The sequence below is a fragment of the Nonomuraea marmarensis genome, from assembly GCF_043197025.1.
In the GTDB taxonomy this organism is placed as follows: domain Bacteria; phylum Actinomycetota; class Actinomycetes; order Streptosporangiales; family Streptosporangiaceae; genus Nonomuraea; species Nonomuraea marmarensis.
The window spans coordinates 1-57,115 of sequence record NZ_JBICRM010000002.1 but is presented as its reverse complement, the minus strand read 5'-3'; the positions used below and the strand labels follow the sequence as shown (position 1 = coordinate 57,115).

Below are 57,115 nucleotides of genomic sequence, written 5' to 3'. Positions count from 1 at the left end.
TCGGAGGCGGGTGCGGTGCGCGGCCGTGGTGCCGTACGCGGCCGACAACGACCAGGCCCGCGCGAGCCAGAACCGCAGATCCAGCTCCTCCGTGTACCCGATCGCCCCATGCACCTGCAACGCCACCCGCGCGGCCAGCACGGCGGCCTCTCCGGCGGCGGCCTTGGCGGCGCTCACGTCCCGGGACGCGGTGGGCCCGTCCACGGACAAGGCCGCCCGGTACACCAGCGGCGCCGCGAAGTCGACGGCCACGGCCACGTCGGCGAGCTGGTGCTTGACCGCCTGGAAGGACCCGATCGCCGCACCGAACTGGGTCCGCACCCGCGCGTAGCCGACGGTGACATCGAGCAGCTCCCTGGCGACCCCGATGAGCTGCGCGGCCGTCGCGACCGTGGCCCGCCGCAACGCCGGTACGACGGAGCAGCCCAGCACCGAGGACTCGTCGAAGGCCACCTCGAACAACGGCCGGCCCGGATCCACACCGGGGCGGGGCGCAAGGCGTACCGACTCTTTGGTGACCAGGCGCAGACCGTCGGCCCGCGCCACGACCAGCAGGTCCGCGAGGTCGGCCGCCGGCGCGTAGACCTGTCCTGGCAGCAGGACGCTGACGCACACCGCGCCCGAGGCCAGCTTGGGGGTGCCCGCCAGCAGGTACGGCGCCGCCACGGCGGTCTCCACGACAGGCCCCGGCAGGCACGCCCGCCCGGTCTCCTCCAGCGCGGGCAGGATGTCGGCCAGCTCGAGCCCCAGCCCGTCGTCCTCGGGAGGCAGCAGGAGCCCGAAGAAACCCAGCGCGGCGAGCTGTTCCCAGGCCGGTCGGCGTTCGGAGCGCAGGGCGGCGGGCGGGCAGTGCGCCCGCAACACGTCACGCACGGTCGCGCCCAGGGCAAGCTGCTCGTCGGTGAAGCCGAAGTTCATCGCGGCAGCCCCAGGACCCGCTCGGCGACGATGTTGCGCTGGATCTCGTTCGTGCCCGCGTAGATGGGCCCGGCCAGCGAGAACAGGAACCCGTCCAGCCACGAGGTCTCCCCCGCCCGCTCCCCCAGCAGCTCCATGGCCAGGGCGTGCATGCGCAGGTCCAGCTCGGACCAGAAGAGCTTGCCCATGCTGGCCGCCGGCCCGATCTCCGCCCCCGCCATGATCCGGCGCGCCGTCCCGTACGTGTGCAGCCGGTACGCCTCCGCCTCCACCCAGCACCTCGCGGCCCGGTCGGCCAGCGCGGGGTCGCCTGAGGAGCGGCCCAACGTGACCAGCCGATCGGCGGTGGCCAGGAAGCGGCCGGGGCTGCGGAGGGCGAGGCCGCGTTCGGAGGAGGTGGTGGACATCGCGATCCGCCAGCCCTCACCCGGCTCGCCCAACACCATCGACGAATCCACGAACACCCCGTCGAAGAACAGCTCGGCGAACCCCGGCAGTCCGTCGAGCTGCGCGATCGGCCGCACGGCGACGTCGGCCAGGGGGAACAGGAAGTACGTCAGCCCCTTGTGCCGCGTCCCCGACGTGCGGAACAGGCCGAACCCGTGCGTGGCGTAGGCGGCCCGCGAGCTCCACGTCTTGTGCCCGTACAGGAGCCAGCCGCCGGGCACGGGCTCGGCGCGGGAGGTGAGCGCGGCCAGGTCGCTGCCCGCCTCCGGTTCCGACCAGGCCTGCGCCCACACGTCGTCGCCCCTGGCCATCCTCGGCAACCACCGGTCGCGTTGCCCGGGCGTGCCGAACCTCATCAGGGACGGCGCCAGCAGGAAGATCCCGTTCTGGGTGACGCGGGCGGGGGCGCCGGCGGCCCAGTACTCCTCCTCGAAGATCAGCCACTCGATGAGGGAGGCGCCGCGACCGCCGTACTCCTCGGGCCAGGAGACGACCGACAGCCGGGCGTCCGCCAGCAGCGCCTCCCAGGCGCGGTGCGCCGCGAAGCCCTCGGAGGTGTCCATGGACGGGAGCGGCCCTGGTGCGTGCGTGTTCAGCCAGTCGCGAACCTCGGCGCGGAAGTCCCGCTCGGCCGGGGAGAAGTCGAGATCCACGGCTACCAACCTAGCGCACGCTTGGTTTCCTCGCCAGGCCCCGCTCACGGGCATAGTCTGGTGGCTGTGCAGGGACTGCTGCTGCGGCTCTCCACGCTCGACGCCGACGCGGAGAGCGCGGTGCGGGTCATCGCCTACTTCGACTCGCTGGTTCGCGACCATGTGAGCGTGCCGGTGCTGCTCGCCGCCACGGCGCGGCTCGCGCAGTGCCCGGTCGGCCTGCTCGACGCGGCCACCGGCAGGCGCACCCGCACGTCGCCCGACGGCGCCGTGGACACGCCCGTCGCATCGCCCGCCGCGGTCAGGGAGCTGAGCTCCGCGCTCGGGGCGGTCTGGATGGAACGCGAAGGGCCCGCGCACGGGCTCGACGAGATCGTGCTCGAACGGTACGCGGCCGCGGCGGAGGTCACCCTCGAACGCGCCGCCGCCCTGATGCAGGCTGGCCAGGATCCGGCGCTGGTCGAGCTGGTGTTGTCGGCCGAGACCGGGGAGGCCGGACGCGCCCGCGCGCTGCGGCTGCTCGGTTTCGCCCCGTCCACCCCGCTCCAGGCCCTGGCGATCGCGCTGCCCGACCGGGGGCTGGCGTCCGGCCTGCGCGCGATGGGCCACCAGGTCCGCACCGCCAGGATCGGCGACACGCTGGCCGTCCTGGTGACGACCACGCTCTCGGGGCCCGAGCTGCCCGAGAGCGCAAGGGTGGGGATCGGGCCCGAGCTGCCGGGAGCCCGGGCGGCCGAGTCGTGGGCCGGGGCGCGTACCGCGCTTCGCTTCACGGGGCCGCATGACCGGGTGATGCGCTGGTCGGACCTGGGCGCGCTGGCGCTCTACGCGGAGCTGCCCGAGCCGGCGGTGGCGGGGCTGGCCGACGTACAGGCGATGGCCAGGCTCGGCGACGAGGCCCTGGTCGCGGTGCGGGCGTTGTGCCTGGCGGGCTCGGTGCGCGGCGCGGCCACCGCCGTGCACCTGCACCACAGCTCGATGGCCGCGCGCGTCGCCCGCGCGGAGTCCGCGCTGGGCTTCTCGCTCGCCGACCCGGCCGGCCGCCTGCGTGCCCACCTGGCCCTGGCGCTGGTACGCCTGACCGCCAACGCCGGCACCGCCGGCACCAGGACCGAGCCGCCGGTCAGAGGCGGAACGCCCGCTTGAGCGCCGACAGCCGCGCCGCCTGAGCCCGCCTGCTCAGCTCGGTGTCGGGCACCATCATGTCGAACCCGTGGAAGGCCCCGGGGTAGAGGTGGAACTCGGTGGAGACCCCGGCCCGCGCCAGCCGCAGGGCGTAGTCCATGTCCTCGTCCCTGAACACCTCCAGCTCCCCGACGTCGATGAACGCGGGCGGCAACCCGGCCAGGTCGGTGGCCCTGGCCGGCGCCGCGTACGGGGACACGTCGCCGGCACCGATCCGGTCGCCGAGCAGCGCGGTCCAGCCGAAGAGGTTCGCGGACCTGTCCCAGACCACGGCGTCGGTGAACTCCTGGCTGGACGGGGTGATGTTGCGGTCGTCCAGCATCGGGCAGACGAGCAGCTGGAAGGCCAGGTCGGGGCCGCCCCTGTCGCGGGCCAGCAGCACGGTCGCGGCCGCCAGCCCACCGCCCGCGCTGGCTCCGCCGACGGCCAGCCGGGCCACGTCGATGCCCAGCTCGCCCGCCGCCTTGGCGGTCCACGCCAGTCCCGCATAGCAGTCCTCGACCGGCGCGGGATGCTGGTGCTCCGGCGCCAGCCGGTAGTCGACGGACACCACCACGATGCCGAGCCGCTCGACGAAGCCGACCATCGTCGCGTCGTCGATCTCAGGTGCGCCGATGATCATTCCACCGCCGTGGATCCAGTAGAGCCCCGGCCGCGCCTCCCCGGACTCGGCCGGGCGGTAGATCCGGACCCGGATGTCGGGCTCGCCGTCGGGCCCCGGCACCTGGCGGTTCTCGATCACCACGTCGGTCTCCGCGGGCGGCGCGGCGGCCAGCAGCGCGTTCATCTGCGCCCGGAGCCCGGGGAGCTCCCCGGGCGACAGGGCGGCCAGGTCGAAGACGGGGGGCGGCGTCTGCTCGATGGCGGCGCGGAGCTCGGGATCGAGATTGGGGTGGAATGCCATGGGGTTTCCCTTCCACGGGGACGCTGAGGCTACTCCTCTGATGGTCGGAGTCCGTACCCGTGCCGCACAACCGCCATCCGGCGGCGATTGCCCGTCTCAGGCCCGCCGTTCGGCGAGCCTGGATAAACCGGATCATGATGGGCATGCTGGGCTCATGTGCCATTCCACCGACAGCAGGCCGCCCGCTCCGCCGATCCAGGGCGAGGTGGCCTCCCATGAGCAGATAGAGCTGACCGCGGCCGACGGCAACCGGTTCCTGGCCTACCGGGCCGAGCCCGCCGAGCCCAACGGGCGCAGTGTGGTGATCCTGCCCGACGTGCGCGGCCTGCATCCGTTCTACCGCGATGTCGCGGTGCGGTTCGCCGAGGCGGGGTTCCATACGATCGCGATCGACTACTTCGGCCGCACGGCGGGCCTGAGCGATCGCGACGAGGGCTTCGACTTCATGGCGCACGTCAAGCAGCTCAAGTTGGACCAGGTCACCGCCGACGCGAAGGCCGCCACGGAAGCGCTGGGAGGACCCGTCTTCACGGTCGGGTTCTGCATGGGCGGCGCCCTGTCCTGGCACCAGGCAGCCGGGGGCAACGGCCTGGCCGGCGGCATCGGCTTCTATGGCGCGCTCCGCTTCATCGACGAGCCGAAGACCGGCCCCGGTGCGCCGATCCTCATGCTCCTGGGCGGGGCGGACACGGTTTCGACGCCTGAGCAGTTCGGCGCGTACACAGCCGCACTCGACCGGGTGGGCACCGAGCACGAGAGCCACGTCTACGAGGGCGCGCCGCACTCCTTCTTCGACCGCTCGTATGGGGAGTGGGCAGAGGTTTGCCAGGACGCCTGGCGCCGCATCCTGGACTTCACGGAACGGCGCGCTCAGCCCAGGTAGGCGGCCCTGACGACCGGGTCCTGCCTGACCGCGTCCGGCGTTCCGGTGGCGATCATCTTGCCCAGGTCGAGCACGACGATCCGGTCGCAGGTGTCCATGACGAAGCTCATGTCGTGCTCGACCAGCAGCACGGTCGTGTCCAGCGCCTTGACGACCGCGCCGAGCCGTACCGTCTGGTCGGCGTCCAGGCCCGAGGTGGGCTCGTCGAGCAGCAGGAGGCTGGGCCGGTCGGCGAGGGCGCGGGCCAGCTCGACGAGCCGGCGCTGGCCGATGGGGAGCGCGGCGGCGTAGGCGTCGCGCAGCGCGGTGAGCCCGCAGAGCTCCAGCACCTCGGCCACGCGCTCGCCGCGCTCGCGTTCGAGCCGCCGCCGGCCAGGCCAGCCGACCAGGTCGGCGGCGAGCCCGCCACCGCCGCCGTGCCAGTCGAGCGCGGCCAGCACGTTCCCGGCCACGGTGAGCCGGCCGAAGACCTGGGGCCGCTGGAACGTGCGGCGCAACCCCGCCCTGGCCCTCCTGAGCGGTGACACGCCGGTCAGGTCGCGCCCCGCCACGCTGACCCGTCCTTCGCCCGGCCTGCACAACCCCGACACGACGTCGAACAACGTCGTCTTGCCCGCGCCGTTCGGCCCGATCACACCGTGGACCTGGCCCGCCGGCACCTCGAACGACACCTGGTCCAGCGCCTTGACCCCGCCGAACCACACCGACACCCCATCGACGGCCAGCATTCAACGCACCCCCAGGTAGGCGGCGGTCAGCAGGTCGCTGTCCACCTCGGAACGCGGCCCGGTCCAGGTGACGCGGCCCAGCCGCATGAACGCCACCCGGTCGGCGATCGCGAGCACCTCCGACGCCTTCTCCTCGACCAGCAGCAGCGCCACGCCGCGTTCGCGCAGCTCCGCGAACACGTCGAACACCTGCCGCACGACCATCGGCGCCAGTCCCAGGGACGGCTCGTCCGCGATGAGCACCCGTGGCGGCCGCACCAGCGCGGGGGCGAGTGTGAGCAGCTGCTGCTCGCCGCCGGACAGCGCCCCGGCGAGCACGTGACGGCGCTCGGCGAGCTGGGGCAGGCGTTCGTAGACGGGGCCGGGATCGGGCAGCCAGGTCCGCAGGTTCTCCTCGACCGTGAGCCCGGGGAACACGCCCCGGCCCTCGGGCGCGAGCAGGATGCCCGCCCGCGCCCTGCGGTGGGCGGGCCAGGCGGTGACGTCCTGGCCGTCCAGCAGGATCCTGCCGCCGGTGACGGGCAGGTCACCGGCGGCCGCCGCGCAGGTGGTGGACTTGCCCGCGCCGTTCGCGCCGAGCAGCGCGACCACCTCGCCGGGATTGACGGCCAGGTCCACGCCACGCAGCACCGTGCAGTCCGCGTAACCGGCGACCACGCCCTCCAGCCTGAACAGCGCTCCATCAGCCTGCTCCGGCGGCGCCGGGACCGGCTCCGAGGAGGCGGCGCCGGAGGCGCGACGGCGGTGGCGCAGCTCGGCGAGCTGGGTGAGCACCCCGTCCGGATGCTTGGCCAGGATCATGCCGCCGGCCCCGAACAGGATGGCCCCGACGTGCGCGGACACGTCCCAGGTGGCCAGCAGCTCGGGTACGACGACCGCGACGAGCCCGCCGAGCACCGCACCGCCGATCCGCCGCACCCCCTGGAGCACCACCACGGCCAGCCACACGAACCCGGAGAAGGCCGGCAGGTCGGTCGCGGTGATCGAGCCCTTCGAGACGGCGAACAACACCCCGCCCAGCCCCGCGATCGCCGACGCCAGCGCGAAAAGCATGATCTTGGTACGGGGAGCGGACAACCCGGACGTCGTGGCGGCGGCCGACGCCGATCGGACGGCCAGAATCGCTCGCCCAGAAGCCGATTTTTCCAGATTTTTCACCAAAAGCCCCACCAGTCCGATCAGCACGAGCAGCACCACCACCCGCACCCGCGCATCCGAGGTGTCCGCGAACCCGAACCCGAGCGCCGGCACCGGCCACCCGATCGTCCCGTTGCTGAACGCGTCCACCTGGAATAACACCTGATCGGCCAGCAGCGCCATGGCCAGCGTGGCGAGCGTCAGCACCCGCCCGCCCAGCCGCAGCGCCGGCAGCGCCACCAGCACCCCCACGGCACTGGCCGCCGCCACGCCCAGCAGGATCGCCACGAAGAACGGCAGCCCGGAGGAGAACGCCCACCCGCAGGTCAGCGCCGCCATCGAGGCGAAGGCGGCCTGGGCCAGGTTCACCATGCCGCCGATCCCGGTCACCACCACGAACGAGCAGAAGATCAGCGCCAGCACGAGTCCCTGCGCGGCCACGCCCACGTAGTATTCGGACGCCACGAAGGTGAACACCACCAGCACGACCAGCCCGAGCACCCACGGCGACCGCCGCCGCCAGGCGGGCAGCCCGGCCAGGTGGTCGGGCGGCGGCGCGTCCTCCGCCACGCTGCCCGCCACCCGGGCGCGCGACCTGTTCAGCAACACGAGCCCGGCGAACAGCAGAATCACCGGTACGGCCGTGCGCAGCCCGGTGACCTCTTCGAGGAAGTCGGTGTATCCGGCGACCAGGTTCTGGACCACGCCGAGCGCGAGCCCGGCCGCGAACGTCCAGGGAATCGACCGCAACCGCCCGAACACCGCCGCCGTCGCCGAGGCGAACAACAACACCGTGTACGCCGTCGCGTCCAGCCCGAGCACGGACACGGCCAGCACCCCGGCCAGCCCGGCCAGCCCCGAGCCGAGCATCCAGGCCAGCGCCGAGGTGGCGTCCGCGTCGATGCCCCGGAGCGTGGCCAGGCGGCGGCGGTCCACGGAGGCCCGCATGCGCAACCCGTAGGGCGAACGCCGCATGAACGCCCACAACCCGGCCGCGGCCACCACGGAGAAGCCGAAGGTGATGAGCTGATCGCTGTTCAGGTGCACGCTCTGCATGCCGAAGGGCACGTCGAAGGGCACGGCCGGGTGCGGCCCGACGCCGCGCGGCAACGAGGTCGCGTCCGCGCTCGGCAGCCCCGCCAGGTCCACGACCAGCAGGCCGAGCGCGGGCAACGCGATGGTGAGCCCGATGGTGGCCACGATCTGCGCGGTCTCCCCTGCCTGGGCGAGCCCACTGAACATGGCCTTGTGCAGCACATAGCCGAGCGCGGGCGCGAACAACACCACCGACACCAGCGCCGACGACCACGCGGGCAGCCCAGCGGCCAGGTTCAGCTCGTAGAACACCAGGGCGGACAGGAACCCGACGGCGCCGTGGGCGAAGTTGAACACCCCGGTGGCCGCGTACGACAACGTCAGGCCCGATCCCATGATCGCGAAGACGGCTCCGGTGACCAGGCCGCTGAGCACGTAGCCGAGGATCATTTGAGCGGCACGTTGTCGAAGCACTTCATGCTCTTGGCCACCTGGAAGGCGCCGTTCTCCAGCTTGACCAGGGCGCCGCAGCCGTTCGGCTCGCTGTGGTCCTTGGGGTACTGGATCCTGCCGAACCCGGCGTTCTCGTAGACGTACGAGCCGTTGCCCGTGGCCAGGAACTTCTCCCTGGTCAGGTCCTTGCCGGTCTTGTCCAGCAGGTCGAGGAAGATGTCGGCGGCCCAGTAGCCGATCGCCAGGTGCTGGGTCAGCGTCGTGCCCGGGGCGACCTTCTCGACGTCCTGCTTGAGCTGCGCGATCTCGGGGGCGCTGGACTCGAACGGCTCGAACATCGGCGCCGCGATCACGCCCTCCAGGGCCTGCGCGCTGGCCGGGTCCTTGAGGATGGCGGCGTCGTAGCTGGTCGCGTCCGTCAGCACGCCCTTGTACCCGGCCCGTTTCAGCGCCGAGTACAGGCCCACGTTGAACTTGGTGCCCGCGATCACGGAGACCACGACGTCCGGGGGTTTGCCGCCATTGGAGGTCATGATCTTGTTGACGTACGGGAGCCAGTCGGGTGGTGGTGCGGCGGCCGGGAGGCCGGAGTTCACGCCGGCCAGCTCGAACCCGGCGGCGGTGAACGACTGGGAGATCGTGGTGCCGCCGTACTTGCTGCCGCTGGAGTCGGAGGTCTGCACGTAGACGCTCTTGCCCGCGGCGCCGCCGAGCAGGTCGGCCAGTTGCCTGCCCCACCACGTCTGCGAGCCCGCCCCCTGCTTGGGCGCCAGGCAGCCGTTGTAGCCGAAGCCGGTCTTCGTGCCGCACCACTGCGGGCCCGTCGCCCAGCCGAACCACGGCACGCCCTGCTGCTCCAGGAAGGCGGCGCCGCCGAAGTTCGGGGCGTGCACGGGGACCAGGGCGAACACCTGGTCCTTCTGCACCAGCTTCTTGGCCGCGGCGTCGCCCTTGGCCGCGTCCTGCCCGTCGTCCTCGGCCCCGGTGAACTCGATCTTCCGCCCGTGCACGCCGCCCTCGGCGTTGGCCCGCTCGAACCTGGCCTTCGCCCCCACCTCGGCGTCCTTGGTCGAGTATCCGCTGGCGCTGGTCTTGGTCAGCACGCCGCCGACCTTGATCGTCGTGTCGGTGACGCCCGGCGCGGCCGTGCCCGCCGTACCCTGCTGCTGGGCCGCGCAGCCGGTGACGAGCAGCGCGACCAGGACTGCCATCGTGCCCCGCCGTACCATGATGGCCTCCTTGGCGATTTGGCCTAGCGCTCGCTTGGTTTTGCGCCGAGCGTAAATTCGCCCGGGAAGGGTGTCAACGGGCTACCGAGCAACCGCTTGCTCACAATCTGGGCCCGGGTTACCGTTTGGCCCATGCTGATGCGCGCGGCCGTGCTGACCAGGTTCCACGCCCCCATGGAGATCCGCGAGGTCGAGATCGCGGACCCGGGACCCGGCGAGGTGCGGGTGCGGATCAAGGCGTCCGGCGTGTGCGGCTCCGACCTCAAGGCCATCGACGGCAAGAGCCCGGTGGTGAGCAGGCTGCCGTTCATCCTCGGGCACGAGAGCGCGGGGGTGGTGGAGAGCGTCGGTACGGGCGTCACCACCGTCAAGCCCGGCGACCACGTCATCATCGCCATGAACGGCCCCTGCGGCCGGTGCCGCCAGTGCGGCGCGGGCCGGTTCCACCTGTGCTCGGGCCCCGCCAGGCTGCCGACGATCATGGGCGGCCTGCCCAGAATCACCCTGGACGGCCAGGAAACCCGCCGGTTCATCGGCATCGGGTCGTTCGCCGAGTACGCGGTCGTCAACGAGCCCATGTGCGTGAAAATCACGAAAGACGCGCCTTTCGCCGCCATGTGCCTGCTGGCCTGCGGCGTCGTCACCGGCGTCGGCGCCGTCACGAACGTCGCCAGGGTCCCGCCCGGCGCGACCGTCCTCGTCGTGGGCTGCGGCGGCGTGGGGCTCAACGTCATCCAGGGCGCGGTGCTCGCGGGCGCGACCACGATCGTCGCCGCGGACGTGGCCGACCACAAGCTCGAACTGGCCGAGCTCTTCGGCGCCACCCACACCCTGCTGGCCACGCTGGCCACGGATTTGCCGAAGCAGGTGGGCGAGCTGGTGAAGGGCGGCGTCGACTACGCCTTCGACGCGACGGGCGTCCCCGGCGTCCTGGCGCAGGCGTTCGCCGCGACCCAACCGGGCGGCACCACGGTCATGGTCGGCAGCCCACCCCAGGGCCACCCCGTGGAGCTGGACACGGGCCTGCTGTTCGCCTCCCGCCGCCTCATGGGCACCCAGGGCGGGGACGCGGCCCCTCACCGCGACCTGCCCATGCTGGTCGCCCAGTACTTGCGTGGCCGGCTGGACCTCGACGGCCTCATCTCGGAACGCCTGCCGCTCGACCGCATCAACGACGCCGTGACCCACGTACGCCAGGGCACGGTCGCCCGTACGGTCATCACCTTCTGACCGGGCGTGAAAGTGGCTCAGCCCGCCGTACTTTTCGTGACGGCGGGCTGGGCGCGATGCGTGCTACTCGATGTGCAATGCCGTCCAGTGCGACGGGGTTCCTTCGTACATCACATCGCCGCAGTCGCAATTACCGCAGCCAGGGATCATTTCGACGCTCCCTCCTCACCTAGGGGAGTAGCTCTTGTACCCACAGTGACCTGCTCATACGCTTGCGCGCACGTCGGAGTTTCGTATCCCGGCAACGATCGCAGCCCGCACCCTCAACCTTCCGAACCGGGGGCGCGGGAGCTGGACGGGCCGCCGCGACAGGGCTATTCGTCGGAACATGACAGAAACCAGGTTCGCCGTCTCCCTCCCCCAGCAGGTCGCCGACGGCAGGTTCGACCCGGGCGCGTTCCGCGACTACGTGCGGCGCGTCGAGGAGCTCGGGTTCCACAGCGCGTGGACGCGCGAGTCGACGCTGGCCCCCGCGCCCATGCTCAACCCGATCGAGATCATGACGTACGCCGCCGCCTGCACCGAGCGGCTGCGCCTCGGCTGCGCGGTGTTCATCCTCGTGCAGCACAACGCCCTCCAGCTCGCCAAGAGCATCAGCACCCTCGACCAGCTCAGCCGGGGCCGCCTGGAGGTGGGCTTCGGGCTCGGCGGCCGGGACCAGCTCGCGAACTTCGGCGTGCCTCCAGACGGCCTGGTGACGCGTTTCACCGAGTCGATCGAGCTGATGAAAGCCTGCTGGACGGACGCGAAGGTGACCTTCGACGGGCGGTTCTGGCAGGTGGAGGCCGCCATGGAGCCCAAGACGTACCAGAAGCCGCATCCGCCCGTCTGGATCGGCGGGCACCGGCCCGCCGCGGTCCGGCGTGCGGTCAGGCACGGCGACGGCTTCTTCGGCGCCGGCGGGGCGACCACGGCGGCGTTCGCGGAGCAGGTGCGCACGGTCAAGGCCGAGCTGACCGCCGCCGGCCGCGACCCGGCGAGCTTCGAGCTCGCCAAGCGCGTCTACATCTCGGTCGGCCAGGAGAACCGCATCGACGACCTGCTACGCCGCCTGTACGGCAACGCGAACGTCGCCGTCACCGGATCCCCCGAGGAGTGCGTACGCGGGCTACGCGACGTGATCGACGCGGGCGCGGACCTGGTCCTGCTGGACCCGATGTTCGACGAGCCCGAGCAGCTGGAACGCATCGCCACCCAGGTCCTACCCGAGTTGTCCTAGACGCCGAGTTTGGCGGGTTCGCGGGGCCGGGGAGCGGGGTCCTCCTCGTGCCCCTCCACCGACAGGTTCGGCAGCAGCCGGTCCAGCCAGCGCGGGCACCACCAGTTCAGCCGCCCGAGCAACACCATGGTCGCGGGCACGAGGAACCCGCGGATGATCGTGGCGTCCACCGCGACGGCCACCGCCAGCCCCACCCCGAACGTCTTCACCATCGGATCCGGGTAAGCGATGAACGCCACGAACACCGCCACCATGATCAGCGCCGCCGACGTGATCACCCGGCCCGTCGAGCCGAGCCCCTCCGCCACCGCGCGCGCGTTGTCCCCATGCCGCAGGTACGCCTGCCGAACCGCCGTCAGCAGGAACACCTCGTAGTCCATGGACAACCCGAACAACACGGCGAAAAGCATCAACGGCACATAACTCTCGATCGGCACCGAGAAGAAGATCGTCTGCAGGTACGAGGAGCTGGCCGGCGGATCCATGCCCACCAGCCCGCTGCCCAGCCCGATCGAGAACACGATCGCCAGCGCCCCGAACGCGGCCCCGAGCGAGATCAGATTCATCAGCGCGGCTTTGACCGCGACGACGGGTGCGCGGAAGGCGAGCAGCAGGAGCAGCGCGCTCAGCAGCACCACCACGCCGATCACCAGCGGGGTGCGCTCGGACATCCGGGTCCCCGCGTCGGCCAGCGCCGCCACCTTGCCCCCGACGTGCACTCCAGAGATGGCCCTGATGTCCTCGACCACCTCGGCGGCCCGGGAGTCGCTGGGGGCGTAGTCGGTGACGACCTGGAGCAGGACCGAGCGGCCGGAGGAGTTCACCTTGGGGGTGGCCACGTGCGCGACGCCGTCGACGTCCTCGACCGCGCGGACGATCTTGTCCACCAGATCGGCATCGCCCGCCCGGGAGGGCAGTTCGGCGACCACGAGCAGCGGGCCGTTGGCGCCCGGGCCGAAGCCGGTGGCCATCAGCTCGTAGGCTCGCCGGGGTTCCGAGCCCTGCGTGCCGTACCCGTCGTCGAGCGGGCCGAGCTTCAGCGCGAGCGCGGGCGCGGCGAGCGCGGCCAGCACCAGCACGCTGGCGAACAACACCCGCCACGGGCGGCGCGCCACCCACGCCCCCAGCCCGGCCCAGCCGGAGCCCGAGGCGCGCCGGCCCAGGAAGGGCACCTTGAGCGCGTTGATCCGGTGCCCGAGCAGTCCCAGCAGGGCGGGGACGAGCGTGACGGAGGTCAGCACAGCGGTGACGACGGAGATGCCGGTGATCCAGCCGAGCGTGCGCAGCAGCGGGAACCCGCCCAGCATGAGCGCGCTCAACGCGATGATCACCGTCCCGCCCGCGAAGACCACGGCCCCGCCAGAGCTGGCCACGGTACGCCGTACGGACTCCACGACCGGCGCCCCGTCCGCCAGCAGCCGCCGATACCTGGACAGCAGGAACAACGCGTAGTCGATGCCCACGCCCAGCCCGATCATCGTGGCCATGATGCCCGCCTGCTTGGGCACGTCCAGCACGTGCCCGAGCAGCCCGATCACGCCGAGCCCGGTCGCGACGCTGACCAGCGCGGTGAAGATCGGCACCAGCGCGGCCGCCAGCGTCCCGAACGCGAACACCAGCACCAGCAGCGCGCACGACACGCCGATGATCTCGCTCGGCCCGGTCTTGATCTCCTTGTCGGCGGGCGTGGAGCTGTCGGCCGCCACCACCTCGATCCCGGCCGCCCGCGCGGGATCGGCGGCCTTGGACAACGCCTGGGTGTTCTCGGCGAGCTTCGTGCCGTCGTGGCCCTGCATGCGTACGGTGATGAGCCCGATCCGCAGGTTGGAGGCGATGCCGCCGAGCCGGTACGGCGTGTCCACCTGCACCACGTGCGGCATGTCGCGCAGCCGGTCCAGGGCGTCCTCCACGGCCTGCTTGCGCCGCTCCTCGACGAGCGGGCCGTCGGCGGAGTAGAGGACGAGCTGCACCGTGCCGCCGGTGCCGTAGCCGGGCCCGAAGCCGGACTTCAGGAGATCGTGCGCCCGCTGCGCGTCGGTGCCGGGGATCGTCACGTCGTTGCTGACCGGGCTGCCGAGCACGAGGCTCCCGCCCATCAGCCCGGCCGCCACGACCACCCATAACGCCAGCACGACCCGCCCGTGCCGCGCACACCAGCCACCCAGCCGCCCGAGAAACCGCGTCATCGCCCCAGCCCCTACCCGACGGTCGTCCTGTACGGTCGTACAGGACCTACGATAAAGCGAGAAATACCGGAAGGCTGTATCCCGTACGGAAATGAGACGATGACCACAGCCGACGACACCCGCACCCGGATCCTGACCGCCGCCCGAGAGCTGTTCGCCGAGCGCGGCTACGCGGCCACGTCGCTGGCCGACATCGCCGCCGTCGTGGGGCTGACCAAGACCGCCGTCGCCTACCACTTCCACCCGAAGGACCGGCTGGCCTCGGAGTTGCTCGCCCCGGCGGCGGATGACATGTTCGCGCTGCTCGGGACCGCGTATCCGGGCAGGGAGGCGTTCGTCGAGGCGCTGGTGGCGTTCGCGGTGCGCTATCGGTCGGTGATCCGGCTGTTCATGGAGGATCTGGCCGGTGACGACTCGGTCTCGCCGGGCTCGGAGCGCGAGGCGATCAGGACGTTCAGGGACGAGATCTACGCCAGGCTCGCAGGCGCGGATCCCGATCCGGAGATCAAGGTCAGGAGCTGGGCCCTGCTCGGTGCGCTGCAGTGGGGCGTGGTGAAGACGATGGATTTGCCTGAGGAGCGGGTGCGCGCCGTCCTGCTCGAATCCGTCCGAGCCCTTTAGGAGAATGATGATCACCCTTGCCGTGGTCGGCGCGGGTTCGCGGGGCACCTCGTATGCCCGTCGCGCCGTCCAGACCGGCCGGGCGCGGGTGGTCGCGGTGGCCGATCCGCTGGACGGCCGCCGTGACAGGTTCCCCGAGGCCGAGCAGTACACGGACTGGCGCGAGCTGGCCGCGCTGCCCCGCCGGGCGGACGCGGTCGTCATCGCCACCCAGGACAGGGACCACGTCGAGCCCGCCGTGCGGTTCGCCGAGCTGGGCTACGACATCCTGCTGGAGAAGCCGATGGCGGTCTCCGAGGACGACTGCCGGAAGATCGTCGCGGCCGCCGAACGGTCCGACGCGGTGTTCGCCGTCTGCCATGTGCTGCGCTACACCCCGTACACGCGGGTCTTGAAGGCGCTGCTCGACGGGGGCAGGATCGGCGAGATCGTCAGCATCCAGCACCTGGAGCCGGTCGGGTGGTGGCACCAGGCGCACTCCTACGTGCGGGGGAACTGGCGCAGGACCGGCGAGTCCACGTTCATGCTGCTCGCCAAGTCCTGCCACGACCTCGACTGGCTGGTCCACCTCACCGGCAAGCCGGTGACCCGGGTGTCGTCGTTCGGCGGGCTCAAGCACTTCCGCCCGGAGAACCGCCCTGAGGGTGCGGCCTCCCGGTGTCTGGATTGTCACGTCGAGTCCGCCTGCCCGTACTCGGCCAAGCGCATCTACCTCCCCCTGGCGGGCAAGGACGTGTGGCCGGTGTCCGTGCTCACCGACGACGTCTCGGAGCGGGGCATCCTGGAGGCGCTCAGAACGGGCCCGTACGGCAGGTGCGTGTACGACTGCGACAACGACGTGGTCGACCACCAGGTCGTGAACCTGGAGTTCGAGGGCGGCGTGACCGCGTCGTTCACCATGACCGGGTTCACCCCGGCGCTGCACCGGCAGACCCGGATCTTCGGCACCCGGGGCTCGATCGACGGCGACGGCGACCGCCTGACCGTCCACGACTTCGTCACCGGCTGCTCCGAGACCGTCGAGACCCGGCCCACGGGCGACCCGACCGCCAGGGGCGGCCACGGGGGCGGTGACGAGGCGCTGGTCGAGGCGTTCCTGCAGGCCGTCGCCACGAGAGACCGCTCCTCGATCCTGTCCTCGCCCGGCGAGAGCCTGCACAGCCACCTCATCGCCTGGGCCGCCGAGAGGTCGCGGCTGAACGGCCAGACCGTGACCGTTCCCGGAGACTGAGTCACTCGCCGGCGATGGGGCTCGTCGGGGTTTCCGAGGGCTCGCCCGGGTCCGGACCCGACTGGCCCGCCAGGCCGAACACGATCGAGACAGCGCTTCCCGGCTCGGCGCACGTGCCCGGCTGGACGCTCTGGCTGAGGATCATGCCCACCCGCGACTCGTCCGCCACCACCTGCCCCCTCCCCCGTACCGTGAGGCCGGCCGCGATCAGCGCGGCGCGCCCGTCCTCGCGGGACCGGCCGACGACGGAGGGCACGGTGGCGCCGTTGCGGGCCACCGTGAGACCGACCGGGGTGCCGCCCATGACGCGGCTGCCCGCCTTGGGCCGGGTGGCGAGCACCTGACCGTCCGGCTGCGCCGAGCACGAGCGGGTGACGGTGCCGACGGCGAGGCCCGCGCCGGTCAGCGCCGTCTCGGCGGCCTCGCGCTGCATGCCCGTGACCGACGGCACGGCCAGGCCACCGGACACCTGCAGCGAGACCGTGCTGCCCTTGGCCACGACCGTGCCGGAGGCCGGCCTGCTGCCGAGCACCTGGCCGATCTTCTGCGGCGAGTCGAGCCGGGTGACCGTCCCCAGCACCAGTCCGGCCCGTTTGACGGCGTTGGACGCCGTCCCCTTGCTCATCCCCACCAGCGCCGGGATCGCCACCGTCACCGGCCGTACCACCGGTGGGTCCGTAGTGGGCTCGCGCGTTTCCGCCGGTTCCTCGGTCTTGGGCGACTTGTCCACCGGAGGCGGGGAGGTCACCGGTGCCGACTGCGGGGGCACGGGCGGTCCGGCCGCCTGCGACCCCTGGTCCTTCATCGTGGGTACGAGCACGGCGAACAGCACGGCGGCGGTCACCAGCAGCGCCACGCACACCGCCACGGCCGCCCTGGGCCAGCCGCTCCTGGAGCGTTCCGGCACCACCGGCCCGCCACCGAACCCGCCACTCCCCGAATTGGACGCCTGCCCGCCGCCGCCCGGCCCGGAGACCTGGTCTCGACCCTCAGCGGCCGACGCCTGGCTCACCCCGCCCGAGCCGGACACCTGCCCCACGCCACCAGCACCGGACGCCTGTCCGACACCGGACGCCCGCCCGGCTCCTCCAGCGCCGGATGCCTCTCCGCCCTCCCCCGCACCGGACTCCGGCGGGTCGGTCGGAGTCGATCCCGGCAGCGAGTCGGGCAGCCGGTAACCGTCGAGCGCCCCCGTCGCCTCGGGTTCGGCCATCGGCGGTCGTGGCTCGGGCACCAGAGACGGCGTCACCCGCAGGACGTGGGCCGGAGGCGAGGTGAGCACCTCGGCCGGCACCTCATCCGACTCCCCCAGCAGCTCGAACAGCAACTCCCTGCTGCTCGGCCGGTTCCGCGCGTCCTTGTTCAGGCACGCCTCCACCAGCGTCCGCAACCGCCCGTCCAGCCGCCCCAGCTCCGGCGGCGCGGTCAGGATGCGATGCAGCACCGGCGCCACCGAGTCCTGCCCGAACGGCGCCGTCGCGTTGGCCGCGAAACACATCGTGGCGCCCCACGAGAACACGTCCGCCGCCCCCGTGACGGCCGCCGCCGTGATCTGCTCCGGAGCCATGTACGCGGGCGTGCCCACCCCGCGACCGCTCACCGTGGCCGCCGCGTCCAACGCCCTGGCCAGGCCGAAGTCGATCACTCGCGGCCCGTCGGAGCCGAGCAGCACGTTCTGCGGCTTGAAGTCCCTGTGCACGATGCCCGCACGATGGATCGCCGTGAGCGCGGTCGCCGTGCTCACCGCCAGCCGCTCCAGCGCGCCGCCTCGCCGGGGTCCGGTTAACGCGACCTCCCTGTGCAGCGAGGGCCCGTCGACGTACTCGCTCACGATGTACGGCCGGCCCTCGTCGAACCCGGCATCGATCACCTGGGCCGTACAGAACCTCGCCACATACTTGGCCAGCTCCACTTCCCGCAGGAACGCCGCCCGCTCGTCCCCCACCGGCCCATGCAGCAGCTTGACCGCGTATGTCTCCCCGCTCCTCGAACCGAGGAACACCGCGCCTTGACCGCCCTCACCCAGCCGTCCGGAAAGCTCGTACTCCCCGAGTCGCTGGGGGTCCCCCGTTCTGAGCGGCTGCGCCGTTGGCACGGGGCGCCTCCCCTCGCCGCCACCCCTGTCCTGCTTTCTACTGAAAGCAACAGGCCGCAATCAGTCAACGGTGCTCACGACAATCGCAGCCTGACCGTGACACAGCCAGTCAGGAGGTACGGGCGACCGTACCGGAATACGTCACTTCTTCCTCACCCTCGCGGGTCACCTTGATGGCCATCTGGTTCGAGTCGGCCGTCGGGAACATCCGCAACGTCCCCGGATAGCACTCCTCGCCCGTGACCTGATCAAGCACGAAGACCATCCCACTATCGGTAAGCCGGATACGCCCCGAACAGTGCAGATCCGCCCCCCACCGCATCGCCCCGCCGTCGGCCCCCAGCCGCAGCTCGATGGGAAACACCCGCTTCGCGGTGAAGTGCTCGGCCGACCCCGTCCACGTCCCTTCCATCCCCGGCCCCTGCGCCCCCCGCACCCAGAACACGAACCCGGCCACCCCCATGACCAGGCCGACCACCCCCACGACCAGCTGCCAGACCCGCAACCGCCTGACGGGCTTCCCACCGGCAGACGTGTCATCGCTGGAGGCAGAGCCGGCGCCGAAACTGTGGCCGGGGCGGACGACGACGGGAAAACTCGTGGTCGGGTCAGGGTCCTCGATCGGATCCGACCCAGCCCTGACCGGGCCGAACTCCGCGATCAGCGCAGAACCACCCGCGGCCTGCACCCGACCCGCAGCACCCGAGCCCGAGCCGGCCGCAGCCGAGCCGGCAGCGACACCGGCCTGCCTGAAGTCGGCGGTGGCCGGACCGGAGGCGGCCGTGGCCGGATTGGAGGCGGCGGTGGGCGGGCGGCTGGGGTCGGAGGGGACGGGGATGGCGGCCATGGCGCCGGAGGTAAGCACGTCGCCCCCCGCCACCCCGTCCTGCCCGAGCAGCCGCCGCAGCACCTCCTCCGCGTCCGGCCGCTCCCCCGGCTCCATCGCCAGGCAAGCCTCCACGATCTCGCGCAGCCGCCCGGTCAACGCCCCCAGGTCCGGCTTCCCGTACAGGATCCTGGCGAGCACCTCCTGATAGGTGTCCGCCGTGTACGCGTGCCGCCCCGTGGCGGTGTACGCGACGGTCAGCCCCCACGCCCACAGGTCGGCGGGCGGCCCGGCAGGTTCGCCCTTGATGCGTTCGGGTGCCATGTAGGCAGGGGTGCCGACAGGGATCAGGTTGGTCGTGACGGCGGCGTTCACGAGCCTGGACACCCCGAAGTCGATCACCCGCGGCCCGTCGAGCCCGAGCAGCACGTTGCCCGGCTTGAAGTCCCGGTGCACGACTCCGGCCCGGTGGATCGCGCCCAGGGCGGTGGCGGTGCCGATGGCCAGGCGGTCGAGCGAGCCGCCCATTCTCGGCCCCTTGGCGGTGACGTGTTCCCGCAGCGAGGGCCCCTCGACGTACTCGCTGACCAGATAGGGCCGATCGCCTTCGAGATCGGCGTCCAGCAACTGCGCCGTGCAGAACGCCGCGACCCTGCGCACCGCCTCGACCTCGCCGAGGAACCTGCGCCGGACATCGGGATCATCGGACAGGCTGGCGTGCAGCAGCTTGATCGCGACCTGCGCCCCCTGCGGGGATTGGCCGAGGTAGACGACACCCTGGCCGCCCTGCCCGAGCCTGCGTGACAGCCGGTACGACCCCAACCGCCGCGGATCATCGGCACGTAGCTCGGACATATTCCGCCATTATGCCGTTCCAACGCGGCACACCCGGTACAACGGGCTCAGATGAGCTCGGCGTACCGGTCCAGGATCGGCAACACCACCTCGGCCGGGCCGCTCGGCAGCGTGGCCACCGATTCCTCGACACCGAGACCGGCGAAGTAGTCGAGCTTGTCCCTGGTCGGCCGGGTCCCGAACGGGATCACCCGGGCCATCGGCCGCCCCGCCTTCTCGCACGCCTCGCGCAATGCGGGCAGCGCCGCCTTGATCCCGTGGCCGCCGATCGGCATCCAGCCCTCGGCGTACTCGGCGACCTGGGCGAACAGCTTCGGCCCCGCCGCCCCGCCCACGTACACGGGCAGCGGCCCGTTAACGGGTTTTGGCCAGGACCAGGACGGCTCGAACCCGTCGAAGGAGGCCACCTCGTCCCGCCACAGAGCCTGCATCGCCAGCACGTTCCGCCGGGCCGCCTCGCGGCGCCGCGCGTACGGGACGCCGTGGTTCTCGATCTCCTCGACGTTCCAGCCGAAGCCGACCCCGACCACGACGCGCCCGCCCGAGAGGTGGTCCAGGGTCGCGACGGCCTTGGCGGTCACGATGGGATCGCGCTGGGCGGCGAGCAGGATGCCGGTCCCGACGCGCAGCCGCGTGGTCGCGGCGGCGGCGAAGGAGAGGGCGACGAGGGGGTCGAGCGTGTGGCTGTACTCCTCGGGCAGCACCTCCTGCCCGCCCGCGGCAGGGGTACGGCGCGAGACCGGGATGTGGGTGTGTTCGGGCACGTAGAGGGAGTGGAAGCCGCGCTCCTCCGCCGCTCTGGCCAGGTCCGGGACCGGCATGGCCAGGTCCGTGGCGAACATCGTGACCCCGAGCCTCATGCGACCCTCCTATCGTCAACCAAGCGATTGCTCGGCTAAGATTCCCAGAGTACCTTGCAGAAGACCGCCCCGCGGAAAGAGGTTTCCGGTGAAGTTTTCTATCTTCCTGAATCCGCAGATTCCAGGCTCTGGTTACGCGGCCGAGGAGAACGCCAAGGCCAGGCGTCCCATCGGACGGGACACGGAGTCGTACCAGAGGCTGCTGCACGAGGTACGGGAGATAGCCGTGCACGCCGACCAGATCGGGTTCGACGCGCTGATGATGACCGAGCATCACTTCCATTCGGAGGGCATGGAGTTCTCGGTCAACCCGCTGATGTTCCTCACCGACCTGGCCGCCAGGACCGAGCGGATCCTGCTCGCGCCGCTCGGCCTGGTGCTGCCCGCCTGGGACCCGATCAGGGCGGCGGAGGACGTTGCGCTGCTCGACCAGTTCTGCAAGGGGCGGCTGCGGCTGGGGGTGGCGCGCGGCTACCAGAACCGCTGGATGAACGTCCTGGGCCAGCGCTGGCACGCGGCCGCCGCGCGCTCGGACGGCTCGGCGACCGACACGCGTAACTTCGACGTCTTCGGCGAGGTGCTGAAGATCATGAAGCTGGCGTGGACGCAGGAGACCCTCCGCTACAAGTCCGATGTGCTGGACTACCAGGTGCCTTATCCGTACGAGGGCATCGAGGGCTGGCCGGCGATGGAATGGACGCAGACATTCGGCGCGCCGGGCGAAATTTCCGAAGATGGGAAGGTGCAGGCCGTCTCCGTCTGCCCCCGGCCGTACCAGAACCCGCACCCCGAGTTGTGGCAGCCGTTCACGATCTCGGACCGGTCGGTGATCAGGGCTGCCCAGGAGAACATCATGCCGTGGATGTTCACCCCCAACCCCGACGACCACGCCGCGAAGGCCAAGCTGTACCAGGAGGAGTCCGCCAAGCAGGGCCGCCACTACAAGCTGGGCGAGCACACCGGCATCCTCAAGATCGTCGGCATCGCGGACACCACCGAGGAGGCCATCAACACCTTCGGCCGCAGCATCCCCAAGGACTTCGCCGCCTTCTTCGGGCCGTTCGGCTATCTCGAGGTGCTGCGGAAGAAGGACGACGAGAAGCACAAGCCCATCTCCCCGGAGAAGGGCGACGCCAAGCGGATGCGCGATGTGGAGATGGCGCTGTTCGGCACTCCGGACGACGTCAAACGCGGCATCCAGCGCATGCTCGACCGGATGCCGGACCTGGAGTGGTTCGGGCTCTACATGCAGGGGCAGCAGGGCGTGTTGCCGCTGGACACGGTCAAGCGGAACCTGGAGCTGTTCGCCACCAAGGTCATCCCGGAGTTCCAATGAGATTCTGGCTGGGGGCCTCGTTCGTCGACACCGATCAGTTCGTGGAGCTGGCGCGGACGGCCGAGCGGTGCGGGTTCGACACGCTGACGCTGTCCGACCATCTGTTCTACGCCGACTTCGCCTCGCCGTACCCGTACTCGCGGTCCGGGCGGCCGCGCTGGGACGCTCGTACGCACTGGCCGGACGTGTGGGTGACGATCGGAGCCATGGCGGCGGTGACGTCCACGCTGCGTTTCTCCCCGAACGTCTATATCGCGCCCGCCCGTGACCTGTTCACCGTGGCCAAGCAGGTGTCCACGGCGGCGGTGTTGTCGCGGGAGCGGGTGACGTTCGGGGTTGGGGTGGGGTGGTGCAAGGAGGAGTTCGTCGGGACCGGGCAGGACTTCCACACCCGGGGACGGCGGCTGGACGAGATGTTGCCGGTGTTGCGCTCGCTCTGGGCCGGCGAGACGGTCACCCTGGACGGCCTCCCGGCGTTGTCGATCTCGCCGACTCCCGCCGGACAAATCCCGATATACGTGGGCGGTGACAGCGAGGCGGCCCTGCGCCGCGCGGCCCGGCTGGGCGACGGCTGGATCGGGAACCGCATCTACACGGAGGACCAGCTCGACCTCGTACTGGATTCGCTGCGGCACCACCTCGACGAGAACGGCAGGACCGGCCCCTTCGACATCGTCGCACCGCTGGCGGTGCTCCCTGACGCCGACACCTACCGCCACTTCGCCGCCAAGGGCGTGACCGCAACGCTGGCCGCCCCGTGGTGGCTGGCCACCCCCGAGGAGAAGTCCCGGTACGGCGAGGGCACCCTGGAACTCAAGATCGCCACCATGGAACGCTTCGCCGAGGAGATCATCGCCAAGGTCTGACCCGCCAAAGCCCGGCCCGGGGCCGCACCCGAGTCATCCGCAGACGCGCTATGCGCCCGGACCTTCGGCGAGGTTCTTCATGATCCGCCGCAGCATGTCCGTGACCCGCGCGACCTCCTCCGGCGAGAATGTCGAGCTATGAACATCTTGGTCATAGGAGGCGGCATCGGCGGGTTAGCCCTGGCCCAGGGCCTGCGTAAGTCAGGTCTCGACGTCACCCTGTTCGAGCGCGACCCCTCGGCCGGACATCGCGCCCAGGGTTACCGCATCAGCCTCAAGGAAACCGGCGTCAAAGCGCTGCGGGCCTGCGTGCCCGCGAACCTGTTCGACCTGGCCGTGGCCACCTCCATCCGCCCGGCCACCCGCATGATCTTCATGGACACCCGGCTCACACCCGCGTTCTCCAAAGACATCCCGCCCGTGGAGGCCGGCGTCCAGGGCCTGGGCGTCAACCGGCTCACGCTGCGCGAGATCCTCATGTCCGGGCTCGACGTGCGCTTCGAGATGGACTACCTGCGCTACGAGCCCCTCGACGGCGACCACGTGCGCGCCCACTTCGCGGCGGGCGCCTCCATGGACGGCGACCTGCTGGTCGGTGCGGACGGCGTCGGCTCGCGCGTACGCAAACAGCTCCTCCCCGACGCCGTCGTGGACGAGCTGGACTGGGCTCTCTACGGCAAGACCCCGATCACCCCGGAGTTGCTGGCCGCCACGCCCCCGGAGCTGGTCGACAGCTTCAACCGGGTCACCTCCCCCGACCACACGGCGATCTCCATCGCCACCTGCCGCCCCTTCACGCCGGCAGGGGAGGCGGTCGCCCGCCACGCCCCCGGCCTGGAGGTCACGGACATCCCCGGCTACTTCTCCTGGACGATGACCACCAAGGGGCCCAGGCCCGACGGAGCGTCACCGGCCGAGCTGCACCGGCTCGCCCTCGACACGGTGAACGGCTGGCACGAAGGCGTCCGCCGCATCGTGGAGCAGGCGGAGCCCGAGGCGACGTTCCTGCTGCGGATCCATTCCGCCCAGCGCGTGCAGCCGTGGGACGAGCCCGCCGTCACGCTGCTCGGGGACGCCGTGCACAGCATGAGCCCGGGCCGCGGCGAGGGCGCGAACGTGGCGCTCCGCGACGCCCAGCTGCTCAGCGAGGTGCTCGCCGAGGGGCAACCGCTCAAGGCAGGCTACGAGCACCGCATGCTCGACTACGCGTTCACCGCCGTGGAGGGGTCGCGGCAACACCCGTTCGCGCCCGTCAACCGCCCGGACCGGACTCCGAGCCGCTGACGACGGGCGATAGCCTCGTCCCGTGCTGGAAAAGATCGCAGCCACCCGTTACGTGACCCCGCTGCGGGAGGGCGGGTCGCTGCCCGGCGTCGTCGAGGCCGACGACCTGGGCACGTACGTGGTGAAGTTCCGCGAGGCGGGGCAGGGCCGGCGGGTGCTCGTGGCCGAGATCATCGCCGCCGAGCTGGGCCGCCGGCTCGGGCTCAGGACGCCCGAGCTCAAGCTCATCGACCTCGATCCGCAGCTCGGCATCAGGGAGCCGGACGAGGAGGTGCAGGACCTGCTCAAGGCCAGCACCGGGCTGAACCTGGCGGTGGACTTCCTGCCGGGGGCGCTGGGGTTCGAGCCGCTGGCGTGGGTGGTGGATCCGGGGTTCGCGTCCAGGGTGGTGTGGTTCGACGGTCTGATCCACAACATCGACCGGAGCTGGCGCAACCCCAACCTGCTGGTCTGGCACCGCGATACCTGGCTGATCGACCACGGAGCGGCGCTCTGGTTCCACCACAACTGGCGCACGGCCAACCCCCAGCGGCCGTTCGACGCGAGCGACCACGTGCTCGCGCCGTACGCCGCCGACGTGGAGGGCGCCGGCGACCAGCTCTCGGGGAAGATCACTCGAGAGCTGCTGGAGACCGTGACGGCCCTGGTGCCCGACGAGTGGCTCGACGGCGAGCCGGGGTTCGACTCGGCCGGGGACGTGCGCGAGGCTTATGTCGATCACCTGCTGCGGCGGGCGCACGGGCCGCGTGAGTGGCTCGTACGCACCGGGCAGCAGGCCCAGAGGCCGGGGCCGGGCTCCGTCGGCGAGTTCTGGCGGGGAGGCGGCCGGTGACCAGAGACGTCTACGAATACGCGGTGATCCGCGTGGTGCCCAGGGTGGAGCGGGGCGAGCTGATCAACGCGGGCGTGCTGCTCTACTGCCAGCCGCGCGACTACCTGTGCGCGAAGGTCGACCTCGACGCGGTCCGGCTGCGCGCCCTGGATCCCGGTGCCGACGTCGATGCGGTACGCCGTGCGCTCAGCGCGTACGAGCTGGCCTGCGGCGACAAGCCAGGCCCGCTGGCCGGGGAGTCGCTGGGCGGCAGGTTCCGCTGGCTGACGGCGCCACGCAGCACGATCGTGCAGGCCGGACCGGTGCACGCCGGCCTCACCGTCGACCCCGGCACGGAGCTGGCCAGACTCTTCGACAAACTGGTCCGCCTCTAGCCGAAGGCCTTCGCGTTGGCCGCCGCCCATTCCTCGAACGTACGCGGCGGCCGCCCGGTGACCTGCAAGACGGTCGGCAACACCGCCGACTCGTCCAGCTCGCCGCGGGCGAAGAAACCGAAGAACGCCTCCGCGTACGCCTCCGGCATCCCCGCCAGCAGCTGAGCCCGGGCCTCGTCGTCGGACAGCCCCTCGAACCGCAGCTCCCTGCCCAGTGCCTCCCCCAGAATCCGCACCCGATCGGCGGGCCGCAGCGCCGCCGGCCCCGTCAGCCCGTAGACCTGCCCGTCGTGCCCCTTCTCCAGCAGGGACGCGGCGGCCACGGCGGCGATGTCGAGGGGATCGACGGTCGCGACGGCGACGTCAGGGAACGCCTCCCGCACGACATTTCCGGATCTCAGCTGGTCTGCCCAGCGCAGCGTGTTCGACATGAACGTACGCGGCCGCAGGATCGTCCACGGCACCCCCGACTCCCGTACCAGCGCCTCGGACTCCACGTGATACTTCGAGACCGGGTTGCCGAGGTCGGCGGCCTCGGCGGCGCTGGCCGACAGCAGCACGACGTGCTGGACCCCGGCCCGCGCGATGGCGGCCAGCGTCTCGGCCATCCGGTCGTAGCCGCTCAGCAGGAACACCCCGCGCACACCGGCCAACGCGCCCGCCACCGACTCGGGATCGTTCAGATCGCCGATGGCCAGTTCGGCGGGCAGATCGACCTGCCGCCGCACCAGCGCCCTGACCTCCGCACCCGCTCCGGCCAGTGTGCGCACCAGCGCCCCACCCGCGTTCCCCGTGGCCCCGGTAACTAGGATCATTCCTGGATGCTAGAACAGCACCGACATGAATGTATCGACCTCGTGGAACCCGACTTTCCGGTAGACGGCCCGCGCCGAGCGGTTGAAGTCGTTGACGTACAGCGAGACGACGGGGGCGAAGCAGCTCATCGCGGCCTCCACGACGGCGGCCATGCCCGCCACGGCATAGCCTCTCCCCCGCAGTTCGGGGGCGACCCAGACGCCCTGGATCTGGCAGGCGTGCGGCGTGACGGCCCCCACCTCCGCCTTGAACACGACCTTCCCGTCGTCGATGCGGGCGTAGGACCGGCCGATCCTGATCAGCTCGGCGACCCTGGTCCGGTAGAGCGCTCCACCGTCGCCGAGGTTGGGTGAGACGCCGACTTCCTCGGTGAACATGGCCACGCACGCCGGCAACAGGATGTCGAACTCCTCCGGCCGCACCCGGCGTACCAGAGGATCGGCCGGCACCGGCGGCCTGCGCGAGGTGGCCATGACCGGCTGCGCCCAGCGGATCGCGCGGGCCCGGCCCCAGTGCGGCTCCAGCCGCTCCCACAGCAGGGAGACCGCGTCGACCTGGCCCACGATCGACGAACAGCGCCGCCCCTGCTTGCGGGCACGGTCGGCGAACGCGTGCACGGCCTCGGGACCGGCGCTGACCGGCACCATGTTGGCCCCGGCGTAACAGAGTGACACGAGGCCACCGCGCGGCCCGAAGCCCCACATCTGCCCGCCGAGGCGGGCCGGATTGAGTCCGACGGCCCGCACCCTGGAGGAGACGAAGACGTTCGCGACCGGATCGGAGTCCAGCAGTGCGAGAGCCTCGTCCCGGTCGCTGTCATCGAGCACGCGCGACGCCGATGTACGCAGCATCACATGGTCAGACTACGCGAAGGGTTACCGATTGGCTCATTGGGCGATGCCCACAGTAACCCTTTCTTGACGTCAGCTTCCGGGCATGAGCCCCAGCATCCCGAGCAGGCCCGGTTGATCTTGCTGGCCCGTCATGTGAGCGGCCGGCGCCGGCTCCGGCAGCGCCGCGCAGACGACGTCCTGCGACGGCAACGACCCGTCCTTCAGGTACGCCCCCAGCCGCCCGTCCACACACTTGTTGCCCGCCAGCGAGACGCCGTGGTTGCCGCCCCGTTCGAGCACCAGGCGCGCGCCCGGGAAGTGCCGCTGCATCTCCAGAGCCCCCTCGTACGGGGTCGCGGCGTCCTCACGGGACTGGATGATGAGGATCGGCGGCAACTTCCGGGACCCGTGCACCTCGACCGGCTCGCCGCCCCTGACCGGCCAGAAGGCGCAGGGGGCGTTGTACCAGGCGTTCGGCCAGGTCAGGAACGGTGCCCGGTGATGCAGCCGGGTCATGTCCGCCCGCCACCTGTCCCACTGCCGCGGCCACCTGGCGTCGCGGCACTGGACGCCCAGGTAGACGGCGTAGCCGTTCTCGTCGTCGGCGTCGTTCTTGCCGTGCTTCTCGTAGATGTCGAGCAGGCCCTTGACGTCGCCCGCCCGCACGTACGAGGACCACGCCTGGGCGAACTGGGGCCAGAGCCTGTCGCTGTAGCCGGCGAGGGTGAAGGTGTCGTCGAGCTCGCTCGGCCCCACGACGCCGCCGGCCGGACGGGCGCGCAACCGGTCGCGCATCGCGTAGTACGCGAACGACGTCTGCCTGGTGGTGGCGCCCAGCTTGTAGGCGTCGTTGTGCTTGGCGGTCCAGGCGAGGAAGTGGCGGTGCCGATGCTCGAAGGCGCGGTCCTGTTCGAGGTTGGACTCGTACCAGACAGCGGTCGGGTCGACGGTGCTGTCCATGACGAGCCGCTTGACCCTGTCCGGGAACAGCGTGGCGTAGACGGCGCCCAGGTAGGTGCCGTACGAGTAGCCGAGGTAGCTGATCTTCTCCTCGCCGAGGGCGGCGCGGATGGAGTCCATGTCCCTGGCGGAGTTCTCGGTGGTGAGGTACGGGAGCAGCCAGGCCCAGAAGTTGCCGCAGCGGCTGGCGTAGTCGGCGGCCCGGTCCAGCAGCACCCGCTCCTCGGCCTGCCCCCGCGGCACGGAATCGGGCCTCGGGGCCTTGTAGTAGGTGGCCGCGTCCACGCAGTGCATCGACGGCTCACTCGCGCCGACGCCCCTGGGATCGAACCCCACGACGTCGTACCGCTCACCCAGGCCGTCGGGCAGGGCGGTGGACACGAACTCGGTGAGACTCCGCCCGGACGCCCCCGGCCCGCCCGGATTCACCAGCAGTGTCCCCAGATGATTGGCATCTCGGGACACCTTGGCCTTTATTCGATTGAGCGCCAGCTTGATGGACTGCCCCCAGGGCTCGCGGTAGTCGAGCGGCACGCTCACGGTGCCACACTCGACGTTGGCCGCCACGGCCTTGCCCGCCACCTTGGGACAGGCCCCCCACACCACTGCGGCCGGCGTCCATTTCCCGCGGCTGGCCACCGCCGCCGTCCCATCCGCACTCCCGACCCCGGCAACGAGCACCGCAATCCCGGCGACAACCCCAACGACCCGCTTCACCCGGCCCCCTCCCATGTCATAGGCCTTGCGATGCTCCCGCGATCACCGCGTGATGACGTTGGGTATGGGGAAACGCTTGCCATTCTGTAATCGGTCCATGGCCGGATGTAGCCACCCGCTTCCAGGAGCAGGTGGCGGCCAGTTCGGCAACCTGACCGAGCCGATCGCCCTTGGTGCGAGGCTTCCCCCGCCGCTTGGCCTGGCGTGCGGGTGGCAGCGCCTACAGGACCGCGGACGGGCTGTTGGGCAAGGATGCTACGGCGCTGCGCCGTCCTACAGTTCCGGCGGTGGGCGCGTTGTTCGAGACCTTCAATACCTACCCCGGCCCGTAGACCTGGATGAACCCCAGGCCAACAACACCGGCCTGGGGTTCATGCGTACAGCGAACCGAGTCAGCCGACCGTGACCCGGGGACCGGAGTCGTCGTCGAGGTCGACCTCGACGCCCATCTCCTCGGCCAGTCGCAGCGCCTCCTCGATCAGCGTCTCCACGATCTGCGACTCCGGCACCGTCTTGATGACCTCGCCCTTGACGAAGATCTGGCCCTTGCCGTTCCCGGAGGCGACCCCCAGGTCCGCCTCCCGGGCCTCGCCGGGGCCGTTCACCACGCAGCCCATCACGGCCACCCGCAGCGGGACCTTCATCCCCTCCAGACCGGCCTGGACCTGGTCGGCGAGCGTGTAGACGTCCACCTGGGCGCGGCCGCACGACGGGCAGGAGACGATCTCCAGGCCGCGCTCTCGCAGCCCCAGCGACTCCAGGATCTGGTTGCCGACCTTGACCTCCTCCACCGGAGGAGCGGAGAGGGAGACGCGGATCGTGTCGCCGATGCCCTCGGCCAGCAGCGCGCCGAAGGCCACGGAGGACTTGATCGTGCCCTGGAAGGCCGGGCCGGCCTCCGTGACGCCCAGGTGCAGCGGGTAGTCGCACTGGGCGGCCAGCAGCCGGTACGCGTTGATCATCACGACCGGGTCGTTGTGCTTGACCGAGATCTTGATGTCGCGGAAGTCGTGCTCCTCGAACAACGAGCACTCCCACAACGCCGACTCCACCAGCGCCTCGGGCGTGGCCTTGCCGTATTTCTGCAGCAGGCGGGGGTCGAGCGACCCGGCGTTGACGCCGATCCGGATCGGCACCCCGGAGTCGGCGGCCGCCCGGGCGATCTCGCCTACTTTGTCGTCAAATTTCTTGATGTTTCCGGGGTTGACCCGAACCGCCGCGCACCCCGCCTCGATGGCCGCGAACACGTACTTCGGCTGGAAGTGGATGTCGGCGATCACCGGAATCTGGGACTTCTTGGCGATGATCGGCAACGCGTCCGCGTCGTCCTGCGACGGCACGGCCACCCGCACGATCTGGCAGCCCGACGCGGTCAGCTCCGCGATCTGCTGCAATGTGGCGTTGACGTCGGCGGTCACCGTGGTCGTCATCGATTGCACCGAGACCGGCGCGTCCCCTCCCACGGGCACGCTGCCGACCATGATCTGACGTGAGTGGCGGCGTTCGGCGAGCGGCTTGGGTCGGACCGTCGGGATGCCTAGAGCTACAGATGACATTTCAACCCTTACTGTGGCGACGGTTTCCAGTTTAGGTAGTCAGCGGGACTGTACGGCTGTGAGTTCGGACGCACGGGCACGGGCCCAGGCGTCGGCCGCCAGGACTTCTTCCACGGAGTCGGCAGGGGTGACGGAATGCTCCTCAACGACCTTGGCCACGGTGTCGACGATCGCCAGGAACGGCAACTCGCCTCGCATGAACGCGTCGAGGCACGCCTCGTTGGCCGCGTTGTAGACGGCCGGCGCGGTGCCGCCCTCGCCGCCGACGTGCCGGGCCAGCGCGACCGACGGGAACGCCACGTCGTCGAGCGGCTCGAACGTCCACGTGTGCGCCCTGGTCCAGTCGATGGCCCGCGCGGCGTCCGGAACGCGGTCCGGATGGCCGAGCGCCAGCGCGATCGGCAGCCGCATGTCGGGCGGGCTGGCCTGGGCGATGGTGGAGCCGTCGACGTATTCGACCATGGAGTGGATGATCGACTGCGGGTGCACGACCACCTCGATCCGGTCGAACCCCAGGTCGAACAGCAGATGCGCCTCGATCACCTCCAGCCCCTTGTTGACCAGGGTGGCGGAGTTGATCGTGATCACGGGCCCCATGGACCAGGTGGGATGCGCCAGCGCCATCTCCGGCGTGACGTCGGCCATCTCCTCGCGCTTCATCCCTCTGAACGGCCCGCCGCTCGCGGTCACCACGAGCCGCTTGACGCTGGCGGGGTCGTAGCCGCCGGGCCCCGAGGCCCACAGGCACTGCTGCAGCGCCGAGTGCTCGGAGTCGACCGGCAGGATCTGCCCCGGCCGGGCCAGCCGCTTCACCAGCGGCCCGCCGATGATCAGGGACTCCTTGTTGGCCAGCGCGAGGGTCCTGCCGGCCTGGAGCGCGACCAGCGTGGAGGTCAGCCCGAGCGCGCCGGTGATGCCGTTGAGCACCATGTCACACTGCCACGCCGCCACTTCCGCGACCCCTTCGGGGCCGCCCAGCACCACGGGCTGAGCACCGCGCGCCGCCAGCGCCTCCTTCAGCGCCGGTACGGCCCCCGCGTCGGCCACCGCCACGACCTCCACCCCGAACCGGGCCGCCTGCTCGGCCAGCAACCCGACCCGGCCACCCCCGGCCGCCAGCCCCGCGACCTTGAAGCCTCCCGGGTTGGCGGCGATGACGTCGAGGGCCTGGGTGCCGATCGAGCCGGTGGAGCCGAGCAGGACGACGGAGCGGTGGATCTCTGCATGCACCTGTCCATTGTCCCCGCTGCGGGGCGCACTCGGGCACGCGGCACCGAACGTACCGAAATTGCTTTGCTTATGTGACACGAGATAACAGAGTCAATTTATGCCTGAATATCGTCATATCGGTATGCGCAAAACTTGAGAAATCTGGATATTGCGGCGGCTACCTTCCAACCTCAGGTCCGGTTACGGGAGGTACGTAATGCACCGCAGAATCGTTCTGCTCTCCATCCTCACCCTCGCCGCGGGGAGCGCCGCCCTGCTCCCGGCGAGCGCGGCACAGGCCCAAGCGCGGCCGAAGCCCGCACAACACGCGGCGGCGGATTCGGCGTCCGAGCAGAAGCAGGTCCTGACGTACTGGACCGAGGGGAGAATGGAGGCGGCCCAGCCACTGGACGCGCCCGGCCCCAAGCAGGGCACGAAGATGGCCCTGACCACTGAGGGCACCCCGTGGACGGCCCCGCCCACCGGCGTGCGCGGCGGCGGCGTCGAGTTGCAGGCGGCCAGGAGCTCCGGCGAGCCGTGGACCGACGGCGGCGCCGTCGCGAAGACCACCGGGCGGATCTTCTTCACCACACAGGGGAGGAACGCGTCCTGCTCCGGCACGGCGGTGACCAGCGCGAACAAGAGCGTGGTGCTGACCGCCGGCCACTGTGTGAAGCTGAGCGGCGCCTTCCACACGAACTGGGTCTTCGTGCCGGGTTACACCAACGGCAACCGCCCGCTCGGCACCTGGGCCGCGACCAAGCTGCTGACCACGCAGCAGTGGAACGCCAGCGAGGACATCAACTTCGACGTCGCCGCCGCCGTGGTGGCGCCGCTGCAGGGCAGGACCCTGGTCGACGCCGTGGGCGGCCAGGGCGTGGCGTTCAACCAGGCGAGAAGGCAGCAGATGTACGCGTTCGGCTACCCGGCGGCAGCCCCCTACGACGGCTCGAAGCTGATCTACTGCAGCGGCCGGACCTTCGACGACTTCCTGATGTCGGACGACCAGGGCCTGACCTGCAACATGACAGGCGGTTCGAGCGGCGGCCCCTGGATGCTGAATTTCAACGAGTCGACCGGACTCGGCACCCAGAATTCGGTCAACAGCTTCAAATACAACTTCGCCCCCAACTGGATGTTCGGCCCCTATTTCGGGAACGAGGCCCAGGCCGTCTACCAAGCCGCGCAAAGCACCAACGCACTCTGAGCAATTTACCGAAAGTAGTCACAAGAACACATCTCGTGGTGCACACTCGGGGGGCATGACCCTGAGCACCCCCCTGCTTGCGGCCGCCTCGCTCCTGGCGGGGCTGATGGGCCCCGCCGTCCTGGGCGCGGCCCCCGGTCCGCAGCAGGCCGCCACTCCTGCCCCCGCGGGGAAGCGGACCGAGATAGTCGAGCACGTGGCCGCCCGCACCGGCGCCGAGCAGCGGCGCGTGCTCGACTACTGGACGCCGCAGCGCATGGCAGCGGCCCTGCCGATCAGCCTGCTGGACGCCGTGACGGGCGAACGCGGCCTCCTGAAGAACCTGACCGGCCGACCCGGCGTTCCGAAACGCCAAGCGGCGGCCAGGCCCGAGATGAACACCATCGGCTCCCGCTGGGTCACGGGCGGCCTGGTGACCAAGACGACGGGCCGCGTGTTCATGACGGTGGCCGGTGCCGACTTCGTCTGCTCCGCGAGCACGATCAGGAGCGCAAACAAGGACGTCGTCGTCACCGCCGGTCACTGCGTCAAAGACGGCACCGGCGAGTGGGCCGCCAACTGGACGTTCGTCCCCGGGTACGAGGTGGGCGGCGAGCAGCCGTACGGGCAGTACGCGGCCCGCCGCATGTTCGTCGCGGGACCGTGGTCGCGCAGCGGCGACGACAACTACGACGTGGGCATGGTGGCGCTGGCCACGTCCGGCGGCAAGCACGTGGCCGACGTGGTGGGGACGCAGGAGATCGCGTTCAACTCGGCGCGCGGCGGGCAGGTGTTCGGCTTCGGCTACCCCGCCGACCCGCCGTACGACGGGGACCACCTGGTCTACTGCGCCGGGCGACTGAAGGACGACCCGCACAGCCAGACCCGCGACCAGGGCCTGGGCTGTGACATGACGGCGGGGTCCAGCGGCGGTCCGTGGATGACCACGTTCGACGCCGCCACCGGCAAGGGCACGATCACGTCGCTGAGCAGCTTCAAGTACAGCGACGACCAGCGCACGATGTACGGCCCGTACTTCGGCGACGCCACCAAGGCCCTCTTCTCCACGGCGGAACGCGCCTAACCTGTGGGGCATGTGGGTTCAGTTGGCGGCTTTCGTCGGCCTCTCGATCGTCGTCATCTGCACACCGGGTCCTGACACGGCGCTCACCGTACGCAACGCGTTCTCCGGTGGCCGTCGTGGTGGCGTCTGGACCGCGGCGGGCGTCGCCACCGGCCAGGCCGCCTGGACGGTGGCCGCCAGCCTGGGGATCGCGGGGCTCATCCACGCGTCGGAGCCCGCGTTCCTGGCGTTCGCCTGGCTGACGCTCTACAGCCTGGTGATCGACAAGGCCCGCGCCCTGTTCGACCGGTCCCGGGTGCGCCGGGCGATGGACGCGGTGGCGGGCACCGTCCTGATCGCCTTCGGCGCCCGCCTGGCCCTCTCCCAACGCTGATCGAGTAGACGCGAATGTCACCGACGGTCGTACGGACGCGCCGGGCTAGAGCGACAAGCCCGTCACAACCATGACCTTCTCGTACGTGAGGTCCGCCATCGCCGAGTGCAACCCCTCGCGCCCGATTCCCGAGTCCTTCACCCCGCCATAAGGCATCTGGTCGGCCCGGTAAGAAGGCGCGTCGCCGATGATCACGCCCCCCACCTCCAGCTCCCGGTTCGCCCGGAAGGCGGCGTCCAGCGAACGCGTGAACACCCCGGCCTGCAAGCCGTACTTCGAGTCGTTCACCATCGCGTAAGCCTCGTCGATCGAGGCGGCGGGCTGCAGGATCATGACGGGTCCGAAGACCTCCTCGCGGGCCACCTTGGCGTCCTGCGGAACGTCGGAGAGCACCGTCGGGGCGAAGGACGTGCCCTCGCGCGTGCCGCCCGCCAGGACCTTGGCCCCGGCCGCGACCGCTTCCTGGACCCACGCCTCGACCCGTTCGGCGGCGGACTCCGAGACCAGCGGCCCCACCTGGGTCTTCTCGTCCGCCGGGTCGCCGGTGACCAGGCTGGAGACGGCGGGGAGGAGGCGTTCGACGAAGGCGTCGTAGATCGGCTGCTCGACGATGACCCGCTGCACCGCGATGCAGCTCTGCCCGGCCTGGTAGTTGGAGTACAGGGCGATGCGCTGGGCCGCCCAGTCGAGGTCGGCGTCGGCGAGTACGACCGCGGCCGCGTTGCCGCCCAGCTCCAGCGTCACGTGCTTGCGCGGGATCTGGTCGGCGATGGAGTAGCCGACGGGCGCGGAGCCCGTGAACGACACCACGGGCAGACGAGGGTCCTGGACCAGCGCGGCGGCACGCTCGTTCGCCACCGGCAGCACCGAGAACATGCCCGCGGGCAGGTCCGTCTCGGCCAGCAGGTCGCCGAGCAGGAGCGAGGACAGCGGCGTGGCGGGGGCGGGCTTGACGATGACGGGGGCGCCGACGGCGATGGCCGGGGCGACCTTGTGGGCGACCAGGTTCAGCGGGAAGTTGAACGGGGTGATCGCCAGCACGGGCCCGTACGGGACACGCGAGACGTACGCCAGCCGCCCCGCCGCGGTCGGCTCGGTGTCGAGCCGCTGCACGGACCCCGACCAGCGGCGGGCTTCCTCGGCGGCGAAGCGGAACGTGGCGACGGCCCGGGTCACCTCGCCGCGCGCCCAGAGGATCGGCTTGCCGTTCTCCGCCGTGATGAGGTGGGCGATCTCGTCGGCCCGCTCCGCGATGCGGCGCGAGATGTGGGCCAGCGCCTCGGCCCGCACGTGCACGGGCAGCGCGGCGGCCTGCCCCGCGACCGCGTGGGCGGCCGCGATGGCCTCCTCGACCTGGGCATCCGTCGGTACGGAGTGCCGGCCGACCTCGCGGCCGTCATGCGGGTTGGTGACAATGAGCTCGGAGTCCCCGGTCGCTGGGCGGCCGGCCAGCCAGAAGGTACGCACGTCCATACCCATGACGTTATGCCAAGCTGAAGATGGGGGATTTACACCACGGTGCACAAGACTCCCACGAGCGCTCACCGTTAAGTACAAGCTCTCTTGTATACCCATGATGTAACAGAAGTAGACCTAATTCGGGATGTTTACCATGCGGAGTGGTTTGAGGGATCTCCGCCATGGCTAAGTCATCGGATGCGGGTCTCCAGCGCGGCGGGCCCCCGATCAGAAAGGCGTGGGCCCCGTGACCGAACAGCGTGAGGTCACAAGGACGCTGAGTTCCTTGGCCACAGGGGAGGTCTCATGACCTCGGCGCCGCTTGGTCTGCAGGGCGCCTACCTCCTGGGTGAGCGCGCCAGCCACGACGAACTTCGTTCCCGCCTCCTCGACGTGGCGGTCAACCTGCTCGAGACGGACGGGCCGGAGAGCCTGACCATGCGCAGGATCGCCGCTGAGGCGGGGTGCACGACGACCGTCATCTACACGATGTTCGGCAACAGGGAGGGGCTGGCGGAGGCACTCTATCTGGAGGGGTTCGAGCGGTTCCGCCGGTTCCTGGAGGCGGTGCCGCAACGACGGAACCCCCTCGAGCACCTGACTGCGCTCGGTCCGGCGTACCGGCAGGCGTGCCTGTCCGAGCCCGGCTACTACAGCCTGATGTTCGAACGGGCGATCCCCGGCTTCGAACCCAGCGAACGCGCCAGGACCCTGGCCCGCGCCGCCCTGAACATCCTCGACCGGGTGATCGCCAACTGCATCTCGGCCGGTTACGTGATCCCGACCCAGCCCCGCAAGATCGCGGACGCGCTGTGGGCGGCGGCCCAGGGAGCGATCAGTTTGGAACGCGCCGGGCACCTGCGCGACGGCCGCACGTACGAGGCGGTCACGACGGCGACCATCTGCTGCTACCTCGTGGAGAAGCCGAAGTAACCCCCCAATCCCTAGAGGGAGGGACCTGCGTTCCTCCGGGCCGAGTCCCCGGTAAGCTCCAGCACACGGACAAGGGGGGACATCGTGAATCGTCGCCGTACCTATGCCATGGGGCTCGTCGCCTCGGCGCTGGTCGCCGGCATGGGTGCGGCGCGCCCCACACCGACCCCCACGCCCACGCCCAGCCCCACGCCGAGCGCCACGCAGAGCGACGGCACGCTGCAGATCCTCACCTACCGGGGCTACGCCGAGTACGGCGGCACCAGCCCCAAGGTCAACTGGGTGGGCTCGTTCGAGAAGGAGACCGGCTGCCGGATCGCCCGGCTCGACACCGTGCAGACCGCCGAGGAGATGGCCGCCAGGGTCAACGAGCGGCCCTATGACGTGGTCTCGGCCGGGCCCGTGCTGGCGGCCAACCTGATCGAGGCCAAGCAGGTCCAGGCCATCGACCCGGCCAAGGTGACCGGCTACGACGACATCGACGAGCGCTTCCGCGACATGTCCACGGTGTCGGGCAAGGTGTACGGCGTGCCCTATCTGTGGGGATATCACGAGTTCATCTACGACTCGACCAGGGTCAGGGGCAACCTGCAGCAGGCGTTCGAGTCCGATCGGGTGGCGCTCGAGGACAGCCCGCTGACGATCGCCGACGCCGCCCTGGCCGCGGGGTCCGTGGACGACCCGTTCGAGCTGACCAAGACGCAGCTCGACCGGGCGATGACGCTGCTGGAGCGGCACAAGGACCGTACGTACTGGAAATACCCGATCGACCTGGTCAAGGGATTCGCCACCGGGGCGCTCGACTACGCTCAGGCCACCCCGTACTATCGCCTGCTGCTACAGAAGGCCGGAAAGCCGGTCAAGGCCCTTGAGACCCGCGAGACCACCGGATGGGTGGATTCCTGGATGCTCGGCGCGAACCTCCCCGAAACCACATGCGCCTATCGGTGGCTCAACTGGGTGACCGACCCGGACGCGCAGCGCGACGCGGCCGCGTGGGCGGGGCTGGCTCCCGCCAACGACAAGGCGTGCAAGGGGAGGGCCAAGGAGATGTGCGAGACATACGGAGTGGGCAAGGACAAGTCGCTCGACCGGATCACCTTCGCCGTACGGCCGCCTGGGGGTTGCCGGGCGGAGGATGGGGAATGCACTGACTATGCCGCTTGGACCGCACGGTGGCGCGAACTCGCCCAGTGAGTGGGGGCCGCCGATCCCCACGTGACTGTGCCGCGGGCGCGCCCTTCCCCCCGCTGGGTGCGACCTGCAGAGACGCCCCGGGCCTTCCCCCCGTCCCGGGGCGTCTCGCTTGCTTCTAACGAGACGGGAAGGCCACGACGGTGGCCATCGGCGCGGGCAGGAGCGCCTCGGCGCAGTCGCCGCAGGCGAGGACCGCCGAGTCGTCGGGCAGCCGGCCCACGCGCACGCGCGGCCGCGGCCACCTCTTGTGGCAGACGACGCAGGCGTCGCCATCGCGCTGAGCCCAGGTCAGGCCCTCAGGGTCGAACGTCAACATGCTCCGCGCCGTTCTGGTCGGACCCCAGTTCATCACGCTCCCAGCAGCCATCGCCCATCCGTATGTCGGAACCGTTATAACCCTGACCGAGGCCGTGAGCGTCTAGCTGAGTGTCAAGTCAGGGTGAATTCTCTACCCGAGTGACCCCACTTGCCACACAAAATCGGGCATCCAGCCGCAAGCCGGATGCCCGATTCGTAGGAGTTTGATCTATAGCTCGGCGATCGCCTTCTCCAGGATGCCGAGGCCCTCTTCGAGCAGGTGCTCGGGGATGACCAGGGGCGGCAGGAAGCGCAACACGTTGCCGTACGTGCCCGCCGTCAGCACCAGCAGGCCCTCCGCGTGGCAGCGCTTGACGATCTCCTGCACGGCGGCCGGGTTCGGCTCCTTCGTGCCGGGCTCGACCAGCTCGATCGCGATCATCGCGCCCCGGCCGCGCACGTCGCCGATCACGTCGAAGCGCTCCTGGAGCGCCCTGAGCCTGGGGAGCATGATCTCGCCGATGCGGCGGGCCCTGGCGGCCAGGTCCTCCTCCTCGATGGTCTCCAGCACGCCGAGCGCGGCCTCGCAGGCGAGGGGGTTGCCGCCGAACGTGCCGCCGAGGCCGCCGACGTGCACCTTGTCCATGAGCTCTGCGCGCCCGGTCACGGCGGCCAGCGGCAGGCCGCCGGCGATGCCCTTGGCGGTGGTGATGATGTCCGGCACGACGCCCTCGTCCTCGCACGCGAACAACGTGCCGGTACGCGCGAAGCCGGTCTGCACCTCGTCGGCCACGAACACGATCCCGTTCTGCTTGCAGAACTCGGCGACCCGCGGCAGGAACCCCCTGGCGGGCACGATGAACCCGCCCTCGCCGGCGATGGGCTCGATCACCACGGCGGCCACGTTCTGGGCGCCGATCTGCTTGGTGATCATGTCGATGGCCTGCTCGGCGGCCTCCTCCGCGCACTTCTCCGGGCCGCCCGGCCACCGGAACGGGTACGCCAGCGGCACCCGGTACACCTCCGGCGCGAACGGCCCGAACCCGTGCTTGTACGGCATGTTCTTGGCCGTCAGCGTCATCGTGAGCAGCGTGCGGCCGTGGTAGCCGTGGTCGAACACCACGACGGCCTGCCTGCCGGTGGCGTGCCTGGCGACCTTGACCGCGTTCTCGACGGCTTCGGCACCCGAGTTCACCAGGAACGTGCGCTTCTCGTGGTCGCCCGGGGTCAGCTCGTTGAGCTTCTCGCACACCCGGACGTACGACTCGTACGGCGTGATCATAAAACAGGTGTGGGTGAAGTCGGCGACCTGCTTCTGGACGCGTTCGACGACCCTGGGGGCAGAGTTGCCCACATTCGTCACGGCGATGCCGGAGCCGAAGTCGATCAGCGAGTTCCCGTCGGCGTCCTGCACCACGCCGCCGCCCGCGCGGGTGACGAAGACCGGCAGGGTGGTGCCGATGCCGGGCGGGACAGCGGCCTGCTTGCGGGCCAGCAACTCCTGCGACTTGGGGCCTGGGATCGCGGTCACGACGCGTCGCTCCTGGGGAATGCTCATGTGCTCGACGCTACGGCGGGCTCCGACCTGCGCCGATACGTCGATATGGCACACTGGAGGCGCTCCTCTTTGCCGGAATGGACAAACTCGCATGCCGCCTTCGCTGCAGACCGTCGCCCGCCGCATGCGCCTGCGGCCCCTGGCCGGCTCTGGCGCGGTGGACGCCGTGGTGCGGTGGGTGGCCGTCAGCGAGCTGGCGGATCCGACACCGTTCCTGGAGGGCGACGAACTGCTCCTCACCACCGGCATGCGGATGGAAGGCGACCTATCCCAATATGTCGCCCGTCTGGTGGCGCGCGGCGTGGCGGGGCTCGGCTTCGGCGTCGGCGTCTCGCACGAGGAGGTGCCCGCCGCGCTGATCGCCGCCGCCGACGCGGCCGGGCTGCCGCTGCTGGAGGTGCCGCGCGAGACGCCGTTCATCGCGATCGGCAAGGTGGTCAGCGAGCTGCTGGCCGCCGAGCAGTACGACGAGATCAGCCGCGCCTTCGCCGCCCAGGGGCGCCTGACGCGGGCGGCGCTGCGGCCGGAGGGCATGCACGCGGTCATCGACCGGCTGGCCAAGGAGGTCGGCGGCTGGGCCGCGCTGCTGGACGAGACAGGCGAGGTGCGCCACGCCACCCGGGGCGCCAGGACGGGCGCGGTGACGGCCGAGCTCACCCACCTCCGCACCGGCCCACCCGACGCCGGCGGCGGTGTCCGTGCTGATCGGCTGCCCTCCAGCCTGGCGTTGTCGGGACCCGGCGAGCACATCGTGGTCCAGCCATTGGGCGGCGGGGCGCGGCCGCGCGGCTTCTTCGCGGCCGGGGCCGGGCACGCCTTCTCGCCCGTCACCCACACGGTGATCAACGCCGCGGGGTCCCTGCTCACGCTGGCCATGGAGCAGGGCAGGACCCAGCGGGAGGCCGAGCGGCGGGTCCGCTCCGCCGTACTGGAGCTGCTGCTCGCCGGGGCGAAGGAGCAGGCGCGCGCGGTGCTGGGGCCGCTCGGGGGGAGGTTGCCGGAGGAGCCGTTCGTGGTGCTCGGGGCCGGCGCCGAGGCAGTGGAGGTTCTGGAGGCGCACGCGTTCGCGGCGCTGATCGAGTCCGGACCGCCGGCCGTCGCGTTGGTGGCGGAGGACGCGGCGGAGGCGGTCGCGCTGGAGGTGGCCGGGCCGGTGGGCGTCAGCCTGCCGTCCGGGTACGGCGCGACGGCCCTGCGTGGCGCGCTCGACCAGGCGAGACGGGCCCTGGAGACCGCCAGGCGCGGCGGGAACGGCGTTGTGGTGAGGTTCGGGGAGCTGGCCGGACAGGGGTTGCTCGGGCTGCTGGACCAGGACGCCGCCCAGGCGTTCTCGGCCGCGCTGCTGGCCCCGCTCACCCGGTACGGCTCCCGGGCGGACCTGGTCGAGTCGCTGCGCGCGTACCTGGACAACAACGGACACTGGGACGCGGCGGCCCAGCGGCTGGGCGTGCACCGGCACACGCTGCGCTACCGCATGAAACGCGTCACCGAGCTGCTCGGCCGCGACCTCGACGACCCGGGCGTGCGAGCCGAGTTGTGGCTCGCCCTAGAGGCCTCCCACCGCTAGCGACACCGCCTCTCCACGTCGCCGGTGTTAGTGCACGAGCAGGCGCACGTGGTCGTGTTCGCCGTTGAAAGGCACCTAGTTCGGCCTCGAAGCTGTCACAGACTTCGATCATGATGTCTTCGCAGCGGCCCCGAATTGCGTCGTCGAAGACGCCGCGCCAGCACTTGGTCACGAAGACTAGATGGATTCTTCTTTCACATTCATACATCAGGCGATAATATGTTCGAGTATCCAGTGAGGTGTGAGTGGCTGTCGGGTGGGAGGTGGCTAGGGTGAAGCTGCGCTACAACTATCGGCTATACCCAGACGCGGCCCAGCGCCAGCTGTTGGCCAAGACCTTCGGCTGCACCCGGGTGGTGTGGAACGATGCCCTGGCGGCCCGCAAGGCCGCTCGTAAAGCAGGATTGCCCTACATCGGCGACGCCGAGATCCAACGACTGGTGTTGACGCAGGCGAAGAAGACCCCGGAGCGGGCGTGGCTGGCCGAGGTGTCCTCGGTCGTGCTCCAGCAATCGGTCCGCGATCTGAACACCGCCTATCAGAACTTCTTCGACTCGCTGTCGGGCAAGCGGAAAGGCCCACGGATGGGCCTGCCGGTGTTCAAGTCCCGCCACGATCAGCGGCACTCGGCCCGGTTCAACACCAACGCCTTCTCCCTGACCTCAGATGGCCGCCTGTACCTGGCGAAGATCGGGCAGATAGAGGTCCGCTGGTCACGGGACCTACCCGCCGCCCCTTCGTCGGTCACGGTGATCAAGGATGCTGCCGGACGCTACCACGCCTCGTTCGTCATCGAGGTCGACAACGCGGGTCAGGTGTTGCCCGAGAGCGATGCCGAGACGGGCATCGATCTGGGACTGACGCACTATGCGATCCTCAGCAGCGGGGAGAAGATCGCCAATCCGAAGTGGCTGCGCCGCCGGGAGCGCAAACTCGCCAGGCTGCAGCGGTCGTTGTCGCGCAAGCAGAAGGGTTCGAACAACCGGGAGCGGGCCCGGATGAACGTGGCCCGCCAGCACGCCAAAGTGGCCGATGCCCGCCGTGACTTCCTGCACCAGACCTCCACCTCGATCATCCGTGAGAACCAAACGGTGCATGTCGAGGATCTGGGGGTGCAGGGCTTGGCCAGGGGCCGGTTGGCGAAGTCGGTCCGGGACGCGGGCTGGGGCGCATTCCTGACCCTGCTCGATGGCAAAGCCGCCCGGTACGGGCGCGCGGTGGTGAGGATCGACCGCTGGTATCCGTCCTCTCGGCTCTGCCCCTGCTGCGGGTGGCGCAACGACAATCTCGCCCTGGACGTCCGCGAATGGGACTGCCTGTCCTGTGGCGAGCATCACGACCGGGACATTGCCGCCGCGATCAACATCCTCCTCGAAGGGCAACGCATCATCAGCACGACCGTGGCCGCCGGGCTGGCTGGACACGGCATAAACGACTGTGGAGGGCAGGTAAGACCAGGCGAGGCAACTCCAACCCTGGCACCGCCCGAAACCTCCGGCGCGCAAGCGGCGTAGCAGAAGCAGTAAGAACCCTGCGGCGACGTGGGGAGTCCCCGGCGGTTACGCCGGGGAGGATGTCAACCGTTCGTGGGGAAGCCCAGGTTGACGCCGCCGTGCGAAGGGTCGAGCCAGCGTGAGGTGACGACCTTGCCGCGGGTGTAGAAGTGCACGCCCTCGGTGCCGTGCACGTGCGTGTCGCCGAAGAGGGAGGACTTCCAGCCGCCGAAGCTGTAGAAGGCCATCGGCACCGGGATGGGCACGTTGATGCCGATCATGCCGACCTCCACCTCGTTCTGGAAGCGCCTGGCCGCGCCGCCGTCGTTGGTGAAGATCGCGGTGCCGTTGCCGTACAGGCCGCCGTTGATCAGTTCGAGGCCCTCCTCGTAGGAGCCGACGCGCACGATCGACAACACCGGGCCGAAGATCTCGTCCGTGTGCGTCCTGGAACCCGCGGGGACGTGGTCGAGCACGGTCGGGCCGAGCCAGAAGCCGCGCGTCTCGGCAGCCCTGCCGCCGCCGAGCACCGCCGTCTCGCGGCCGTCCACGACCAGCTTGGCACCCTCCTCGACGCCCAGGTCTAGGTAGGAGGCCACCTTGTCGCGGTGCGCCTCCGTGACCAGCGGCCCCATCTCGGACTTCGGATCGTCGCCAGGGCCGATCACCAGCTTGTCGACCCGCTCGACGATCTTCTGGACGAGCTCGTCGCCGATCGGGTCCACGGCCAGCACGACGGAGATCGCCATGCACCGCTCCCCCGCCGAGCCGAACCCCGCCGACACCGCCGAGTCGGCCACCAGGTCGAGGTCGGCGTCGGGGAGCACGAGCATGTGGTTCTTGGCGCCGCCGAGCGCCTGCACCCGCTTGCCGTGCGCGGTGCCGGTCTCGTAGACGTATCTGGCGATCGGGGTGGAGCCGACGAACGACACGCCGCGCACGTCCGGGTGCTCCAGCAGCCGGTCCACGGCGACCTTGTCGCCCTGCACGACGTTGAACACGCCGTCGGGCAGCCCGGCCTCCTGCCAGAGCCGCGCCATGAGCAGCGACGCCGACGGGTCCTTCTCCGACGGCTTGAGCACGAACGCGTTCCCGCACGCGATCGCGATCGGGTACATCCACATCGGCACCATGGCCGGGAAGTTGAACGGCGTGATCCCGGCCACCACACCCAGCGGCTGGCGCATCGAGTAGGAGTCGACCCGGGTCGAGACGCCTTCGGAGAAGCCGCCCTTGAGCAGGTGCGGGATCCCGCAGGCGAACTCCACGACCTCCAGCCCTCTGGCCACCTCGCCGAGCGCGTCGGAGTGCACCTTGCCGTGCTCGGCGGAGATCAGCGCGGCCAGCTCGTCGCGGTGGGCGTACATGAGCTCGCGGAAGCGGAACAGCACCTGCGCCCGCTTGATCAGCGACGCGGCCCGCCAGGCGGGGAAGGCCGCGACGGCGGCCGCCACGGCCGCGTCCACGTCCGCGGCGGAGGCCAGCCTGACGTGCCCGCTGACCTCGCCGGTCGCCGGGTTGAAGAGCTCGGAGGTACGGGAGTTCCCGTCCTCCAGAGCTCCGTTGATCCAGTGCTTGACGGACTTCACTGAGCCGATGCCTCCGCGTTGATGACTTCCAGGGCGTGCACGATGATGTCGAGACCCTCCGCGGCCTCGTCCACCGAGAGGGTGAGGGGCGGGGCCATGCGGATGGCGTTCCCGTACAGGCCGCCCTTACCCGCCAGCAGCCCGGCCTTCTTGGTCTCCTCCATGAAGCGGGCGGCCTGGGCGGGGCTCTCCAGCTCGACGGCGAACATCAGCCCCTTGCCGCGCACAGCCTTGACGACCGGCAGCCGCGCGGCCGCCTCCTTGAGCCCGCCGATGATGATCGCACCGGTACGGGCGGCGTTGGCCTGCAGATCGTGGCTGAGCACGTAGTCGAGCGTGGCGTTGGCGGCGGCCATCGAGATCGGGTTGCCGCCGAACGTGGACAGCCCCACGGCATGCGGGGCGTCCATCAGGTCGCCGCGCGCCACGACTCCGCCGACCGCGAAGCCGTTCCCCAGCCCCTTGGCGAACGTGATCATGTCGGGCGTCACCCCATGGTTCTGGATGCCGAAGAACGCGCTCCCGGTGCGGCCCCAGCCGGTCTGCACCTCGTCGGAGATGAAGTGGATGCCCTGCTCGTCCAGCACCTCCTTGTAGGCGGCGAACAGCCCGTCGGGGGCCATCGTGAACCCGCCCACGCCCTGGATCGGCTCGGCGATCAGCGCGGCCACGTCGTTGGAGACCGAGGTGGCCAGCACGTGGCGCAGGTCGTCCACGCACGCCCGGATGTAGTCGGCGTCCGTCAAGCCCTTGAACTGGGTGAGGTGCCGGTCGGTGCCGTGCAGGAAGTGCACGTTGAGCGGGGAGAGCGAGTTGTTCTTCCACGCCCGGTTGGCGGTGACGCTGATCGCGCCGAAGCTGCGCCCGTGGTAGCTCTGCCGCATGGCGAGCACCTGGTCGCTCTTGCGCGCGTACGTCGCCAGGAGGAGCGCGGTCTCGTTGGCCTCGGTGCCGGAGTTGGTGAAGAAGACCTTGGCGTCGGGGATGGCGGAGAGCCGGGCGATCTTCTCGGCCAGCTCGATCTGGCCGCGCAGCAGATAGGCGGTGCTGGTGTGCACCACGCCGGTGGCGAGCTGGCGCTCGATGGCCTCGCGCACCTCGGGCACGTCGTAGCCGATCATGTTGGTCAGGATGCCGGCGAAGAAGTCCAGGTAGCTCTTGCCGTCACCGTCGATGACCCGGTTGCCCTTGCCGCTGACGATCTCGATGGGCTCGTTGTAGTTGAGTGCCACCCAGTTGGGGATCACTGCCCTGTGGCGCGCGAGAAGCTCCGACATGCTACTGAGTATCCCGTTCTCGTCGGCATCCTCCTATCCGCAACCTGTCGGCATGCGGTCACATCAGCTTACATGCTGTAAATCCACCCCTTAGGGGATCTCCCGTGCGCCTGGAGACGTACATGACACCCGGCGAGTACGCCGCCGGAGGCACCGCGAAAGACCACTGGCGGCGGACGCCCCGGACCACCCCTGTCGACGACGATCGGAGCATCCGAACTGAAGGAGAGATCGAGATGACCGTCACCGTCGACCACCGCCCCGAAGCCCCGTCCGGCCCGCCCAAGCTCGACCGCGACCGGCTCCGCCAGGCCCAGCAGGACACGATGGACACCCCGCGGATGAACTACAGCCTGCTGGCCAGGATGATGTTCAAGCCGGTCGACATCATGTACGGCAAGAAGGGCTCGTACACGAAGTTCGCCATGCTGGAGATCATCGCCAGGGTGCCGTACCAGGCGTGGGAGCGCATGGGCTACTGGGCCGTACACCGGCACGCCGGCCGTTCCGCGCTGGCCAGGAGGGTCTTCGAGCGGATCGTGGAGGCCCGTGCCGACCAGGACAACGAGCAGTGGCACCTGCTGATCGTGCAGGACCTCGTGCAGCGCACCGGGCAGAAGCAGACCTGGCTGCTGCACAAGGCCGCGCCGTGGCTGATCGCGTTCTTCTACTACCACGTGTCCTGGGTGTTGTTCCTGGTCAGGCCGGACTGGAGCTACCGGCTGAACGCGGAGTTCGAAGACCACGCCGAGCACGAGTACATGACGTTCGTGGCCGAGAACCCGGACCTGGACTTCGTGCCCGACCCCGGCACGTACGCCGACGAGTACGGCCGCTACCGCTCGGTGGCCGACCTGCTGCGGCAGATCGGCCACGACGAGCGCACGCACAAGCTGGACAGCCTGGAGACCATGAAGGAGCCCCGTGTCCGCTAGACCTCGGCGGGCTCGGGCACCGCAGCAGGGACGGCCGGGCGCAGCACGATCACCGCGAGCAGCGCGGCGGCCACGCTGAACCCGGCCCCCACCCACGAGCCGAGGTGCATCGCGGAGGTGAAGGCCTCGTTGGCGACCTCGGCGAAGCCCATCGGGTGCGCGGCGCCGATCGACTCCCTGGCGGCCGCGGGCAGGCCGGCGGGCATCTCGGAGGTGTACTGCCCGGCCAGCACGCTGCCCAGGATGGCGATGCTCAGCGCCACGCCGACCTGCTGGACGGTGTCGTTGAGCGCGGAACCCACGCCAGCGTGGTCCAGCGGGATCGCGCCCATGAGCGAGGCGTAGGCGGACGGACCGGCCAGGCCGCCGCCGATGCCCATGATCACGAGGCCGGTGAGCAGCGGCAGGTATCCGGTGGTCAGGGCCATGACGACGAAGCCTCCGGCCATCAGCAGCAGCCCGGCGCCGATCAGCACCCGGTTGCTGACCCTCTGCCCCAGCCCGGCGCCGACGCCGTTGAAGATCGCGGCGGCCACGGCGTAGGGCAACATGGCCAGGCCGGCCTGCATCTCCCCGTAGCCCAGCACGTACTGCAGGTATTGCGTCAGCATGAGCATCACGGCGCCCGCGCCGAACGACATCAGCAGGATCGAGAACGACGCGCCGCTGAAGTTGCGGTTGGCGAACAGGTGGAGCGGCAACATCGGCTGTTCCTGCCTGCGCTCCCAGACCACGAAGGCGGCCAGGGCGATGACCGCGATCGCGATGACGGGGATGTTCCACTCGCGCTCGATGATCACGTAGACGGCCGCGGTCAGGCCGACGATCGACAGCACCACGCCCAGGGGGTCGATCTTCCGCCCGGTGCTGCGGGTCTCGGGCATGAGCACGACGGCGGCCACGATGGCGATCGCCGCGATCGGGATGTTCAGCAGGAAGACCGAGCCCCACCAGTAGTGCTCCAGCATGAAGCCGCCCAGGGTCGGGCCGGACACCAGGCCGACCAGGGCCACGGCGCTCCAGGCCGCCATGGCCTTGCGCCGCTCCGCCTCGTCGAACACGGTCATCAGGATGGACAGCGTGGAGGGCATCACGAGCGAGCCGCCGATGCCCATCAGGGCCCGCGCGGCGATGAGCTGCCAGGGCTCCGTGACGAGCACGGCGACCAGGGACGCGCCGCCGAAGAACACCAGGCCGATGATCAGGAAGCGGCGGCGACCGTATTTGTCGGACAGGCTGCCCGAGGTGAGCAGCAGGCCGGCGTAGGCCAGCACGTAGGCGTCGATGATCCACTGGATGTCCGACGGGGTGGCGCCCATCTCCTCGTTGAGCGAGGGGATGGCCAGGTTGAGCACGGTGTTGTCGACGACCAGCACCAGCAGCGCCAAGCAGAGGACGACGAGAATCCACCAGCGACGGGGGTCTCGCACAGCGTTCGAGTTCACTCGCACACCGTACGACAATCCTCGCACAGTGTGCGAGTGCATTTATCCTTAGGGAATGAGCAAGCCGTTCGCCTCCGTCTGGCTCCGCGAGCCGCGCAAGGCCACGAGCCCCGGGCGCAGCCGCGAGGAGATCGTCAACGCCGCCGTGGAGCTGCTCGACGAGGAGGGGCTCAACGGGCTGAGCATGCGCAAGCTCGGTGCGAAGCTGAGCGCGGGCGCCACCAGCCTCTACTGGTACGTCGCCAACAAGGACGAGCTGCTCGAACTGGCCTACGACGAGGTGTGGGGCGAGATGACCATCTCCGAGCCCGAGGTCGTGGGCTGGCGTGACGCAGCCTCGACCCAGGCCTACAGCATGCGCCAGGCGATGTTGCGCCACCCGTGGTCGGCCGACCTCCTGGGCCGCATGCCCGCGCTCGGCCCCAACGCGATCCAGGTCGCCGACCGGATGCGCAGGATGTTCAAGCTGGCCGGGTTCGACGGGATGGACATCGACTACGCCGTCGGCACGCTCACCGCCTACGTCTACGGCATGACGGTGCCCGAGATCGTCTGGAACGCCGCCTTGAGCGAACACGAATACGACCCCGACGAGATGCGCAAGTTGGTCGCCACGGCCGTCAGGGACTTTCCCGGCATGCTTGAACGCATGAACACGGACATCTACCAGGATCCCCAGGCCGTTCGCGCGGTGGCCTTCGACTTCGGTCTGGTGTCGGTGCTCGACGGCCTTGAGCGGCGGCTGGTGACGTAGCAGGATCCGGGCATGAGCGATTTTCGTGCCGCCCGCGATTTCCTCCTCAGTGCCGACCCCGCCACCGCCCGCCGTGACTTCCGCTGGCCGGAGCTAGCGGAGTTCAACTGGGCGCTCGACTGGTTCGACGGGGTCCTGGCCGCCGAGACCCCCGACGCCGTCGCTCTCAAGATCGTGGGGGTGAGCAGTGCCTCCTTCACCTTCGCCGAGTTGTCGGCCCGCTCCAACCGGGTCGCCAACTGGCTGCATCAGCAGGGGGTGCGCCGGGGCGACCGGATCCTGCTCATGCTGGGCAACCAGGCCGAGTTGTGGGAGTCGCTACTGGCCGCGATGAAGCTGGGCGCGGTCATCATCCCGGCCACGACGCTGCTGACCGGCAAGGACATCGTCGAGCGGATCGACAGAGGTGGCGTCTCCCACGTGATCGCCAACGCCGCCGACGCGGGAAAGTTCGGGTCCGGCGAATACACGAAGATCGCTGTGGGGGACGCGTACAACTGGCTGCCGTACCACGAGGCGTACGAGGCGGACGAGCCCTTCACGCCCGACGCGCCGACGCGGGCGGGCGACACGCTGCTGCTCTACTTCACCTCCGGCACCACCTCGCAGCCGAAACTGGTCGAGCACACCCACGCGTCCTATCCGGCCGGGCATCTGTCGACGATGTCCTGGATCGGGTTGCGCCCTGGCGACGTGCATCTCAACGTGTCCTCGCCAGGGTGGGCCAAGCACGCGTGGAGCAACGTGTTCGCGCCCTGGAACGCGGGGGCCACCGTGCTGGTCCACGACTACCAGCGCTTCTCCGCGCCCGCGCTGCTGCAGGTGCTGCGGGACGAGCGGGTCACCACGTTCTGCGCGCCGCCGACCGTGTGGCGGATGCTCATCCAGGAGGACCTGACGGCCTGGAAACTCCCCCTGCGTACGGCAGTGGCCGCCGGCGAGCCGCTCAACCCCGAGATCATCGACCAGGTGGCCAAGGCGTGGGGCATCACGATCAGGGACGGCTACGGGCAGACCGAGACCACGGCGCAGATCGGCAACGCGCCGGACGAGCCGGTCAGGCCGGGCTCGATGGGACGGCCGCTGCCCGGTTACGAGGTCGTGCTGATCGACCCCGTGACCGGCGAGCAGGGGGACGACGGCGAGATCTGCCTGCCCCTGGACGGCCGCCGCCCCCTCGGCCTCATGTCCGGATATGTCGGTGGATCTAGTGACTCCATGCGGGCCGGTTTCTACCACACCGGCGACGTCGCCACCCGCGACCAGGACGGCTACATCACCTACGTGGGCAGGACCGACGACGTCTTCAAGGCCAGCGACTACCGCATTTCGCCGTTCGAGCTGGAGAGCGTGCTGCTGGAGCACGCCGCCGTGGCGGAGGCGGCCGTGGTGCCCGCGCCGGATCCGGTGCGGCTGGCCGTACCCAAGGCTTATGTGACGCTCGCGCCCGGGTTCGAGGCGGACGAGACGACCGCGCGGTCGATCTTCGAGCACTGCCGCAGGGAGCTGGCGCCCTACAAGCGGGTGCGGCGGCTGGAGTTCGACGAGCTGCCCAAGACGATCTCCGGGAAGATCCGCCGGGTCGAGTTGCGGGTGCGGGAGCCTCGGAGAGAATACCGGGAGGAGGATCTCAACCCATGACAAAGCGTAAATTGGCACATGACCGTTCTTACAAGTTGATCGGCTAGGCTCTGCCCCGTGTTGCCCACCATCGCCGACGTCCTCGCCCTGGAAACCGTACGCCGGGGCAGCCCGCGCGTGGTCGCGGGCGCCGACCGGCTCGACACCAAGGTGCGGTGGGTGCACGTCGGCGAGATCGCCGACATCGCCCACCTGCTACGCGGTGGGGAGCTGGTGCTCACTACGGGAGTCGCGCTTCCAGACGACCCGGAGAAGCTCGCCGACTACATCGGCGAGCTCTCCTCTGTCGGCGTCTCAGGGCTGATCGTGGAGCTGGGCCGCAAGTTCGTCCGCGAACTGCCCCGCGCCGTGGTCAAGTCGGCCGAGGAGCACGGGCTGCCGGTCATCGTGCTGGCCCGCGAGACGCCGTTCGTGCAGATCACCGAGTCCGTGCACGCCCGGATCATCGACATCCAGCTGGAGGAGCTGCGGGCCTCCGAGCAACTGCACGAGGTCTTCACCGAGCTGTCGGTCGAGGGCGCCTCGCCCGCCGAGGTGCTCGCCCAGGTGGCCCGGCTGTCCAGTCGCCCGGTGCTGCTGGAGAACCTCGCCCACCAGGTGCTGGCCGCCGAGTCCGCCGGGCGGGACGCGGGCGCCCTGCTGGCCGGGTGGGAGACCAGGTCCAGGGCGGTGGCCACGGCGGAGCGCACCGCGTACGATCCGGCCTCCGGCTGGCTGGTCACCACGGTCGGGGCGCGCGGGCAGGACTGGGGGCGGCTGATCCTGATCTGCGACACCCCGCCGACCCCGCGCGACATGGTGCTGGCCGAGCGCGCCGCCACCACGCTCGCCCTCGGCCGCCTGCTGGAACGCCACCAGGAGTCGCTCGAACGCCAGGCGCACGGCACGATCATCACCGGCATCCTGACCCACGCCTACGCCGACCCCGACGAGGCCGCCGCCCGCGCCCGCGCCGTCGGCGTGCCGCTCACCGGACGCAAGCTGATCAGCGTGGTGATCCGGCCGACAGAGCCCGTCGACCAGGCCCTCGACGGGCAGGCGCAGCTCGGCGAGCTGGCCGAGGCCACCGCCGCGGCCTGCCGCGACGCCCGGCTGCCCGCCCTGGTCGGCGCGCTCGACCAGGAGCGCGTCGGGGTCCTGCTGCCACTGCCGCCGCGCACCCAGGTCGAGCCCGCGCTGACCGCGCTCGCCGAGCGGCTGCGCATGTTGTGGCGGCCCGGCTCGGCGTTCGTGCTGGCGGCGGGCTCGGTGGTGGAGTCCATCAGGGACGTACGCCGCAGCTTCCTCGAAGCCGAGCAGGTGGCCGACGTGGCGGTGCGCCAGCCGGACGGCCGGGCCTTCTACCGGCTGCCCGACCTGCGCCTGCGCGGGCTGCTGCATCTGCTGCGCGACGACGCCCGCCTGCAGACGTTCGCGGAGCGGGAGCTGGGGCCGCTGCTGGCCCACGACGGGCAGCGGGGCGGCGACCTCGCCCGGATCCTGCGCATCTATCTGGACGCGGGACGGAACAAAGCGGTCGCCGCGCAGAAGGCCCACCTGTCCAGGCCCGCCTTCTACGACCGCCTGCGCCGCCTCGAACGCATCCTCGACACCGACCTCGACGACGTCGAGTCGTGCCTTTCGCTCCACGTGGCGCTGCTGGCACTGGAGTCCTTCCGCCGGGAAACCCGATGAGCGGTCCAGTGTGCTGGAATGAGCGATATGTCTGATGTGTTGATGCCTGATCTTGCCGACCTCGGCCGCATGCTCGCCACCGCGGGCGCCTTCTCCGTGCCCGTCCACGACGTGCGGCTGACCCCCGACGAGCTCGACCCCGAGCAGATCGTCGCGGGCGACCCCGCCACGTCCTCCCTGGAGCTCGGCGGCGGCCGGGGCATCTGGGAGATCACCCCCGGCGTCGTCACGGACGTGGAGGCCGACGAGATCTTCGTCGTGCTCTCCGGGCGCGCCACGATCGCCGTCGAGGGCGGCACCACCATCGAGGTCGGCCCCGGAGACGTGTGCCTGCTGGCCGAGGGCGCCAGGACGACGTGGATCGTGCACGAGACGCTGCGCAAGGTGTATCAGATCCACCGGCCGGAGTAGCTTACCGTCGCAAGTGTGCCCCTCTTCTTCAACGCCCTCGAGGCTGCGGCTCACCGGCTGTCGATCGTGCCCCCGATGTTCGACTACTTCAACGCCCTGGGCCTGCACGCGCTCATCGCGGCGGCCAGGATGAGGGTGTTCGACGCCCTGCGCGAACGCCCGTCCACCTGCGACGAGCTCGCCGCCACGCTCAACCTGGATCCCCGGTCGGCCGAGGTGTTGTTACGCGTCCTGGCCGGGCTCGGCTACCTGCGTGCCAGGCGCGGGCGCTACCGCCTGACCCGCACGTCACGGTTGTGGTTCACGACGGACTCGCCGACGTCGCTGGTGGCGGGGCTGGAGTTCTGGGAGCGTACCGCCTGCGTGATCTGGCCGCGGCTGGAGAAGTCGGTGCGTGACGGGTCGCCCGCGACGCCCTTCTACGCGCTGCTGGAGAGCGACCCCGAGTTGTCCCGCTCGTTCCAGGCGTGGACGGCGGCGGTGGCCAGGCGGCAGGCGCCGGCCACGGCCCGGGTCATCCCCGTGCCACGCGGCGCCCGGCAGGTGCTCGACGTGGGCGGCGGCCACGGGCTGTTCAGCGTGGAGCTGCTGCGGCGCCACCCCGACCTGCGGGCGACCGTGCTGGACCTGCCGCAGGCACTCGAAGCCGCCGCCGACCACCCCCGGCTGGTGGCGCGCGCCGGGTCGTTCCTGGAGGACGACCTGGGCGAGGGGTACGACGTGGTGCTGCTGTTCAACATCGTGCACGGGCTGGACGACCAGGAGACGGCCAGGCTCTTCCGGCGGCTGGCGGCGGCGCTCAACCCCGGCGGCACGATCGTGGTCGGCGACCAGTTCGACGACAGCATCATGCCGGGGCGGGCCAGCCGCACCCTGCTCGGCCTGCTGGACCTGAACTACCGGGTCGCGGCGGGCGGCCGGGTGCGGGGGTTCCGCGAGGTGGCGCGTCTGCTGGAGGGGGCGGGCTTCCGCCGGCCACGGCACCGCCGCCCGCTCCGCTCCGTGACCACGGAACTGGCCGTCGCCCGTCGTTAGAAGCCCATTGCGGCCCGTACCTCGTCGAGCGTGATGATCGCCTGCTCGCGGGCCCGTTCGTTGCCTTCTGACAGGAGCTGCCTGACGTCGGCCTCCGTGTGCTCGGCGCGGCGTTTCCTGATCGGGCGCAGGAACTCGTTGACCGCCTCCGTGGCCAGGCCCTTCAGCGCGGCGGCGCCGCCGTACCCGATCTCTTCCGCGAGGTCCTCAGGCGAGCGGCCGAGGCAGAGGCCCGCCAGCGTGAGGAGGTTCGCCACCCCGGGACGGCGCGTCTCGTCGAACGTGATCAGCCGGTCGGAGTCCGTGCGGGCCTTGCGGATGAGCGCGGCCGTCTCGTCGTCGGTGGCCGACAACGCGATGGCGTTGCCGCGGCTCTTGCTCATCTTGCCGCCGTCGAGCCCTCTGAGCAGCGGACGTTCGCCCATCATGGCCTCGGGCAGCGGGAACACCTCGCCGTAACGCTCGTTGAAGCGGCGGGCCACGAGTCGCGTCACCTCCACGTGCGGGAGCTGGTCCTTGCCGACGGGCACCAGCGTGCCCTTGCAGAACAGGATGTCGGCCGCCTGGTGCACCGGATAGGTGAACATCAGGCCGCTGACCGCCTGCTGTGAGCTGTGCGCGATCTCGTCCTTCACCGTGGGGTTGCGCCGCAGCTCGGCCACCGACACCAGGCTCAGGAACGGCAGCAGCAACTGGTTCAGCTCGGGGATCGCGCTGTGCTGGAAGATCGTGACCTTGGCCGGATCGAGGCCGACGGCCAGGTAGTCGAGGAGCAGGTCGGTGATGTTCCGCTGGATCTCGCCGGGCAGGTCGCGGTCGGTGATCACCTGGTAGTCGGCGATCAGCACGTACATCGGATAGGCGTCCTGCAGTCTCACCCGGTTGGCCAGCGAGCCGAAATAGTGACCCAGATGCAGCGGCCCGGTCGGGCGGTCGCCCGTGAGCACGATGTCGTTCATTGCGGTCTTCTCCTTGAAGGTCATGCCGTCCCGGAGAGGACCCGCACGCTCAGGTGGGCCGTCTCGGGGACGGCCCACGCATGCGGAATCAGCGGCCGTCTGTCGGCCGCCACCACATGCAGATGCGTGACATATACGAATGGTATCCGCCTGCGGTGTCAATCTCGTAACCTCTTTACCCGCTTGGCGTGTTCGGCTGACGGGAGACCTTGATCTCGCCAGGATGGTGCGGTCCCTTTTCCGCCCTCTGGAGAATCCATGTCTCGACGCACCCTCGCCGGCGGCCTGGCCATAGCCGCGGCACTCACCCTCACCACGCTGCCCGCAGCCGCGGAGCAGTCGTCGCTGAGGTTCCCGTCGGCCAAGTTCCCGCTGGGCACGCGGCCCTTACCGACCAAGACCATGACCGCCGTCACGCAGGGCATCGACCTGTACGACGTGAAGGCCGGCACGTCGACCGACGGTTACACGGTGACCGTCCTGATGCCGAGCGGCCGCGACTACGGGACGCTCCCGACAGCCGAAACCAAGGTCGCCGAGGTGGAGGCCGCCGGCGAGACCGCCAGCCTGCAGAAGGTGATCAGGCCGGGCGTCGCCGACGCCCCCTCCCAGACCGTCTACATGGTCCGGGTCGGCCTCTGGTCGTTCAAGGACAAGAAGAAGGCCGAGGAGACGGCCAAGACGCTCAAGGACGCCGGCCTGAAGGTCAAGGTCGACTACCTCGGCGACGACGGGCTCAAGACCACGGGGCCCTGGGACGTCAAGGTGGTCATGATCGACGCGAAGACGTTCCGCGGCTCGTACGTCGCCTCGCTGGGCACCAGCGTGGCCAAGCGGGAGACCGTCTCGTCGATGGCCAAGGCGGGGGGAGCCGTGGTCGGCGTGAACGGCGGCTTCTTCAACATCCACACCGCCGCAGCGCTGCGCGGCGAGCCCGTCGGCACGTCCGTGGTGGGCGGCAAGCTGCTGAGCGAGGCCGTCCCCGGCCGCTCGGCGGTGGTGCTCAGGGGCCGCAGCGCGAAGATCACCGAGCTGAAGACGACCGTGACCGTGACCTCGCAGGACGGCACGAAGGCCGAGATCAACGGGATCAACCGGGCCGCCGCGACGGACGAGCTGGTGCTGTACACGGAGGAGTACGGAGCCAAGACGCCCACCGGCGGGACCGACGCCGTGATCGACGCCAACGGCAAGGTCGTCGGCCTGCGCGTCTCGGGTGCGGCGGTGACTGCCGGGATGCGGGTGCTGCACGGCAACGGCCTGGGCGCCGAATGGCTCAACGAGCACGTGTGGCAGAACTGGACGGTGAAGGTCGACACGAAGGTCGTCGACCTGCGTACCAAGAAGGCGCTCAAGCTGACCCCGGACCTGAACGTGATCGCGGGCAGCGTCGGCCTCGTGCGCAACGGCAAGGTGAAGATCACCGCCAAGCGTGACGGCCACGACTCCATGAACATGATCCTGCGCCGCCACCCGCGCACCCTCCTCGGCACGACCAGGAACGGCAGCCTGATCCTGGCCACCATCGACGGGCGCCAGCCCGGGGTGACGGTCGGGGCGAACTTCGTGGAGGCGGCCCAGTTCATGCGCTGGCTGGGCGCGGTCCAGGCGATCAACCTGGACGGGGGCGGCTCGACGGCGATGGTGGTCGCCAACAAGCTGGTCAACCGGCCCTCGGACGGCTCGGAACGCGGCGTCGGCGACGCCCTCCTGGTCCTGCCCAAGTAACACCAACTGGGCCCTGACCCCGCCACCACCTCGGGTCAGGCCACAGCCCGGCGCCGGATGCGAGCCCTGCCACCGGTACCGCGGCCAGGCCTTCCCTTTCAAGGGACCCGCACCATTACGTGCGGGTCCCTGTCCATCCGGCCTCAACCGGCCACAGGCAGGCCCGCGTCCGATTTAACGACCTTCATCGCGAGATGCGACGTCACCTGCGCCACCCCCGGCAGCCCGGAGAGCGTCTCAGAGTAGAACCGCTCGTACGCCCCCAGATCCGCCACGGCCACCCGGAGCAGGAAGTCCGGATCGCCGAACAGCCGGTGCGCCTCCACCACTTCCGTGCTTCCAGCTCACCGCCCTCGGCCTGCTCCACGTCCTGAACTGCGGGATCCTGTACGGGCTGATCGCCCTGGCCACTGCGCAGGCCGGCCGCGCGCTGTCCGCCACCCCGAAGGCCGCGCGCCGGATCTCGGCCGTCTCGGGCACGATGCTCCTGGTGGTCGCGGCGGCCACACTCGGCGCCCATTAGGACCGTTCCACAGCCCCACGCAGGCCGGCCCCGAAAACAGAAAAGGGGCCCGACGCGTAAGCGTCGAGCCCCTTCCCCAAACGATTGTCCGGCGGCGACCTACTCTCCCACACCCTCCCGAGTGCAGTACCATCGGCGCAGAGAAGCTTAACTTCCGGGTTCGGAATGTAACCGGGTGTTTCCTTCCCGCCATAACCGCCGTAACCCTCCGAAACACACAAACACCACGTGTTTGTTGTCTCAGAATTGCCTAGTGGACGCGAGCATACAACTTCAAAAAAGTCTGCCTTTGTGGTCAAGTCCTCGGCCTATTAGTACCGGTCAGCTCCACACGTTACCGCGCTTCCACCTCCGGCCTATCAACCCGGTCGTCTACCGGGAGCCTTACCCCCAAAACGGGGTGGGAGACCTCATCTCAAGGCGAGCTTCCCGCTTAGATGCTTTCAGCGGTTATCCCTTCCGAACGTAGCCAACCAGCCGTGCACCTGGCGGTACAACTGGCACACCAGAGGTTCGTCCG

48 protein-coding genes and 2 rRNA genes (1 of these 50 cut by a window edge) are annotated in these 57,115 nt (G+C 70.2%); 25 read left to right on the top strand and 25 right to left on the bottom strand.

Annotation, left to right across the window (positions count from 1 at the left end; translation table 11 throughout):
* Window positions 1–918, bottom strand: the 5' portion of a protein-coding gene (locus tag ACFLIM_RS03255; RefSeq protein WP_393161705.1) for an acyl-CoA dehydrogenase family protein. 39 nt of this gene lie to the left of the window's left edge; the window shows 918 of its 957 coding nt (coding positions 1–918); the start codon lies at window positions 916–918; the stop codon falls past the left edge of the window.
* Complete coding sequence (locus tag ACFLIM_RS03250) at window positions 915–2,018, bottom strand: acyl-CoA dehydrogenase family protein (RefSeq protein WP_393161703.1); 1,104 nt, start codon at window positions 2,016–2,018, stop codon at window positions 915–917. Before ACFLIM_RS03250 ends, ACFLIM_RS03255 begins: the two co-directional genes overlap by 4 nt.
* A gap of 66 nt (window positions 2,019–2,084) precedes the next feature.
* Here ACFLIM_RS03250 and ACFLIM_RS03245 point away from each other — a divergent pair, with 66 nt between their 5' ends.
* Window positions 2,085–3,164 carry a helix-turn-helix domain-containing protein gene (locus ACFLIM_RS03245; RefSeq protein ID WP_393161701.1) on the top strand — a complete coding sequence of 360 codons (1,080 nt, stop codon included), beginning with the start codon at window positions 2,085–2,087 and terminating at the stop codon, window positions 3,162–3,164.
* On the opposite strand, the gene ACFLIM_RS03240 is transcribed toward ACFLIM_RS03245, so the two are convergent.
* Window positions 3,142–4,107 (bottom strand): alpha/beta hydrolase, encoded by a 966-nt coding sequence (locus ACFLIM_RS03240; protein WP_393161699.1) that lies wholly within the window; start codon window positions 4,105–4,107, stop codon window positions 3,142–3,144. The genes ACFLIM_RS03245 and ACFLIM_RS03240 overlap by 23 nt on opposite strands.
* 154 nt (window positions 4,108–4,261) lie before the next feature.
* Between ACFLIM_RS03240 and ACFLIM_RS03235 the strand changes: the two genes are divergently transcribed.
* Window positions 4,262–4,990 (top strand): dienelactone hydrolase family protein, encoded by a 729-nt coding sequence (locus ACFLIM_RS03235; RefSeq protein ID WP_393161697.1) that lies wholly within the window; start codon window positions 4,262–4,264, stop codon window positions 4,988–4,990.
* Here ACFLIM_RS03235 and ACFLIM_RS03230 read toward each other — a convergent pair.
* The 3 genes from ACFLIM_RS03230 to ACFLIM_RS03220 are packed head-to-tail and all read right to left on the bottom strand — an operon-like array spanning window position 4,978 to window position 9,572.
* Complete coding sequence (locus ACFLIM_RS03230) at window positions 4,978–5,718, bottom strand: ABC transporter ATP-binding protein (RefSeq protein ID WP_393161695.1); 741 nt, start codon at window positions 5,716–5,718, stop codon at window positions 4,978–4,980. The genes ACFLIM_RS03235 and ACFLIM_RS03230 overlap by 13 nt on opposite strands.
* A complete protein-coding gene (locus ACFLIM_RS03225; protein WP_393161693.1) occupies window positions 5,719–8,340 on the bottom strand; it encodes an ABC transporter permease subunit in 2,622 nt (873 codons plus the stop codon).
* A complete protein-coding gene (locus ACFLIM_RS03220) occupies window positions 8,337–9,572 on the bottom strand; it encodes an ABC transporter substrate-binding protein (RefSeq protein WP_393161691.1) in 1,236 nt (411 codons plus the stop codon). Before ACFLIM_RS03220 ends, ACFLIM_RS03225 begins: the two co-directional genes overlap by 4 nt.
* 132 nt (window positions 9,573–9,704) lie before the next feature.
* Between ACFLIM_RS03220 and ACFLIM_RS03215 the strand changes: the two genes are divergently transcribed.
* The gene (locus ACFLIM_RS03215; RefSeq protein ID WP_393161689.1) at window positions 9,705–10,802 is read left to right on the top strand and encodes an alcohol dehydrogenase catalytic domain-containing protein; all 1,098 of its coding nucleotides are present in this window, start codon (window positions 9,705–9,707) and stop codon (window positions 10,800–10,802) included.
* A 328-nt stretch (window positions 10,803–11,130) separates the two neighbouring features.
* Entirely contained in the window at window positions 11,131–12,021 is an 891-nt protein-coding gene (locus ACFLIM_RS03210) for an LLM class flavin-dependent oxidoreductase (RefSeq protein WP_393161687.1), read from the top strand.
* Here the strand turns inward: ACFLIM_RS03210 and ACFLIM_RS03205 are convergent.
* Entirely contained in the window at window positions 12,018–14,207 is a 2,190-nt protein-coding gene (locus ACFLIM_RS03205; protein WP_393161685.1) for an MMPL family transporter, read from the bottom strand. The two genes, ACFLIM_RS03210 and ACFLIM_RS03205, sit on opposite strands and share 4 nt — an antisense overlap.
* Before the next feature lie 99 nt (window positions 14,208–14,306).
* Between ACFLIM_RS03205 and ACFLIM_RS03200 the strand changes: the two genes are divergently transcribed.
* Entirely contained in the window at window positions 14,307–14,828 is a 522-nt protein-coding gene (locus ACFLIM_RS03200; protein ID WP_393161683.1) for a TetR family transcriptional regulator, read from the top strand.
* 4 nt (window positions 14,829–14,832) lie between these two features.
* The gene (locus tag ACFLIM_RS03195) at window positions 14,833–16,059 is read left to right on the top strand and encodes a Gfo/Idh/MocA family protein (RefSeq protein WP_393161682.1); all 1,227 of its coding nucleotides are present in this window, start codon (window positions 14,833–14,835) and stop codon (window positions 16,057–16,059) included.
* 1 nt (window position 16,060) lies between these two features.
* Here the strand turns inward: ACFLIM_RS03195 and ACFLIM_RS03190 are convergent, their stop codons facing one another.
* The 3 genes from ACFLIM_RS03190 to ACFLIM_RS03180 all read right to left on the bottom strand — a co-directional run bounded on the left by ACFLIM_RS03190 (window position 16,061) and on the right by ACFLIM_RS03180 (window position 20,695).
* Window positions 16,061–18,154, bottom strand: coding sequence for a protein kinase domain-containing protein (locus ACFLIM_RS03190; protein WP_393161680.1), 2,094 nt, complete (start codon window positions 18,152–18,154; stop codon window positions 16,061–16,063).
* A 109-nt stretch (window positions 18,155–18,263) separates the two neighbouring features.
* Window positions 18,264–19,835 carry a serine/threonine-protein kinase gene (locus tag ACFLIM_RS03185; RefSeq protein WP_393161678.1) on the bottom strand — a complete coding sequence of 524 codons (1,572 nt, stop codon included), beginning with the start codon at window positions 19,833–19,835 and terminating at the stop codon, window positions 18,264–18,266.
* Between the two features lie 47 nt (window positions 19,836–19,882).
* The gene (locus tag ACFLIM_RS03180; RefSeq protein WP_393161676.1) at window positions 19,883–20,695 is read right to left on the bottom strand and encodes a TIGR03619 family F420-dependent LLM class oxidoreductase; all 813 of its coding nucleotides are present in this window, start codon (window positions 20,693–20,695) and stop codon (window positions 19,883–19,885) included.
* A gap of 88 nt (window positions 20,696–20,783) precedes the next feature.
* Here ACFLIM_RS03180 and ACFLIM_RS03175 point away from each other — a divergent pair, with 88 nt between their 5' ends.
* The 5 genes from ACFLIM_RS03175 to ACFLIM_RS03155 all read left to right on the top strand — a co-directional run bounded on the left by ACFLIM_RS03175 (window position 20,784) and on the right by ACFLIM_RS03155 (window position 25,387).
* Window positions 20,784–22,031: an LLM class flavin-dependent oxidoreductase gene (locus ACFLIM_RS03175; RefSeq protein ID WP_393161674.1), complete on the top strand. Its 1,248-nt coding sequence runs from the start codon at window positions 20,784–20,786 to the stop codon at window positions 22,029–22,031.
* On the top strand, window positions 22,028–22,897 hold the full coding sequence (locus tag ACFLIM_RS03170) for a TIGR03619 family F420-dependent LLM class oxidoreductase (RefSeq protein ID WP_393161672.1): 870 nt from the start codon (window positions 22,028–22,030) through the stop codon (window positions 22,895–22,897). The genes ACFLIM_RS03175 and ACFLIM_RS03170 overlap by 4 nt, the downstream gene beginning before the upstream one ends.
* A gap of 138 nt (window positions 22,898–23,035) precedes the next feature.
* Window positions 23,036–24,181, top strand: coding sequence for an FAD-dependent oxidoreductase (locus ACFLIM_RS03165; RefSeq protein WP_393161670.1), 1,146 nt, complete (start codon window positions 23,036–23,038; stop codon window positions 24,179–24,181).
* A 22-nt stretch (window positions 24,182–24,203) separates the two neighbouring features.
* Complete coding sequence (locus tag ACFLIM_RS03160; RefSeq protein WP_393161668.1) at window positions 24,204–25,013, top strand: HipA family kinase; 810 nt, start codon at window positions 24,204–24,206, stop codon at window positions 25,011–25,013.
* On the top strand, window positions 25,010–25,387 hold the full coding sequence (locus ACFLIM_RS03155; protein ID WP_393161666.1) for a DUF3037 domain-containing protein: 378 nt from the start codon (window positions 25,010–25,012) through the stop codon (window positions 25,385–25,387). The genes ACFLIM_RS03160 and ACFLIM_RS03155 overlap by 4 nt, the downstream gene beginning before the upstream one ends.
* Here the strand turns inward: ACFLIM_RS03155 and ACFLIM_RS03150 are convergent.
* The 5 genes from ACFLIM_RS03150 to dxr form a co-directional block, all read right to left on the bottom strand.
* The gene (locus tag ACFLIM_RS03150) at window positions 25,384–26,202 is read right to left on the bottom strand and encodes an NmrA family NAD(P)-binding protein (protein WP_393161664.1); all 819 of its coding nucleotides are present in this window, start codon (window positions 26,200–26,202) and stop codon (window positions 25,384–25,386) included. The two genes, ACFLIM_RS03155 and ACFLIM_RS03150, sit on opposite strands and share 4 nt — an antisense overlap.
* A 9-nt stretch (window positions 26,203–26,211) precedes the next feature.
* The gene (locus tag ACFLIM_RS03145; protein ID WP_393162496.1) at window positions 26,212–27,054 is read right to left on the bottom strand and encodes a GNAT family N-acetyltransferase; all 843 of its coding nucleotides are present in this window, start codon (window positions 27,052–27,054) and stop codon (window positions 26,212–26,214) included.
* Window positions 27,055–27,126: 72 nt separating this feature from the next.
* Window positions 27,127–28,713: an alpha/beta hydrolase gene (locus tag ACFLIM_RS03140; protein ID WP_393161662.1), complete on the bottom strand. Its 1,587-nt coding sequence runs from the start codon at window positions 28,711–28,713 to the stop codon at window positions 27,127–27,129.
* Between the two features lie 392 nt (window positions 28,714–29,105).
* Window positions 29,106–30,269: a flavodoxin-dependent (E)-4-hydroxy-3-methylbut-2-enyl-diphosphate synthase gene (ispG, locus tag ACFLIM_RS03135; RefSeq protein WP_393161660.1), complete on the bottom strand. Its 1,164-nt coding sequence runs from the start codon at window positions 30,267–30,269 to the stop codon at window positions 29,106–29,108.
* A gap of 39 nt (window positions 30,270–30,308) precedes the next feature.
* Window positions 30,309–31,499: a 1-deoxy-D-xylulose-5-phosphate reductoisomerase gene (gene dxr / locus ACFLIM_RS03130; protein WP_393161658.1), complete on the bottom strand. Its 1,191-nt coding sequence runs from the start codon at window positions 31,497–31,499 to the stop codon at window positions 30,309–30,311.
* A 196-nt stretch (window positions 31,500–31,695) separates the two neighbouring features.
* Here dxr and ACFLIM_RS03125 point away from each other — a divergent pair, with 196 nt between their 5' ends.
* From ACFLIM_RS03125 to ACFLIM_RS03115, 3 genes are read left to right on the top strand one after another with little or no spacing between them, the layout of a single operon-like run.
* Window positions 31,696–32,685, top strand: coding sequence for a trypsin-like serine peptidase (locus tag ACFLIM_RS03125; protein WP_393161656.1), 990 nt, complete (start codon window positions 31,696–31,698; stop codon window positions 32,683–32,685).
* A 55-nt stretch (window positions 32,686–32,740) separates the two neighbouring features.
* Window positions 32,741–33,748 carry a trypsin-like serine peptidase gene (locus tag ACFLIM_RS03120; protein ID WP_393161654.1) on the top strand — a complete coding sequence of 336 codons (1,008 nt, stop codon included), beginning with the start codon at window positions 32,741–32,743 and terminating at the stop codon, window positions 33,746–33,748.
* A gap of 10 nt (window positions 33,749–33,758) precedes the next feature.
* Complete coding sequence (locus ACFLIM_RS03115; RefSeq protein ID WP_393161652.1) at window positions 33,759–34,121, top strand: LysE family translocator; 363 nt, start codon at window positions 33,759–33,761, stop codon at window positions 34,119–34,121.
* Between the two features lie 45 nt (window positions 34,122–34,166).
* On the opposite strand, the gene ACFLIM_RS03110 is transcribed toward ACFLIM_RS03115, so the two are convergent.
* On the bottom strand, window positions 34,167–35,594 hold the full coding sequence (locus tag ACFLIM_RS03110; protein WP_393161649.1) for an aldehyde dehydrogenase family protein: 1,428 nt from the start codon (window positions 35,592–35,594) through the stop codon (window positions 34,167–34,169).
* 291 nt (window positions 35,595–35,885) lie between these two features.
* On the opposite strand from ACFLIM_RS03110, the gene ACFLIM_RS03105 reads away from it, so the two are divergent.
* The gene (locus ACFLIM_RS03105; RefSeq protein WP_393161647.1) at window positions 35,886–36,512 is read left to right on the top strand and encodes a TetR/AcrR family transcriptional regulator; all 627 of its coding nucleotides are present in this window, start codon (window positions 35,886–35,888) and stop codon (window positions 36,510–36,512) included.
* Between the two features lie 84 nt (window positions 36,513–36,596).
* Complete coding sequence (locus tag ACFLIM_RS03100; protein WP_393161644.1) at window positions 36,597–37,709, top strand: extracellular solute-binding protein; 1,113 nt, start codon at window positions 36,597–36,599, stop codon at window positions 37,707–37,709.
* Window positions 37,710–37,824: 115 nt separating this feature from the next.
* On the opposite strand, the gene ACFLIM_RS03095 is transcribed toward ACFLIM_RS03100, so the two are convergent.
* Entirely contained in the window at window positions 37,825–38,025 is a 201-nt protein-coding gene (locus tag ACFLIM_RS03095) for a hypothetical protein (RefSeq protein WP_393161642.1), read from the bottom strand.
* A 210-nt stretch (window positions 38,026–38,235) separates the two neighbouring features.
* The gene (gabT, locus tag ACFLIM_RS03090) at window positions 38,236–39,564 is read right to left on the bottom strand and encodes a 4-aminobutyrate--2-oxoglutarate transaminase (RefSeq protein ID WP_393161640.1); all 1,329 of its coding nucleotides are present in this window, start codon (window positions 39,562–39,564) and stop codon (window positions 38,236–38,238) included.
* Window positions 39,565–39,655: 91 nt separating this feature from the next.
* Here gabT and ACFLIM_RS03085 point away from each other — a divergent pair, with 91 nt between their 5' ends.
* Window positions 39,656–41,131, top strand: a complete 1,476-nt coding sequence (locus ACFLIM_RS03085; protein WP_393161639.1) for a PucR family transcriptional regulator — start codon at window positions 39,656–39,658, stop codon at window positions 41,129–41,131.
* Between the two features lie 272 nt (window positions 41,132–41,403).
* On the top strand, window positions 41,404–42,645 hold the full coding sequence (locus ACFLIM_RS03080) for an RNA-guided endonuclease InsQ/TnpB family protein (RefSeq protein ID WP_393161637.1): 1,242 nt from the start codon (window positions 41,404–41,406) through the stop codon (window positions 42,643–42,645).
* Between the two features lie 62 nt (window positions 42,646–42,707).
* On the opposite strand, the gene ACFLIM_RS03075 is transcribed toward ACFLIM_RS03080, so the two are convergent.
* Window positions 42,708–44,213, bottom strand: a complete 1,506-nt coding sequence (locus ACFLIM_RS03075; RefSeq protein ID WP_393161635.1) for a CoA-acylating methylmalonate-semialdehyde dehydrogenase — start codon at window positions 44,211–44,213, stop codon at window positions 42,708–42,710.
* Window positions 44,210–45,490: an aspartate aminotransferase family protein gene (locus tag ACFLIM_RS03070; RefSeq protein ID WP_393161633.1), complete on the bottom strand. Its 1,281-nt coding sequence runs from the start codon at window positions 45,488–45,490 to the stop codon at window positions 44,210–44,212. The genes ACFLIM_RS03075 and ACFLIM_RS03070 overlap by 4 nt, the downstream gene beginning before the upstream one ends.
* 104 nt (window positions 45,491–45,594) lie before the next feature.
* Here ACFLIM_RS03070 and ACFLIM_RS03065 point away from each other — a divergent pair, with 104 nt between their 5' ends.
* The gene (locus ACFLIM_RS03065; RefSeq protein ID WP_393161631.1) at window positions 45,595–46,425 is read left to right on the top strand and encodes an alternative oxidase; all 831 of its coding nucleotides are present in this window, start codon (window positions 45,595–45,597) and stop codon (window positions 46,423–46,425) included.
* Here the strand turns inward: ACFLIM_RS03065 and ACFLIM_RS03060 are convergent.
* The gene (locus ACFLIM_RS03060; protein ID WP_393161629.1) at window positions 46,422–47,870 is read right to left on the bottom strand and encodes an MFS transporter; all 1,449 of its coding nucleotides are present in this window, start codon (window positions 47,868–47,870) and stop codon (window positions 46,422–46,424) included. The two genes, ACFLIM_RS03065 and ACFLIM_RS03060, sit on opposite strands and share 4 nt — an antisense overlap.
* 55 nt (window positions 47,871–47,925) lie before the next feature.
* On the opposite strand from ACFLIM_RS03060, the gene ACFLIM_RS03055 reads away from it, so the two are divergent.
* From ACFLIM_RS03055 to ACFLIM_RS03035, 5 genes are read left to right on the top strand one after another with little or no spacing between them, the layout of a single operon-like run.
* Window positions 47,926–48,624 (top strand): TetR/AcrR family transcriptional regulator C-terminal domain-containing protein, encoded by a 699-nt coding sequence (locus ACFLIM_RS03055; protein WP_393161627.1) that lies wholly within the window; start codon window positions 47,926–47,928, stop codon window positions 48,622–48,624.
* A gap of 12 nt (window positions 48,625–48,636) precedes the next feature.
* Entirely contained in the window at window positions 48,637–50,265 is a 1,629-nt protein-coding gene (locus ACFLIM_RS03050) for an AMP-binding protein (RefSeq protein ID WP_393161625.1), read from the top strand.
* A gap of 57 nt (window positions 50,266–50,322) precedes the next feature.
* On the top strand, window positions 50,323–51,939 hold the full coding sequence (locus ACFLIM_RS03045; RefSeq protein ID WP_393161623.1) for a PucR family transcriptional regulator: 1,617 nt from the start codon (window positions 50,323–50,325) through the stop codon (window positions 51,937–51,939).
* A 42-nt stretch (window positions 51,940–51,981) separates the two neighbouring features.
* Window positions 51,982–52,350 (top strand): cupin domain-containing protein, encoded by a 369-nt coding sequence (locus ACFLIM_RS03040; RefSeq protein WP_393161621.1) that lies wholly within the window; start codon window positions 51,982–51,984, stop codon window positions 52,348–52,350.
* A gap of 15 nt (window positions 52,351–52,365) precedes the next feature.
* Window positions 52,366–53,385 carry a methyltransferase gene (locus tag ACFLIM_RS03035; RefSeq protein ID WP_393161619.1) on the top strand — a complete coding sequence of 340 codons (1,020 nt, stop codon included), beginning with the start codon at window positions 52,366–52,368 and terminating at the stop codon, window positions 53,383–53,385.
* Here ACFLIM_RS03035 and trpS read toward each other — a convergent pair.
* The gene (gene trpS / locus ACFLIM_RS03030; protein ID WP_393161617.1) at window positions 53,382–54,344 is read right to left on the bottom strand and encodes a tryptophan--tRNA ligase; all 963 of its coding nucleotides are present in this window, start codon (window positions 54,342–54,344) and stop codon (window positions 53,382–53,384) included. The two genes, ACFLIM_RS03035 and trpS, sit on opposite strands and share 4 nt — an antisense overlap.
* Window positions 54,345–54,602: 258 nt before the next feature.
* Between trpS and ACFLIM_RS03025 the strand changes: the two genes are divergently transcribed.
* Window positions 54,603–56,072, top strand: a complete 1,470-nt coding sequence (locus ACFLIM_RS03025) for a phosphodiester glycosidase family protein (protein ID WP_393161615.1) — start codon at window positions 54,603–54,605, stop codon at window positions 56,070–56,072.
* Between the two features lie 143 nt (window positions 56,073–56,215).
* On the opposite strand, the gene ACFLIM_RS03020 is transcribed toward ACFLIM_RS03025, so the two are convergent.
* The 3 genes from ACFLIM_RS03020 to ACFLIM_RS03010 all read right to left on the bottom strand — a co-directional run.
* Window positions 56,216–56,401: an Lrp/AsnC ligand binding domain-containing protein gene (locus ACFLIM_RS03020; protein WP_393161613.1), complete on the bottom strand. Its 186-nt coding sequence runs from the start codon at window positions 56,399–56,401 to the stop codon at window positions 56,216–56,218.
* Window positions 56,402–56,681: 280 nt separating this feature from the next.
* A 5S ribosomal RNA gene (gene rrf, locus ACFLIM_RS03015) occupies window positions 56,682–56,798 on the bottom strand.
* 88 nt (window positions 56,799–56,886) lie between these two features.
* Window positions 56,887–57,115 (bottom strand): 23S ribosomal RNA (locus ACFLIM_RS03010); the annotation flags it as partial.

Excerpts from the sequence above, each read along its gene's own strand:
- gabT (WP_393161640.1), bottom strand. The coding sequence starts at position 39,564 with ATGAGCATTCCCCAGGAGCGACGCGTCGTGACCGCGATCCCAGGCCCC.
- ACFLIM_RS03170 (WP_393161672.1), top strand. The coding sequence starts at position 22,028 with ATGAGATTCTGGCTGGGGGCCTCGTTCGTCGACACCGATCAGTTCGTG.
- ACFLIM_RS03120 (WP_393161654.1), top strand. The coding sequence starts at position 32,741 with ATGACCCTGAGCACCCCCCTGCTTGCGGCCGCCTCGCTCCTGGCGGGG.
- ACFLIM_RS03220 (WP_393161691.1), bottom strand. The coding sequence starts at position 9,572 with ATGGTACGGCGGGGCACGATGGCAGTCCTGGTCGCGCTGCTCGTCACC.
- ACFLIM_RS03230 (WP_393161695.1), bottom strand. The coding sequence starts at position 5,718 with ATGCTGGCCGTCGATGGGGTGTCGGTGTGGTTCGGCGGGGTCAAGGCG.
- ACFLIM_RS03055 (WP_393161627.1), top strand. The coding sequence starts at position 47,926 with ATGAGCAAGCCGTTCGCCTCCGTCTGGCTCCGCGAGCCGCGCAAGGCC.
- ACFLIM_RS03110 (WP_393161649.1), bottom strand. The coding sequence starts at position 35,594 with ATGGACGTGCGTACCTTCTGGCTGGCCGGCCGCCCAGCGACCGGGGAC.
- ACFLIM_RS03180 (WP_393161676.1), bottom strand. The coding sequence starts at position 20,695 with ATGAGGCTCGGGGTCACGATGTTCGCCACGGACCTGGCCATGCCGGTC.
- ACFLIM_RS03235 (WP_393161697.1), top strand. The coding sequence starts at position 4,262 with ATGTGCCATTCCACCGACAGCAGGCCGCCCGCTCCGCCGATCCAGGGC.
- ACFLIM_RS03225 (WP_393161693.1), bottom strand. The coding sequence starts at position 8,340 with ATGATCCTCGGCTACGTGCTCAGCGGCCTGGTCACCGGAGCCGTCTTC.
- ACFLIM_RS03165 (WP_393161670.1), top strand. The coding sequence starts at position 23,036 with ATGAACATCTTGGTCATAGGAGGCGGCATCGGCGGGTTAGCCCTGGCC.
- ACFLIM_RS03215 (WP_393161689.1), top strand. The coding sequence starts at position 9,705 with ATGCTGATGCGCGCGGCCGTGCTGACCAGGTTCCACGCCCCCATGGAG.
- ACFLIM_RS03125 (WP_393161656.1), top strand. The coding sequence starts at position 31,696 with ATGCACCGCAGAATCGTTCTGCTCTCCATCCTCACCCTCGCCGCGGGG.
- ACFLIM_RS03195 (WP_393161682.1), top strand. The coding sequence starts at position 14,833 with ATGATGATCACCCTTGCCGTGGTCGGCGCGGGTTCGCGGGGCACCTCG.
- ACFLIM_RS03095 (WP_393161642.1), bottom strand. The coding sequence starts at position 38,025 with ATGTTGACGTTCGACCCTGAGGGCCTGACCTGGGCTCAGCGCGATGGC.
- trpS (WP_393161617.1), bottom strand. The coding sequence starts at position 54,344 with ATGAACGACATCGTGCTCACGGGCGACCGCCCGACCGGGCCGCTGCAT.
- ACFLIM_RS03105 (WP_393161647.1), top strand. The coding sequence starts at position 35,886 with ATGACCTCGGCGCCGCTTGGTCTGCAGGGCGCCTACCTCCTGGGTGAG.
- ispG (WP_393161660.1), bottom strand. The coding sequence starts at position 30,269 with ATGTCATCTGTAGCTCTAGGCATCCCGACGGTCCGACCCAAGCCGCTC.
- ACFLIM_RS03205 (WP_393161685.1), bottom strand. The coding sequence starts at position 14,207 with ATGACGCGGTTTCTCGGGCGGCTGGGTGGCTGGTGTGCGCGGCACGGG.
- ACFLIM_RS03150 (WP_393161664.1), bottom strand. The coding sequence starts at position 26,202 with ATGATCCTAGTTACCGGGGCCACGGGGAACGCGGGTGGGGCGCTGGTG.
- ACFLIM_RS03200 (WP_393161683.1), top strand. The coding sequence starts at position 14,307 with ATGACCACAGCCGACGACACCCGCACCCGGATCCTGACCGCCGCCCGA.
- ACFLIM_RS03070 (WP_393161633.1), bottom strand. The coding sequence starts at position 45,490 with ATGTCGGAGCTTCTCGCGCGCCACAGGGCAGTGATCCCCAACTGGGTG.
- ACFLIM_RS03025 (WP_393161615.1), top strand. The coding sequence starts at position 54,603 with ATGTCTCGACGCACCCTCGCCGGCGGCCTGGCCATAGCCGCGGCACTC.
- ACFLIM_RS03115 (WP_393161652.1), top strand. The coding sequence starts at position 33,759 with ATGTGGGTTCAGTTGGCGGCTTTCGTCGGCCTCTCGATCGTCGTCATC.
- ACFLIM_RS03185 (WP_393161678.1), bottom strand. The coding sequence starts at position 19,835 with ATGTCCGAGCTACGTGCCGATGATCCGCGGCGGTTGGGGTCGTACCGG.
- ACFLIM_RS03050 (WP_393161625.1), top strand. The coding sequence starts at position 48,637 with ATGAGCGATTTTCGTGCCGCCCGCGATTTCCTCCTCAGTGCCGACCCC.
- ACFLIM_RS03145 (WP_393162496.1), bottom strand. The coding sequence starts at position 27,054 with ATGCTGCGTACATCGGCGTCGCGCGTGCTCGATGACAGCGACCGGGAC.
- ACFLIM_RS03040 (WP_393161621.1), top strand. The coding sequence starts at position 51,982 with ATGCCTGATCTTGCCGACCTCGGCCGCATGCTCGCCACCGCGGGCGCC.
- ACFLIM_RS03210 (WP_393161687.1), top strand. The coding sequence starts at position 11,131 with ATGACAGAAACCAGGTTCGCCGTCTCCCTCCCCCAGCAGGTCGCCGAC.
- ACFLIM_RS03240 (WP_393161699.1), bottom strand. The coding sequence starts at position 4,107 with ATGGCATTCCACCCCAATCTCGATCCCGAGCTCCGCGCCGCCATCGAG.
- ACFLIM_RS03085 (WP_393161639.1), top strand. The coding sequence starts at position 39,656 with ATGCCGCCTTCGCTGCAGACCGTCGCCCGCCGCATGCGCCTGCGGCCC.